We start from the raw sequence: 55,856 nt of genomic DNA on the forward strand, positions 1-55,856 counted from the left end.
GTACGTGGACATGGCGCCGTCGGCGTCGGCATTCTTCTGCCGCCAGACGCGCAGGGTGAGCTTCATGCGTAGCTCCGCTGAGTGGGGTGGACGTACTCGAAGACGAGGTCTTCCTTGTGCAGGGTGGGGGCTTCGCCGGTGCCGGTGAACTCCCAGGCGGCGGCGTAGGAGAACTCCTCGTCCTTGCGGGCCGCCTCGCCCTCGGGGCTCTGGGACTCCTCACGGAAGTGGCCGCCGCAGGATTCGGAGCGGTGCAGCGCGTCGAGGCACATCAGCTCGGCGAGCTCCAGGTAGTCGACGATGCGGTTGGCCCGCTCCAGCGACTGGTTGAACTCCTCGCCGGTGCCGGGCACCTTGATCCGCCGCCAGAACTCCTCGCGGATCTGCGGGATGCGCTCCAGCGCCTTACGCAGGCCCGACTCGGTACGGGCCATGCCGCAGAACTCCCACATGAGTTCGCCGAGTTCGCGGTGGAAGGAGTCGGGGGTGCGGTCGCCGTCCACGGACAGCAGAAGGTTGAGCCGTTCCTCGGTCTCGGTCAGCACCTCCCGCACCGCCGGGTGGCCGGCGTTGACCTCGTCCTTGTGCGGGTTGCGGGCGAGGTAGTCGTTGATGGTGGCCGGGAGGACGAAGTAGCCGTCCGCCAGGCCCTGCATCAACGCGGAGGCGCCGAGGCGGTTGGCGCCGTGGTCGGAGAAGTTGGCCTCACCGATGGCGAACAGGCCGGGGACGGTGGTCTGGAGGTCGTAGTCGACCCACAGGCCGCCCATCGTGTAGTGCACCGCGGGGTAGATCCGCATCGGTACCCGGTACGGGTCCTCGTCGGTGATCCGCTGGTACATGTCGAAGAGGTTGCCGTACTTGGCCTCGACCGCCTTGCGGCCCATCCGCTTGATGGCGTCGGCGAAGTCGAGGTAGACGCCCTGGCCGCCGGGGCCGACGCCCCGGCCCTCGTCGCAGACGTTCTTCGCGGCGCGGGAGGCGATGTCGCGGGGGACGAGGTTGCCGAAGGACGGGTAGATGCGCTCCAGGTAGTAGTCGCGCTCGTCCTCGGGGATCTTGTTCGGCGGGCGGTCGTCGCCCTTCGCCTTCGGCACCCAGATACGGCCGTCGTTGCGCAGCGACTCGCTCATCAGCGTCAGCTTGGACTGGTGGTCGCCGGTGCGCGGGATGCAGGTGGGGTGGATCTGGGTGAAGCAGGGGTTGGCGAAGTACGCGCCGCGCCGGTGCGCCCGCCAGACGGCGGTCGCGTTGGAGTTCATGGCGTTCGTCGACAGGTAGAAGACGTTGCCGTAGCCGCCGGTCGCGAGGACGACGGCGTCGGCGAAATAGGTGTCGATCTTCCCGGTGACCAGGTCCCGGGCGACGATCCCGCGCGCCCGGCCGTCGATGACGATGAGGTCGAGCATCTCGGTGCGCGGGTGCATCTCCACGTTCCCGGCGGCGATCTGCCGGGACAGCGCCTGGTAGGCGCCGAGGAGGAGCTGCTGGCCCGTCTGGCCGCGGGCGTAGAAGGTGCGGGACACCTGGACACCGCCGAAGGATCGGGTGTCGAGCAGGCCGCCGTACTCGCGGGCGAACGGCACGCCCTGGGCGACGCACTGGTCGATGATCTCGACGGAGACCTGCGCGAGACGGTGCACGTTGGACTCGCGCGAGCGGAAGTCGCCGCCCTTGACGGTGTCGTAGAACAGGCGGTGCACGGAGTCGCCGTCGTTGCGGTAGTTCTTCGCCGCGTTGATGCCGCCCTGCGCGGCGATGGAGTGGGCGCGGCGCGGGGAGTCCTGATAGCAGAACTGGACGACGCGGTAGCCCTGTTCGGCGAGCGTGGCACCGGCGGAGCCGCCGGCCAGGCCGGTTCCGACGACGATGACGGTCTGCTTGCGCCGGTTGGCGGGGTTGACCAGCTTGGCCTCGAAGCGGCGGGTGTCCCAGCGCTCGTTGATCGGCCCGGACGGGGCCTTGGTGTCGGCGACCGGCTCACCGGTCACATACTCGGCATAGGTAGTCATATCAGCTCACCACTCCGGTCATGACGCCCACGGGTACGGCGACGAAGCCGAGCGTGAGCAGCAGCGCGAGGACGTTGGCGACGGCTTTGAGCGCGCGGTCACGGGTGCGGCTGCCGACGCCGAGGGTCTGGGCGGCGCTCCAGAAGCCGTGCCGGATGTGCATTCCGAGGGCGAGCACCGCGACGATGTAGATGACGTTTCCATACCAGGTGGAGAAGGTGTCCACGACGTTCTGGTAGGGCTTGCCCGTCTCGAAGCCGCCGGAGTGCACGGTGCCGGTGGTCAGGTCGAGGATGTGCCAGACGATGAAGAGGCCGAGGATGATCCCGCCCCAGCGCATGGTGCGCGTGGCGTAACTGGTCCGCGCCTTCTTGTGGACGTACTTGCTGGGGCGCGCCTTGATGTCGCGGCGGCTGAGCTGGTACGCGGAGACGGCGTGAGCGACGACCGCGACGAGGAGCACGACCCGGACCACCCACAGCGCCCACTCGTAGTGCAGGAGGGGCTCGCCCATGGTGCGCAGCCAGTGTGCGTACTCGTTGAACTCGACGGCCCCGAAGTAGATCTTCAGGTTGCCGATCATGTGGGCGACCAGGTAGAGCAGCATGATCAGGCCGCTGACGGCCATCACTGTCTTCTTGCCGACGGTCGAGTCCCACACAGTGCGTGCGATGGACGGCCGTCGGTCCGTCTGCGTTGCCAGAGCCATGTCACCACACGCTAGGGCCAAAGGACCCCATCGGTCCAAGACATGGTCCAGCTCGTTTCCATAGACAGCACCTATAGAAGGTCTATGCTGGGCTCATGCAGTTCCAGCAGCTCCAGTACTTCGTGGCGGTCGCCGAGACCCGGCACTTCACCCGGGCCGCCGAAATGGTCCATGTCGCGCAGCCGTCCCTCTCGCAGCAGATCAAGGCGCTGGAGCGGGAGCTGGGAGCGGACCTGTTCCTGCGGGCGCGCGGCAACATCACGCTGACCGATGCGGGCGAGGCGCTGCTGCCGCTGGCGCGGCGCATCCTGGCCGACGCCGACACGGCCCGGCACGAGGTGCAGGAGCTGGTGCAGCTGCGCAGCGGCCGGGTACGGCTGGGGGCGACGCCGAGCCTGTGCACCGGTCTGCTGCCGGACGTGCTGCGCGCCTTCCACGACCGCTACCCGGGCGTCCGGCTGCTGGTCGAGGAGGGCGGCTCCCACGACCTGGTACGGGAGCTGGCCCGTGGTGCGCTCGATCTGGCCCTGGTCGTCCTGCCCCTGCCGACCCCCTCCCCCGCCCTCACCACGGTGGAGCTGCTGCGCGAGGACCTGGTGGTGGTGTCCTCCCCCGACGCCCCTCAGCCCGGCCGGGGCCGCCGCACCGTGCGCGTCGCCGATCTGGAGGGCGAGCGGCTGGTGATGTTCCGGCACGGCTACGACCTGCGGGAGCTGACCGTGGCCGCGTGCCGCGCGGAGGGCTTCGAACCGGACTTCGCGGTGGAGGGCGGGGAGATGGACGCCGTGCTGGGCTTCGTGCGGGCGGGGCTGGGCGTCGCCGTGGTGCCCCACATGGTCGCCGCACGGTCCGGACAGGGCCTGCGGGTCACACCCCTGGCACGCCCCGGCCTCCACCGCACCATCGCCCTGGCCCACCGCAGCGACGTGGCTCCGCCCCGCGCGGCCCGGGAACTGCAGCGGATGCTCCTGGAGCGGTGAGCCGGTGGGCCGGCCCACCCGTCGCCCTCCCCGCAGCTCCGGCAGCTCCGGCAACTCCGGCAGCACCCTCGAACCGCGAGCTCACGGCTTGGGAGCCGCCTTGAGGTTCCCGCGGGTGCACGGCGCGCGGCGTCCGCACGGTCGGCAGTGGTACCGGTCGGCGGCCGGTACGGGCGGTGCCGCGTCAGCCCGTCGCGTTGGCCAGGGCCAGGTCGTGCAGGCGTTCCGGTGGGCCGGGGCGGGCGTAGTACCAGCCCTGCGCCGTGTCGCAGCCGAGTATGCGGAGCTGCTCGGCCTGCGCCCCCGTCTCCACCCCCTCCACCGTGACGGCGAGGTCGAGGCTGTGGGCCAGGGAGACGATCCCCTCGACGATCTTGAGGTCGACCGGGTCGGCCGGGAACTGCTGCATGCTCTGGGTGAAGGAGCGGTCCAGCTTGAGGACGCTCACCGGGAGGCGGCGCAGGTTGGCGAGGTTGGAGTAGCCGGTGCCGAAGTCGTCCAGGGCGATGTCCACGCCCATCTCCGCCAGCCGGCGCAGCGGCTTCAGCAGGTCGTCGTCCGCGCCGATCAGCGCCGACTCGGTCACCTCCAGGCACAGCGCGTCCGGCTCGACACCGGTGCGCTCCAGAATGTCGACGGTGTCCTGGACCAGGCCGGGGTGGGTGAGCTGGCAGGGCGAGAGGTTCACGTTGACGCGCAGCGGGCCGAACGCCTCCGCGCCGCCGTGCCGCTCCTGCCACGCGCGAGCCTGGCGCACCGACTGCTCGAGCACCCAGCGGCCCAGCGGGACGATCAGTCCGGTGTGTTCGGCGAGCGGGATGAACCGGTCCGGGGACAGCACGCCGTGCTGCGGGTGCAGCCAGCGCACCAGCGCCTCGGCGCCCCGAACGCTGCCGTCGCCGAGGTGGACCAGCGGCTGGTACTCGATGAAGAACTCGCCCCGCTCCAGGGCCGCGGGCAGTGCCGTGGTGAGTCCGTGCCGGGTGATGGCGCGGGCGTCGGACTCCGGATCGGCCAGCTCGAAGCGGTTGCCACCCGCCGACTTGGCCCGGTACATGGTGATGTCGGCGCTGCGCAGCACCTCCGCCGGGCTGCGTTCCCCGGCCGGTCCCTCGACGACGCCGATGCTGCCGCGCACGGTCAGGTCGCGGCCGTCGACGCCGATGGGGGCGAGCAGCGCGTTCATGATGCGGGCGGCGAGCTCGTCGACCGTGTGCTCGGTGTCGGGGCCTGTGGTCAGCGCCACGAACTCGTCGCCGCCGAGCCGGGCGACCATCTCGCCGGGCGCGGTGGCGCAGGACTGGAGCCGGTCGGCGACCTCGACGAGCAACCGGTCGCCCGCGGCGTGCCCGAGACTGTCGTTGACGGTCTTGAAGCCGTCCAGGTCGAGGTAGCACAGGCCGAAGCGCTGTCCGGAGCCGGCGCTGAGCGCCTTCTCCAGCCGCTCGAAGAAGAACGTGCGGTTGGGCAGGCCGGTGAGCGCGTCATGGGTGGCCTCGTAGCGCAGCCGGAGGTTGAGCAGCCGCCGCTCGGTGGTGTCCTCCATCAGTGCGAGCTGGTACTGCGGTTCGCCGTCGGCGTCGCGCAGCAGGGACACCGTCAGATTGGTCCACAGGGCCGTTCCGTCGGGGCGGTAGAACGCCTTCTCGAGGTGGTAGTGCTCGCGGTCGCCGCGTACCAGCTCGTCGTAGAGGTTCCAGGTCTGCGGGGGGTCGTCGGGGTGCGTCCACTCCCTGACGTTGCGGCTGCGCAGGCTCTGTTCGGACAGGCCGAACATGCGCCGGAGGGCGCCGTTGACCTGCAGGACGTTGCCGTCGAGGTCGGCGATGCCGATTCCTATCGCCGCGCCTTCGAAGACCGCGCGGAACCTGGCTTCGGTGGCGTGCAGGGCCTGCGCCACCGCTCCCTGCGCCTCCAGGGCGGCCTGGGCGATGGCCTCCTGCTCGGCCAGCGTCCGCTCCCGCAGTGCCCGCGCGAACCCGGCGGCCATGGCGTGCTGCAGCCTGGCGCTGCGCGCCCGCAGACCCTCGCGGTCGCCGTCCCCGCCGCAGTACAGGACGAGGTAGGCGTCCACGCAGTCCAGGGTCCGGCTGAGCGCCTCCGGATCGGTGCAGTGTGCCTGGACCAGGGCGGCGCCGACCGCCTGGCCGGCGTCCGGGTCGAAGGCCCTGGCCAGCAGCGCTTCGCTCAATCGCCGGGCCAGCGGGAGCAGTTGCTCCTCGAACTCGGGTCGGGTCGACGACGTCGAGGTCACCGGGAAGACCGCCCGGCTCCAGATCGTCGCGAACCGGCGCAGTCTGCCCTCCGGCCCGTCCGGCTCCGCGCTCACGCGGTACGCCCCACGCCCGCGAGGCCGGAGAGCTCGTAGGGATCCTCGTCCTCCGGTGCGGTGTCCGGCCGCCACCGCGGCATCGGCACCAGTCCGGGTTCCACCATGTCGTACCCCTCGAAGAACCGCGCGATCTCGTCACGCGAGCGCATGATCAACGGGTTGCGGATGTCCTTGTACACGTCCACCGCGCCACCGGCCCGCTCCGGCGGCAACGGGATTTCCTCGTACGAGGCATGGGTGAGCATCAGCATACTGCCGGGCGCGAGGGCCTCGCGCAGTTCGGCCACTGCCGCGTACGGGTCGTCCGTGTCCTCCACGAAGTGCAGTACGGCAACGAGCAGCAGCGCCACCGGCCGATTCAGGTCGATCAGGCGCCCCACCTCAGAACTCGCCAGAATGTCCCGGGGCTTTCGGAGGTCGCCTGCGACGACGCCAGCGTCGTCGTTGCCTTCGAGAACGGCCTGGCTGTGCGCGACGGCCACCGGGTCGTGGTCGACGTAGACCACCCGTGCGCCGGGAACGGCCGTCTGCGCCACCTCGTGGACGTTGCCGAACGTCGGGATGCCGGAGCCGATGTCCAGGAACTGGGTGATGCCCTCGCCGACCGCGAAACGTACCGCCCGGCGCAGGAACGCCCTGTTCGCCTGCATGGTCTTGGGGAGTCCCGGCATGAACTCCATGGCCCTGCGGGCCGCTTCCCGGTCGACCTCGAAGTTGTGCGAACCGCCCAGGTAGTAGTCGTACATCCGGGAAACACTGGGCACCGTGATGTCGATGCTCCGTGGGGCCCAGGCGGGACGCTCCATGTATCTCTCCACAGCGTAGGCGATCCGGTGTTCGAGCCGAGGCTACTGATCGCCTGCCAAAGGAGCGACCTGAAACGGAAATTGACCATCCGTTCCCGGTCACTGCCCGCGGCATGTGCCGAATCGACACTCGTGGACACACTACGAAAAGCGCCCGCGGCATTCCGGAGAGTTCCGGCACGTGTGAAGCGGACCCGACGAAGAAACGGGCACGGGGAGGAGTAGCGGGGAAAACCACGGGAAATTCCGTGACTTCTGGTCAATCACGGCAAAACGGTCCGCCTCTCCGTATCCCGCGGAGAGGCGGACCGAGGGGTGGCGCGCCGGAAATGGACGGCGCCCGGGGAGGTCGCTGCTACTTCGCTACTTCTTCGGCGCGCCGACCGGCTCTCCGTTCGGCCGCACGGCGTACCAGGTGCCGCCGACCCCCTGGCCGTTGGTGTCACCCGCGGCCTTGTCACCGGCGAAGGTGTAGATCGGCCAGCAGCCGATCGTCTGCTGGTCGGCACCGTTGTCCGGGCGGGTGAAGACCATGTAGTTCTTCTTCCGGATGCCCTTGGTGTCATTGATGTCGACCGGCGCCACCACCGGCCACTTCTCCAGGCACGCGCCGGTGCAGGCGGAGACCGGCTTCGGCCAGGCCTCGTCCTTCATGAAGCGGTAGACCGTCATGCCGTCCTTGTCGACGACGATCTCACCGAGTTCGGGATCCTTGCGGGTGGACAGGCCTGGCTGGTCGGCCGCCTGCGCCTTCTTGCCCTCGGGGGTCAGCCCGAACCATTTGCCGCCCACGCCCTGGCCCTCGACGTCGCCGGCGTTGACGTCCTTGACGTAGCGATAGGCGGGCCAGCCGCCGACGGTGAGCTGCTTGGTGCCGTCCGCCCGGGTGAGCTCGCCCAGCAGTGACTTGTCGATGCCCTCTCCGGCCTTGGCGTCGTCGGCGAGCACCGGGGGCCAGGTCTTGGCGCAGTCGCCCTCGCAGTTGGACTTGGGGGGCTGCGCGGTGTCCTGGTCGAAGCGGTAGAGGGTGAGCCCGAGTTCGTCCGTCACCAGCTTGCCGAGTTCGGCGTTGGTGGCGACGCCCAGCGTGCCCGCGCCGCCCACGGGGGCCTCGGACGACTCCGCACCGGCCCCCGTGTCGATGCCCCCGAGGTCCCCGGGCGCGGCCGAGGCGCCGACGTTCTGACTGCTGGCCGGCGGCGCGGTGTCCTGACCGCACGCCGTCGTCAGCGTCAGCACCGCCGCGGCGCTCACCACCAGTGAGGCGGTCCGCCAGGAGGTCTTCATCTCAACTCCAGATCATCGCAAGGGTGTTGCAGCGCCCTACTGCGCCGCCGCTCGACGTGGAGTACGCACGAGGGCACCTGCCGTGTTCAACGGCGGCTCATATTTTTCCGGAACCCGCACTTCCGCCCCGATCCGCCTGCGTGCCTCCCTGCCGCATCGCACGTCAGTACGTCGTTCCCCAACGGGTGATCGGCCCGAACCAACCGGGAGATGACGGATCTACCTCCATCGGGGCATTCACCCGGGACTCGCGCGTGTCCCGGCGTGTCCCGGCTCATGATCTTCGTCGTGCAAGGACTTGTACCGACCCGATCCGCACGCGCCGCACGCGCGTTGGCGGTGGCGACGCTCGCCTGGACAGTCGTCGGCGCCCCGGGCGCGGCGACGGCCGACGCCTGCGCCTACGCCTCGACGGGACCGGGGGAACGGAGGCGGTGGCGGTCGCCGGCAGCGCGACCTGGCCGCTCCCTCCGCCCTGTTCACCCCCCGCGCCGCCACCGCCCACGCCCACACCCTCTCCCCCGCCCGAACCCATGCCGACCCCGCCACCACCCGCTCCCCCACCCTCGCCGCCTTCTCCGACACCGAAGCCCACCCCCACGGCGAAGCCCGAACCGCCGCCTCCGCCGCCTCCGCGTCGGGTCCGCCCCGCGCCGCCCGCCCGTCCGGCCCCCACTCCCGCTCCCACCCCCACGTCCACTCCGGCGCCGCGCCCCTCGCCCGTCCCGGCGCCCTCGGCCACCCCCGCACCCACGCCACCTCCGTCCGCGACGCCCGTGCGCTATCCGCGGTACCGGGCGGCACCCCCGGCCGAACGGCCTTCCGGCGGCGCCACGTCGCCCCTCACCTTCGTCCTGCTCATCACCACGCCCGCCGTGGTCGCCGTCGCCGCGCTGCGACCCCGCTGAACCCGAGTGCCCGCCCAGGGCCTGTCCGCCGTGGAGGCACCTCTTGCCGGAATGGCTTGTTCTCACCCTCGCGATGCTGGCCGTCTGCGTCGTGGTGGTCGTCATCACTCTCGTACGCCACCGCACGGCCGCCGACGACGAGGACCCCAGCGAGACCCCGGACGTCATCGAGTACATGACGATGTGGATCGGCGTGGTGTACGCCATCGTCCTGGGCCTGGCCATCGCCGGCGTCTGGGAGGGCCGCGGCGCGGCGCAGGAGCATGTGCGGGCGGAGGCGGTGGCGCTGCACGAGATCTCGGAGCGGGTACGGATCTATCCGGCCGACGTCCGCGATCGCATCCGGGACGATGTCAACGCCTATGTCGGACACGTCGTCACCACCGAGTGGCGTGTCATGGCCGACGACGGCCGGGTCACCGAACGCGGGACGGACCTCCTCGACCGGGTCCGCCGGGACGTCACCGACTACGAACCGCGGACGGACTTCGAGGCGCAGGCCTATCAGCCGCTCGTCGACCAGGTGTCCGCCGCCGACCAGGCGCGCGCCGCGCGGGCGGAGTCGGCCGAGGAGACCATGCCGGGCGTGGTGTGGTTCGGGCTGATCGCCGGGGCCGTCATCACCATCGGAATGATCTTCGCGCTGCAGATCCGTCGCACCGGCCGTGAGCTGGTCCTCGCCGGACTGTTCTCCGCGTTGATCGCCTTCCTGCTCTTCCTGATCTGGGATTTCGACGCGCCCTTCGGCCGGGGTCTCGCCGCCCCGGCCGATCCTTTCCTCCTCCTGTTCCCCCACGTCGGAGACTGACAGGCCCCACCGTGGCACCCACCACGGCACCCGCCACGGGAGCGTGCGCCACGCCGTGCGCGTCCCCCGGCCGCCGCAACGCGTTCCCCCGCACGGCCTACAGGAATGCCCCGTTAGCGCGACTGCGATCGCGCGCCCCGGTGCGGCTTTCTAGGGTTTCGGTCATCGAGGCGTATTTCCGGCGCGAGCGGAACAGGTCCGCCGCTGCCCCTCGGGATCCGGAGGACTCGTCATGCACGCGATACGCGTCGCTCCCGCCGCACATTCCGAAGGATCGCTCCAGGGCGAGGACGGAGGTCGACCGGGACGCCGGGCCTGGCGTTGCCCACCGGGCGGGGTTCACCTGTGACGGCGCCACGGGCACCACGAGGGCGAGAGCGGGCGCGGTGCCGCGCTCATCGCGGGTTCGGTCGGCGCCGCGCACCGCTTCGCCCGCCGCGACGGCACGGAGGACGGCTCCGCCTGACGGGTTTTCAGTACCCTCGGGGCTGTGCCCCGGGCCCGGGCGGGATCCGGGGCACAGCCCTGAAGTCACACATGCGAGAAAAGGCTGCCCGAAAGGACTGGGACTCAGATCCGCTTCTCGGCGCGGCGGCGCATCCAGAAGACACCTCCGGCGGCGACCGCGGCGGTCACCAGTCCGCCGCCGATGGCGATGTCGGTCGGGGTCGCCCCTTCGGTGCTGCTGCCGCCGAGGCCGCCGCGGACCCCACCGATGACGGTGAAGGCGACCGGCCTGGTCAGGCTCCGGCCGGAGCAGTGCACGGTGATGTCGTACGAGCCGGCGCGCGCGTCGGAGTGGACGGTGGCGGTGCCCTTCGCGCTGTCATCGCCCCCGTGGATGGGCGACAGTCCGGTCCTCGGAAAGGCGTTGGAACTCGCGTGGCCGCCGTCGGGGCAGCCGTCGACCGTGATGGTCAACTGGCCGCCCCGGGCGATGACGCTGGGCAGGGCGACGATATTGGACGGGCTGGAGCCCCGACCGCCGTCCGCGAGGGCGCCCGGGGCGGCGAGCCCGAGGACGGCGACGGCGGCGCCCGCGGACGCCAGGGCACGTGACTTGCGCATGTGTTCCTCCGCGGAAGGCACCCCGGGGCCGGTCCCCGGTCGATCGGCGAGAAAGCGCCTCCCCTCAAGACCCTCAGTTGCGTTGCCCCGGCGCGCATTTCGGCAATGGTCCGTCCCGGTGAGGCGGCGCCCGCACACATTCACGCATTCGGATATCACCGCAGGTCACGGGCTGTCAGGAGATCTCCGTTCGGCGGAACCCCGGATGGCGCACTGAATGACGGCCCGGCCACCCGTTCGCCTTTCCCCCGTCGCCGGTCGCGCGCGCGGCACCTAGCGTTTCCATCATGCGCAAGTGACGCGGCGACGGCCGTGCCGAGAGGGGAAAAGCGAATGTCTACTTTCGAACCGGCGGAAATCGAAGAGGAGGCGCGGCGGAAGAGGCGTGCTCCGTGGGGCGTGATAGCGCTGGTTCTGCTCACCGGCCTCGCGCTCATCCGGAACGGTTCGGGAGAGTTCGACGTGGGGCCGCCGCAACCCGCCGTGGCGGCCGCCACCGACAGCCAGGTGCCCGGTGGTACCGCGGGCGACTCGGTGACACCGCTGCCGTACTCGGTGCCGGGCCAGGTCAGGATTCCGGCGATCCAGGTCGACGCGCCGGTCATGGCGGTGGGTCTGGACGCGGAGGGATGGGTGGACGCGCCACCGCCCGAGGACCCCAATCTGACGGGCTGGTTCACCGGCGGCGTCACCCCCGGGGAGAAGGGCACGGCGGTCGTGGTCGGCCATGTCGACAACGCCCGGGGTCCAGCCGTCTTCTACGGGCTCGGCGCGCTGAAGAAGGGCGATCGCGTCGAGATCGCACGCAAGGACGGAAAGACCGCGGAGTTCGAGATTTACGGCGTCGAGGTCTTCGCGAAGAACGACTTTCCCGGTGACCGGGTCTACAACTCGAAAGGCACGGCGGAATTGCGGGTCATCACCTGCGGAGGCGGTTTCACCCAGCAGGACGGTTACGACGGCAACGTCGTCGTCTTCGCCCGACTGGCCGAGGTCCGCTGAGCGGGTCCCGCCCGGGTTGGGCGGAGCGTCCGCGACGGCCCACCGGGGCCGGCCCGGACGCACGGGGCCGGCCGGGACAGGCGCCCGCTCAGGTGTCAGGTGTACTGCCGGCGGGGCACGGTGACCTGGTAGCCGGAGTCCAGCAGCTCGGGCAGATAGTCGCGCAGCGCCCGCACGCTCTGGGACCGCTCGCCCCCGGCGTTGTGCGAGAGCACCACGACGCCGGGGGCGGCGCCGTTCTCCACCCGGTCGACGATGGTGCGGGTGCCCGGGGACGTCCAGTCGAGGGTGTCGACGGTCCAAGCGAGGGGTTCCATGCCGAGTTCGGCGCCGAGTTGGAAGGCGGCGCGGTTCCAGGCCCCGTAGGGCGCGCGGAACCACTGGGGGCGCTCGCCGTACCCGTCCTCGATCACGTCGCTGGTGCGTTCCATCTCGGAGCGGATCCTGCTCCTGGAGAGAGTGGTGAGCAGGGGGTGGGACCAGGTGTGGTTGCCGACGACATGCCCCTCGTCGGACATGCGGGCCAGCAGGTCCTTGTGGTAGGAGGCCATTTCCCCGCACACGAAGAACATCGCCCGTACGTCGTACGCGGTGAGCGTGTCGAGGATGTCCGGGGTGTAGCGGGGGTCGGGTCCGTCGTCGAAGGTCAGCACCATGGTGCGACCCCGTCCGGACACCCGCAGCAGCGGTGCGCTCCGCACCGGGGTCCTGCGGGGCACGCTCTTCGGCGGGCCGTAGCCGGTGAGGGGCCTGAGGCGGTACGCGGAGGGCTTGAGCGGGCGGCCGGCGGCCTGGCCTCCGGCGGCGGGCGCGGCGGGGCGTACCGCGTCGGTGCCGGCGCCCGTCATGAGGACTCCGGCCGTGCCGGCCGCTCCCACGACGGCGGCGCCGATACCGGCGAGCAGCGCTCGGCGCCGCGTGAGCAACTGATCATTTTGCATGATTCATCACTCGCCCGCCGAGGGACGGGCGGACCTCGGTGACACCGGTGCGGCGGGACGATTCCACCCGCTCGGCCCAGCACTCCGCCGGTGCCGGGGTCCATGGCCTCTGGGCCGTGACGGAACAGCACTCCACTCTGTTCGAACGGGGCACGGCCGGACCGAAGGTGATCGTGGTCGGAGTGGGCGGCTCCGACTCCTCACTGCGCGCGGCGGCCTCTACGTCCGGTTTGGCGCGGCGGCAGCACGCGCTGCTCGCCGTGGTGTACGTGCGGCCGGTGATGGCGGCGGGTGCGGCGCTCGGGGCGCCGGTGGCCGACGCCACCGACGAGATCGCCGAGGAACTGGTGGCGCGGGTCAGGGAGGCGGCCGAGCGGGTCCGTGGGGTGTTCGACTTCCGCTGGGAGTTCCACACGTTCCGTGGCGACCCCTGCAACGGCATGGTGAAGGCGGCGGACGACCTCAAGTCGAGGTGGCGCAGCAGGGCGGCGAGGTCGTCCGCCCAGCGGAAGGGTTTCGTGCGCACGCGCCCACCTCCACGAGGCCCGCGCCCTGACACCCGGCCCGCAGGAACTCACCGGGACAGCGCAAGATTTCACACTGATGGGGTGGCCGATGTGCGATCCACTCCAGGCCGTACCCGAGGGGCCGTTCCTCCTCCCCGCCGGACCGCTCGCCCTGCTCATGGCGGAGCACCGGCCCCGCGGACGGCTGAAGCACCGTCTCAGCGTGTTCCTGGAGCCCCCGCCAGCCGGGTCGGCGGCAGATACTCGCGCACGAACGTCCGTTCCCAGCACGCCCCCGTCTCCCGCAGCTCACGCCAGGAGGTGTAGCGGTAGCGGAAGAGCCGGGCGCGCACGTACCGGGGCGGCGCGCCCGGCGGGAACGGGGAGCGACGCAGCAGCCGCAGCGTGTCACGGTCGTTCTCCAGCAGCCGTTCCACCAGCGCGCCGAACCACGGCCCGGCGTAGGACGGCGACAGCGCGGCGAACCACATCAGCCAGTCGAGCCGCAGATGGTACGGCGCGAACTGGCGCGGCCAGCGCCGGGGATCACCCGGCTTGCCCCGGAACTCGTACTCCCGCCAGTCCGAGTCCGCCCGGGGCACCTCGTCGGCGGTGCCCTCGACCACCACCTCGTACCGGACCCGGCTGACGCTGCCGAACGCCCCGTAGGTGTTGACCAGATGGAGCGGGTCGAACGAGCGGTTCATCACCTGGCGGCGGGAGAGCATGTTGCGCACCGGGTGGTAAGCGAGGCAGAGCAGCAGCGCGGACACCACGAGGACGACGACCACGTACCAGAGCGGGGCGCCGGCCGTGTCCGGCGGATCGGCGGGGAACGCGACCGCGGACAGGGCCAGCACGATCGTGATCCAGTTCAGCCAGGAGAAGTTGCCCGACAGCACCAGCCACAGCTGTGTGACGATCATCAGCGCGGCGGCGGCCGTGGCGATCGGCTGGGGAGTGAACAGCAGGAACGGCACCACGAGTTGGGTGACGTGGTTCGCGGCCGCCTCGGCCCGGTGCAGCGGCTTCGGCAGATGATGGAAGAACCAGCTCAGCGGCCCCGGCATCGGCTGGGTCTCGTGATGGTGGTACAGACAGGTCAGCTTCCGCCAGCACTCGTCGCCGCGCATCTTGATCAGCCCGGCGCCGAACTCGACCCGGAACAGGATCCACCGCAGCAGGAACAGCACGACGACCGGTGGGGCCACCTCGTCGTTGCCGAGGAACACGGCGAGGAAACCGACCTCGAGCAGCAGCGACTCCCAGCCGAACGCGTACCAGGTCTGCCCCACGTTCACGATCGACAGATACAGCGCCCACGGCACCAGCCACAGCAGCATCCCGCCCCACAGGGGAAGCCAGGAGTCCAGCCCCGCGAGCAGCGCCACCGACACCGCGCAGCCCACCCACGCGCAGAGCGCGAAGAAGCGGTCCGAGTAGTGCAGGTGGAACAGGCTCGGCGCCCGCCGGAACGGCACCCGCTCCACGTACCGGGGCACCGGCAGCATGCCGCGTGCTCCGATCAGCGCACGGAACTGCAGCGCCGTCGTCAGGAACGCGACCAGGTACAGGCCGGCCAGCGCCCGCTGGAAGACCAGCCGGCTCAGCCAGTACTCGGATGCGGTGAACCACTCCACGGCCGTGCGCTCCCTCCCCCATTGTCCCGCCGTCGCGCCTGTGACCCTCCGTACACCACCGGGGCGACCGGGCAGCCCTGCGCGTGCGCGCCACGGAGGCGGCGAGCGGGACGAGCGGTCGACGCCCCAAAGACCGCAGCGGTCGAAGAATCCGGTGAACCCTGACAAAGTGACTTTCATGGCTGATCGGGGAGCGAGCGCCCTGTCACTCCCGGACGACTGGCCGGACCACCCGGATCCGATCCTGGCGCTCAACCGCATGGGCAGTTTCGACTGGGATCTGGACACCGGGGCGTTTCAGATGGACGCCCAGGCCCGTGACATCTTCGACCTGCGCGCCGACGAATTCGACGACCGGCCCGAGACACTGTCGTCACGGGTGCCGGCCGCGGAGATCGTGCGCCTGGACACCACCGTCGCGCAGGCCATGAAGGACGGCAGCGAGAACTACGGCGCCTACTTCCGGGTCCGCCGCCGCGACGGCACCCTGCGCTGGACCCACACTCACGGCTACATCCGCCGGGACGGCACCGGACGGCCCCGCCGCATCATCGGCATCGTCCGGGACGCCACCCAGGAACTCGGCGCCAGCGAGGCGAGGCGGGAGCGGCTCACCCAGGAGGACGCCCTGCGCGAGCAGACCAACGTCGTCCAGCTCACCACGGCCGCACTCGCCCACGCCCGCACCGTGCAGGACGTCATCGACGTCCTCAAGGACACCCACGGCCTCACCCATCTGGGCGCCGCCAGTCTCGTCGTGGGTCTGGTCGAGGCCGGCCGTATCCGGCTGGTCGCCGAGGGGCCCGTCGGCAGCTTCGTCCCGGGCACCCGCACCACCCGGATCGACGAGCAGTACCCGATGAGCGAAGCGGTACGGACGCTCAGTCCGTGCTTCATCGAGTCGCCGGAGGAGTTCGCCGAACGCTACCCGGTGCTGTGGCCGCACCTCACCGACCTGCACGTCACCTCGGCGGCCTACCTGCCGCTCATCGTCCAGGCCCGCCCGATCGGCGCCATGGGCCTGCTCTACAGCGACCGGCGCGGCTTCTCCCCCGAGGAGCGCAACATCCTCGTCGCCCTGTGCAGCAGCATCGCCCAGAGCCTGCAGCGGGCCATGTTCTACGAGCAGGAGATGGACCTCGCGCAGGGCCTGCAACAGGCCATGCTGCCCCGCACCATTCCCAGCGTGCCCGGCGCCGACGTCGCCGTCCGCTATCGCGCGGCCAGCATCGGAGGCTCCCTCAGCCGGGACATCGGCGGCGACTGGTACGACCTGATCCCGCTGCCCGGGGGCCGGGTCGGCGCCGTCATCGGCGACGTCCAGGGCCACGACACCCACGCAGCCGCCGTCATGGGCCAGCTGCGCATCGTGCTGCGCGCCTACGCCGCCGAGGGGCACCCGCCGGCCACCGTGATGGCCCGCGCCTCCGTCTTCCTGCACGAACTCGACACCGACCGCTCCGCGACCTGCCTCTACGCCGAGGCCGACCTGTCCACCGGCGTCCTCCAGATGGTCCGGGCCGGTCACATCGACCCGCTCGTCCGCCGCACCGACGGCTCCTGCCACCGGGTCTTCGTCACAGGCGGGCTGCCGCTCGGCCTGTCCGCCGAGTTCGGCAGGCTCGAGTACCCGGTCGGGACCATGGAGCTCGATCCCGGCGAAGTACTGCTGCTGTGCACCGACGGCCTGGTCGAGGAACCCGGCGCCGACCTCGACGACGGCATCGAGACGCTCTCCGCGCTCATCACCACCGGCCCCCAGGACGTGCGCGACCTCGCCGACCGGCTCATCGAAGTGGCCGGGGAACGCGGTGGCGAGGACGACGTGGCCCTGCTCCTGCTGCGCCGCCGCCCGCCGGACAGCCCGCGCTCCGGCGGGCGGCTCCAGCAGCACGTGGCCCCCGGCGACCCCGAGGCCCTCACCGAGGCCCGGCGCATGATCCGTGCCGGGGTCGGTGCCTGGGGCGCCGGGGACCGCGCCGACGAGATCGAACTGGTCGCCGACGAGCTGATCACCAACGCGCTGATGCACACCGAGGGCGCCGCCGTCGTCACCCTCAGGGTCCTCACCGGCACCGAACGGCGACTGCGCGTGGAGGTCGCGGACTCCTCCAGCGCCCTGCCGCGCCGCCGCGAGGCGGGGGAGTCGGGCGTCTCCGGGCGGGGCCTGCTGCTGGTCGAGATGCTCACCGACGTGTGGGGTGTGGAGGCACGCGGCGGCGGCAAATGCGTCTGGTCCGAGTTCGCGGTGAACGTGTGCCCCGCCCCCGCGGACCACGTTCACGACGCCGACGACGGCACGGGGCCGGGTTCCCGCTGACCGGTCCGGTCCGGGGCGGCACTCTGGACGTATGCCGGAACTTCCCTAGGTCGAGGCGCTGCGTACCCCCCTCACCGACGTGGTGGAACGCTCGTGCGGGGGCGGCCGCCGGCCGGTGGCCGAGAAGAAGAGCGGCCTGAGGGCCCACGGCCGGACCGGCGAGGCCTGCCCGGTGTGCGGTGACACGGTCCGCGAGGTGGCGTTCAGCGACTCCTCGCCGCAGTACTGCCCGAGCTGTCGGACCGGCGGGAAACCGCCGACGGGCCGCAGGCTCTCCCGGCTGCTGAAGTGAGCCCGCCCGGTGGGCCGCTTCCGAGCCGGTGCCGGCGGTCGGAGGGGGTCGGCCGTCGGCGGGCGTCAGCGGCCGGCGGGCGTCAGCGTCACCAGGTGCTCGCCGTCCGAGGAGCGCAGCTCGTAGCGCATGATCTGCCCGGAGTGCAGGGTGGAGCCGCCCGTCATGGTGTGGGGCCGGGCGTCGTGGTGGGGCACGCTCCAGCTGGTCACGGTCTCCTCGGTGCCGTCCTGCCCGACCACCACCAGCCGGCAGACGCGGGGACCCGCGCCGTCCTTGACCTTCAGCTCCAGCCTGCTGCCCCAGTCCTCGTCCTCCGTCGTGATCTCCGCCCACACCCCGGACCGTTCGTCGGTCGCCGCGATGCTCGCGCGCGGTGGCCGGTCGCCGCCGCTCGTCATCATGGCGAGCGGCGGCGCGGTCATCGCGAGCACCACCGAGGCGGCCAGCGCGAACAGCAGCCGCCGGCGTCCCGCCCGCTGCCGGGCCGCCACCTGGGACAGCAGCCGGTCCAGCATCCTCGGACCGGGCTTGGCCACCGGATGCGCCAGCGGCGGCGTGGAGCGCCGGTACAGCATCAACTGCCGTGTCGTCGCGCCGAATTCGGTCACCTGTGCAGCGCAGTTGGGGCACTCCATGAGGTGGTCCTCGAAGCGGAACGCCTCCGCTTCGTCCAGCACGCCGAGCGCGTACGCGCCGACGTCGCGATGCCGTTCCAGGGACCTCATGCCGAATCCTCGTACCGTTGGGTGTGGGTGGGGTTACTCCTTGCTCCCACCGGTACGCACCAGGCAGTCGATTCGCTCAAGCCGCACACCGAATCGTAACCAAAGGGTTCGGAGTCCTCCGGTCCGCGGATCGGTCGGATTCACCGGAAGGCTAGAAAAGGTGGATGGCGAGGTGCCCGAGCGGCAACCCGAGCTGCCACGCCGGCGTCCACACCTTCGGCCCCTCGTCCTCGCCGGCCCCGCGCCACCGCCCGGCACCGCGTTCAGATCCGGCGCGAGCAACTCCGTCTCCCGCAGCCAGCGCCAGGCCGACCGGGCGAGTTCCAGATCGGGACGTGCCGTGCTCCGGCCGGCGGCGGCACACTCCGCGGTCAGGTCCGCCAGGCGTCCCCGCACCCACTCCTGCCACGGCTGGTCGTACGCGGTCAGCGACAGCCAGGTCTCCAACTGGGTGACCACCCGGATGCCGGAGAGCTCGCCGTCGGCGTCGGACAGGAAGACGGTCAGTGCCAGCGCGTCCCGGCCGGCCCGGAACTCGAAGGACGTCGGTGGCATCAGGTCGCCGCTGCGCAGTAATTCGTCGGCGATGTACTCGGCATACAACCAGGCCATGGGGACGGTGAGTTCGCCGTCTCCGATGTCATCGGTGCTCTCTTGCCCTCTGTGCGGCATCCCTTCCAGCCTTCCTCCGGTACGTGCGCGTCGCCCGACCCCGGGCTCCCGGTCCGCAACACGGATGAGGACAGCCGATTACTCAACCGGGGTCGTCGGCAAGGCGCTTTACGGAGGTTTGACCCGGCCGTCGGTTTCACCGCAGGTCGGTGGCGTATTCCGGAAGCACCCGGCGCAGGGCCCGCAGCGCGTAGAACGCGCGGGACTTCACGGTCCCGGGCGGGATGCCGAGGGCCGCCGCGGCTTCCGCCACACTCGCCCCCTGGAAGTACACGAGCACCAGGACTTCACGGTGCTCCGGAGTGAGTGTCTTCACGGCCTTGCGGACATCGAGCGTCGCCGCGGCGCGCTCGGCGTGGTCGGAGATCACCCGCGCGTTCTCCAGCCCCGCGTCGCCCACCTCGGCGGGCCGGGCCTGCCGTGCCCGCCGCGCGTCGATGGCGAGCCGCCGTCCCACCGTCATCAGCCAGGGCCGTACGGAGTCGAAGTCGTCGGCGCGCAGGGCCTCCGGATGCTGCCAGGCCCGCACCAGGGTCTCCTGGACGAGGTCCTCGGCGCGCTGCCGGTCCCCGTCGCAGAGCCGCAGCAGCAGTGCGAAGAGAGGCCGGCCGTGCTCGCGTTGCAGGGCGGCGAGTTCGTGCTCGGCGGTTGTCCCGTTCGTGAGTGTGATTCCGGCCGTCATGGCGGTATGGCAACGTACGGCGACCCTCGGGGACAGGGCGCGCACAGGAGCGTGCGGCGGACGGTCGATCGCGTCGACGAACGGTTCGACGAACGGTCGCGGCGGCCGTTCGCGCACGCCGGACGGCCTAAAACAGCGTGTCGGAACAGCGACGACCCAGAAATGGATTCTTATCTGTTTGTCAGCAAATACGACAACGAAGAGTGTGACAGCGAAAAGATCCGTACCGGGGTGAAGTGATGATTGCGCGCAGTAGACAGGTGGCCCTGGCCCTCACCGTCGTCCTCGCCGCGGGCGCCGCCTGCCAGGCCCGGGGCCACCACCCACCGGAATCCGGCCATCCGGGTGCCTCGGCCGCGCGGGACCGCGGCTTCACTCTGGTCGCCTCGGGGGACGTACTGCCGCACGGCTCGATCATCGACCGCGCCCGCTTCGACGCCGGAGGCGCCGGCCACGACTTCCGCCCGATGCTCTCCGGCGTCCGTTCCGTCGTCGCCGACGCGGATCTGGCGCTGTGCCACACGGAAACCGTGCACGGCGCCGACGGCGACCACACCGGCCACCCCACCTTCAAGTCCCCGCCCGAGTTGGCCCGGGGCCTCGCCGCCACCGGCTACGACGGCTGCTCCACCGCCTCCGACCACATCCTGGACGACGGTGCCGACGGCATCCGCCGCACCCTCGACGCCCTCGACCGCGCGGGCGTACGGCACGCCGGCTCGGCCCGCTCCGCACGCGAGGCCCGTACGGCGACCGTGCTGCGCGCGGGCCGGGCCGAGGTCGCCCACCTCGCCTACACCTACGGCACCAACGGCCTCCCGCTCCCGCCCGACCGGCTTTGGGCCGTCGACCTCATCGACGAGACCAGGATCCTCGCCGACGCCCGCGCGGCCAGGAAGGCGGGCGCCGACGTGGTCGTCGTCTCCCTGCACTGGGGCACCGAGTGGCAGGAGGCCCCCGACGGGCGGCAGATCGCCCTGGCCCGCTCACTCACCGCCGCCCGCACCGGCGACCGCCCCGCCATCGACCTGATCCTCGGCACCCACGCCCATGTCCCGCAGGCCTACGAGAAGATCAACGGGACCTGGGTGATCTACGGGATGGGCGATCAGATCACCGGTGGGACGACCTACCACGGAGGCGCCCCGGACCCCCGCGGCACCCAGTCCACGCTGGGCCGCTTCACCTTCGCCCCGCCCGCGCGTCCGGACGGGCGCTGGGAGGTGACGAAGGCCGAGTTCGTCCCGCTCCTCTTCGACGTGGACGCCGGCCGCGTGGTCAACCTCAACCGGGCTCTCGCCAAGGGCGCCGAGGTGCGCTCCGTGCGCGACCGGATCCGTGAGGTGGTGCTGAGCCGGGGCGCGGCGAGGGACGGGCTGGTCATGGGGGAGTAGCCGGCCGCCCGCGCCTCAGTCAGCAGGTGCCCGGCGAGGGCGCGGCCGATTCCCCGGCCGGCGTGGTCGGGGTCGACCACGAAGCCGGCGTCGGCGATACGGGTGGCGGGACCGCCGTAGTCCGGGGTGAGGTAGGCGGAGGCGACGAGCGCTCCGGTGTCGTCCTCGACGACGTACACCTGTTTCGCCGGGTTCGTCCACAGGCCCCGGGCATCCTCCCCGGAGGTGCCCGGGGCCCAGGCGCAGGTCTCCCCCGCGGCGACGATGCGGTGCCGGAACGGCCGGATGCGCGGCCAGTCGTCGGCGATTGCTTCCCTGATCGGCACGGGTGTGAGTCCGGCACGGTCGTACGACCGGTGATCGCGACGGGCGAGGGCGGGGGTCAGTCGACGCTGGGCAGGATGTGGGGTTCGGCGAGGTCGTCCTCGTAGCCCGCCAGGCGGATCGGGGCCGACCGGGCCCACACGTCGAGGCTGCAGAGCTGCCCGGCCGGGCGGCCCGCCCGCTCGGGGCGTTCCTTGGTCGGCTGATCGCTGGTCGTCTTCTCCGGTGTCACCGCGCACTCCTTATGTGTCGGTCACCCTCGGGACGTGCCGCGCCGGTCTTGCCGCGCCCGCGTCGTACGTCCGCTCGGGCATGAGTCGAAAGTCGTTCGGACGCGGTGGCGCCGTTGACTCGTACAGAGCAGGCCGTTGTGGAGCGGCGTGTCCCATGACGGATCTATGGGTGTGGGGAGGACCCCTTACTGCTGCCCGTCCGCCTCAGATTAACCAAATGAGCGGCCCCCTGCTCGATGGGGCTCGAAACTCGTGGCAACAATCGAGTGTCGGACTGCGCTCAACGGGCCCTCATAGCCTCCTATTTCACCATTGATTCCGCTACGGCTGATCGCTCGATCGGATTACACGGCTGTCCGCGTTGTCGCGTGATCGAGAAGACTGCATGAGTATGCCGTAGTTAAAGTCCCGTTGGCCGGTACGCAAGCTCCCCATGCTGTGCTGCCGTACGGCAAACGGCTGTCTTCCAGGAGGACCGGCGCATGGAGCTGCGCAGTGTCGAGGAGCTGATGGACCTGCTGTACGCCTGCCGGGGCGCCCGGGACGTTCCAGGCCCCGGCGGCACCCCGGTCGACACGTATGACCACGCCCTGCGGACCGCCGCGCTGCTGCGCCGGGGACGCCCGGCCGACAAGGAGCTTCAGGTGGCGGGCCTGGTGCGGCCGGTCGGGCGGCTGCTGCAGCCGGGTGCAGCCGGCCGACCCGGGCGGACCGGGCGGCGGACGCGGTGCGCGCGCTGCTCGGCGAGCGGGTCGCCGACCTGGTCCGCCGTCGGCCCCGGCCCGGTCTTCCGGCGGAGGACGGCCTCCTCGCCCTGCGCGCGGCGGACGAGGAGGCCCGCACCGCCTGTTTCGACGCCGGGGTCCTGGAGGACTGGCGCACCGTGCTGGAACTGCTGGCGGCGCGCAACTCCCGGCTGGGAGCGGTGGACTGACGCCGCCTCGGCGTCACCACCTGCCGGGTGCGTAGTCCTTGAGGAAGACGCCGTACAGGTCCTCGCCCGCCTCACCGCGCACAATGGGGTCGTAGACGCGGGCCGCTCCGTCGACCAGGTCCAGCGGGGCGTGGAAGCCGGCGTCGGCGAGGCGGATCTTGTCCGGGTGGGGACGCTCGTCGGTGATCCAGCCGGTGTCGACGGCCGTCATCAGGATGCGGTCGCTGTCGAACATCTCCTGGGCGCTGGTGCGCGTGAGCATGTTCAGGGCGGCCTTGGCCATGTTGGTGTGCGGGTGGCCCGCGCCCTTGTAGCCGCGGTCGAAGACGCCCTCCATCGCGGAGACGTTCACGATGTACGTCCGCTTCGCCGACGCGGCCGCCATCGCCGGGCGCAGCCTGCTGATGAGCAGGAACGGCGCCGTCGAGTTGCAGAGCTGGACCTCGAGCAGCTCGACCGGCGTGACCTCCTCGACCGTCTGCACCCAGCTGTTGGTGTCGTGCAGGTCCGGGACCAGGCCGCCGGCGTCGATCGCGGTACCCGCCACGATGCGGTCCAGGGAGGCCGAGCCGGAGACCAGGGCCAGGCCCGTGACGTCCTGTGCGGTGAGCGCGCCGCCGCCCGCGACGGGCAGCTCGGCCACCGCGCCGGAGCCGAAGCCCCCGATCACCTCGGCGGCGGGCAGTTCACCGGCGGGCAGCGGCGCGGACTCGGCGGTGACCAGCTCGCTGTAGGCCTGCGGGGAGCGCCGTACGGTCTGCGCGGCGTTGTTGATCAGGATGTCCAGCGGGCCGGCGGCGGACACCGAGTCGGCGAGCGCGACGACCTGGGCGGGGTCCCGCAGGTCGATGCCGACGATCTTCAGCCGGTCGATCCACTCGTCGCTGTCGGGCTGGGCCTTGAAGCGGCGGATGGCGTCGTTCGGGAAGCGGGTCGTGATCGTGGTGTGGGCACCGTCACGCAGCAGCCGCAGCGCGATGTACATGCCGATCTTGGCCCGACCGCCGGTGAGCAGCGCGCGCTTGCCGGTGAGGTCGGTCCGGGCGTCGCGCCGGGCCCGGTTCTCGGCGGCGCACTTCTGGCAGAGCTGGTGGTAGAAGTAGTCGACCTCGACATACCGCTGCTTGCAGATGTAGCAGGAGCGGGGGCGCTGGAGTATCCCCGCGATCCGGCCCTCCTCGGTACGGGACGAGGGCAGGATGCCTTCCGTCTCGTCGTCGATGCGCTCGGCGGACCCGGTGGCGGTGGCCTCGGTGACCGCCTTGTCGTGGGCGGTCTTGGCGGTCCGGCGCTCCTGGCGGCGGCGCTGCTTGACCGTGCGGTAGATGTGCGAGGTGGCGCGGCGGACCTTGATCGCGTCCGGGTGGTCGACGTCCAGTGTGTCGAGTTCCGCGAGCACGTCGAGGCACACGGCCAGCCGCTCCGGGTCGATGCCGGGCCCGTGCGCCACCACGTCCTCATGTGCCACGGCGTCCCCGTGCGCCACCGCGTCCGCGGCCCGGAGGCCGTCCTCTGTCACCGTCATCGCCGTCGCCGTTCCTGGTCTGCCGTGGCGGCGCTCCGGTCGCGCCCGCTGTCGAACGGGGGATTTTACGGAGCGCCGGGCCGCAGCACCAAACCCGCGGCGGCCGACGGGTCAGGGATCACACGCGGAGATGAGCGTCGCCACCTCCTCGGACACGGCCCCGGCGAGCCGGTCGAGGTCGGGGACGGCGGCGCCGTCGGCGACCAGCCCGTAGTGGACACGGCCGCGGTAGGTGGAGACGGCGACCGCGAGGGAGTGCCCGGGGGCGAGCGGCGCGAGGGGGAAGACCGCGCCGAGCGGGTCGCCGCCGAGCCGCAGGCCGAAGCCGGGCAGCGGCACGCTGGTGACCAGGACGTCGAACCAGAGCCGGGCCGCCTGGCCGACCAGGGGGCCGCCGAGCCGGTGGCCGAGCGGCGGTACGTGGTCGGCGAGCAGGGCGACGGCGCCCGCGCCCCGGTTCGGGCCCACGTCCTTGTTGCGGTCCATGGCGGTGCGCACCAGAGCGAGGCGTGCGAGTGGTTCCGCCTCGTCGACCGGGAGGCGGATCAGGTAGCCGGACAGCCGGTTGCCCTGGGGGTGCGCGGTGCGCGGGCGGCGCCGGGAAACGGGGACGAGGGCGCGGGGGGCGACGCCCTCGCTGCCGGCGCCGCGCTCGTCGAGCCAGCGGCGCAGGGCTCCGGCGACGACCGCGATCAGCACGTCGTTGACGGTGCCGCCGACGCTCTTGCGGATCCGGTGCACGTCGTCGAGGTCGAGGACCACTCCGGCGGTGCGGCGGGTGCCGCTGGGCTCGCAGGTGAGCGCGGGCGACGAGCGCACGTCGAGGGTGGAGCGGACCACGGAGGCGCCGATGTCCAGGGCCCGGCCCGCGTCGGACAGAACACCACGGACGAGGGCGGGCACCTCGCGCACGTCCGGGAGCAGTCCGCGCGTCGGCTCGGCCGGGCGGGGCCGCGGGGTGGGCAGGTCCATCGGGTCCATCAGGGCCGCGGCGAGGGTGAGGGCCCGCAGCCCGTCGGCGAGGGCGTGGTGGAACTTGAACAGTACGGCGAAGGAGACACCGTCCTCCCCCGGCAGCACATGGGCCTCCCAGGGCGGCCGGGTGCGTTCCAGGGGCCGCTCCATGAGCCGGCCCGCGACCGAGTGGAAGGCGGCGGTCGGGGCGTGCAGCCTGACGTGGTTCTGGGGATCGAAGCCGGGGTCGGGCTCCCGCTCGGCGCCACCGAAGGCGAGCGGGTGGCGCAGGGCCGAGCCGATCGGCCGATGCAACGCGGCGGTGAGCGGGTGGCCGAGGGCCGCACCGAGGGCGGACCAGGGGCGGCGCAGGGCCGGGAGCGACGGGCGCGAGGACAGCGGTTGCCACACGTCACGGATGCGCATCCGCAGTCCGGGCACGGCGGCGGCACGGGAGGCGAGCAGATCCGCCGCGTGGGCGCCGGCGGTGGGCGAACGGGCCGAGAAGACCCCGAGGGCCGCGAGATGCATGGGGTGATCGGCGGACTCGATGTTCCAGAACGCCAGGTCGAGAGGAGCGAGCGGGCCTGCCTTCACCTGATCTCCTTCAAGGATGCCCGGCCTTCGCGCCGGGGTGGGGGTGCCTCCCGCTTGCGGGGGAGAATCGAACGCCTGCGGAGCAGGGTAAGAACGGGACTGCGCCTCCAGGGCCAATGGCCGCCCACGTATTCGGGTGAAGTTTCTGCCGTGCGTGGCGAGAACCAAGGCGGCACACCCGAGCTGTGCTCAACGAACCGGGCAGGTTCCGTCCCGGTCGGCGTGGAGGGAGCAGGCCCTCGCAGGTCGCTGACCTGTGGGGCTTCCTGAGCCAGGAATCCCCCTGCTGTGGCTGGGGGAGAGTTCAAGGGCTTGCCTCGCATGACGACGGGATGGACCAGCAGCACACCGTCCGTGACTGATTACGGTCAAGCACGATCCCACCGCACACAGTTAACAGCAGATTACGCCTCCGCCCCTTCCGCCGTTACGGCGGAAGGGGCGGATTTCATGGGGCGGACGGGGTCACGGCCGTGCGGTCGAAGCCTTCCGAAGTGGCGTCAGAAGCGGCGCCGGAAGCGACATTCGAGGCGCCGCCCGGGAGGGCAACCGGGGGAAGGCCCGGGGTGACACCTCGGGCGACGAACGCCACCCGGACGGGCGCGGGCCGCCGGGGGAAGCGCTCATCGCGCGGCACCCTCCGCCGGGCACTCCGCGGGCTGCGCCCGGGACGCGTCCCGGATCAGGGCGTCATGGGCGTCCTTCACCCGGGCGACGTCCGGCTTCAGCACGCGTCGGTCGTAGGTGAGCAGACCGTTCAGTTCGCCCTCCACGTCCGAGATCTGCGTGTACACGGCGCCGTTGCTGCCCCGGCAGACCAGGGCCCGTACCTTGTCGAGCTTGGTGAGGTAGTCGTCGGTGTAGGTCTCCGGGTCGACGTCGACGTACGACTGCTGCACCGACCAGGCGTGACCGGGCACCGCCAGGCCGAGGCCGCCGTACTCGCCGGTGACCAGGGCGCGCCGCCCGTCCGGGTTGGGCGGGAGTGCCGGGCTGGGATAGCCGTGCTCGTCCATGATGTCGCCGGCGTTGCCGTCGGCGCCGAGGTTGAGCCCCGACTGGTTGTTGACCAGGCGGGTGGGGTCCCAGGCCTTGGCCTGCTCGGCGATGCGGCCGATGTCGTACTGGCCCCAGCCCTCGTTGAAGGTGACCCACATGACGATCGACGGGCTGCTGAGGTGCTCGTCGATCATCTGCTTCATCTCGCGCTCGTAGCGGGCACGGGCGGAGTCGCCGGGGTTCACCCCGGCCCTCATGGAGGGCATGTCCTGCCACACCATCAGCCCCAGCCGGTCGGCCCAGTAGAACCAGCGGTCCGGTTCGACCTTGATGTGCTTGCGCACCGAGTTGAACCCGAGCTCCTTGTGCACCCGCAGGTCGTACGCGAGGGCCTCGTCGGTGGGCGCGGTGTGCAGGCCGTCCGGCCAGAAACCCTGGTCGAGGGTGGCCATCAGGAAGACGGGTTCGCCGTTGAGGACCGTGCGCGGCACCCCGTCGATCTCCTCGACGGCGATCGAGCGCATCCCGAAGTAACTGCCGACCCGGTCGGTGCCGACGGTGACCTCCAGCCGGTACAGGAACGGGTCGTGGGGCGACCACAGGCGCGGGTTCTCGATCCCCAGGTCCAGCGGCTCGCCGGCGCGGCCGGCCGCCGTGGCGACCCTGCGCCGTCCGTCGTACGCGGTGGCCCTGACCGGTACGCCGTCCCGGACGCCCTTCGCCTCCACGGTGAGCCGCTCGCCGGGCACGTCGGGCACCAGCTTCAGGGAGTCGACGTGGTCACGGGCGACGGGCTCCATCCAGACCGTCTGCCAGATGCCCGAACTGGGCGTGTACCAGATGCCGCTGGGGTCAAGACGCTGCTTGCCGAGCGGCGGGTTCTCGCCGTTCGCGGCGTCGGTGGGGTCGTACACGCCGACGATGAGCTCCTGGGTGCGGCCGGGCTTCAGCGCGTCGGTGATGTCGGCGCTGAACTTGTCGTACCCGCCCTCGTGGGCGGCGACCTTCGTGCCGTTGACGTACACCTCGGACCGCCAGTCGACGGCGCCGAAGTTCAGCCGCAGCCGCTTGCCGGAGCCGATGTTCCAGTCCCGGGGGACGGTGAAGGTACGGCGGTACCACATGCGGTCCTCGTGCCGCTGGATGCCGGAGAGCTGGGACTCCACCGGGTACGGGACGAGGATGCGCTCCTTCAGGGTCTTCCCGATGGGCGGCCGCTCCCCCTCCTCGGCGGCGGCGAACTGCCACTGCCCGTTGAGGTTGCGCCACTGCTCCCGGGTGAGCTGGGGACGCGGGTACTCGGGGAGTGCGTTGTCCGGGCCCACCTTGTCGGCCCACTTGGTGCTCAGTTCGTGGGTGGAGCGGTTGGGCCCGCTGCTCATGAACGCGTCCACGGGGTCGCCGCCCGTGGTGGTCAGTCCGCCCTCGCCGTTGTAGCGGACGTCGGCGGTGCCGCGGGCGGTGCCCGTCTTGTTGCCGACGACGGGCTCGGCGAGCGTGATGAGCAGGGTCTTGGGGTCGGCCGGGTCCGGCTCGGCCTTCGTCAGCGGCCACTTCGCGCCGCCGATGACCGCGTTGACGTGGTCGGTGAGACCGGCCGGGAGTGCGGCGAGCGGGCGCGGGAAGTCGAGCTTCAGGGTGCGGCCGGAGCCGAGGACGGTGGCCGCGAGGGCCCCGTCGTAGTCGAAGCCGTCCGGCAGGCGGAACGCCGACTGCGGTACGGGTTCCTTGGTGCCGCCGGGCTCGGTCCAGCGCAGGTGGAGGTGGGAGCCGCCGTAGTGCTCGAAGTACTCGACCTTGATGTCGTGGGCCTTGCCGGCGGTCAACTCGATCGGCTCGGCGGTCTGTTCGCGGTCCCAGTCGTCGACCCAGTGGTCGATGGCGAGCCGGCCGTCGATCCACAGCCGGAAGCCGTTGTCGCCGATGATCGAGAAGATGTGCGCGCCGGTCTTCTCCGGCACGATCTTCCCGGTCCAGCGGACACTGACGTCGTCCGCCCGGCCCGTGGTGAAGTTCAGCCGCGGCTCCAGGTTGTCGAAGTCGAGGTGCGGGTCGAAGGCGGTGGCCTCGAGCTCGTGGAAGTCGAAGGCGCCGGGGGCGGACTGCGTGTAGTACTCGCCCTTCAGTCCGTGGATGTCCACCGGATCGTCCTCGGCTGCGGTCGCGGTCTGGCCGGTCGCGGTGAGCCCCGCGACTCCCAGTGCGGCGGCCAGGAACAGTGCGAAACGGTCTCTGAGTCGTCTGATGCGCACGGATCCTCCGTCTGTGAGGAAGGTGACGGCTCTCTGCTCACTACTCGGCGCGTGTTCTGTTCTGTGCGCTGCGCTCGCCTGTACAACGTTGTCATGAACAGCACCTGGCATAACAGCACGGATTCCGTCGCTCGTCCAGGGACATGACAAAGCCACCGCCGGGGCCGCGGGGCGCGGTGGTGCCAGGCCCCCTAGGGGAAGCCATCAGGGGTCCTCCGCCATGAGGTACCCGCCCAGGGGATGACGGGGCCGTCCGCGTACTCCATCGGCAGTAGGACTCATTGAGTGCTCAGGGACGACGACGGGAACAACAGGACACGGCATCGTGTTCGTCATGAAAGCCGACCGATCGCCGCGCCGGATCGAGCGCCCCGGCCTCACGCAGAGGAGTCGCCGATGAGCGCCCTCGCGTTGTCCGTGCTGCTGTCGTTCGTCTCTGCCGTGGCGTACGCGGGTGGAGCGATCGTGCAGGAGCGGGTCGCGGTGTCCTCGCCCGGCGAGCAGTACGCACCGCTGAGCCGACCGGGCTGGTGGGCGGCGGTCGCACTCAACGGCCTCGGCGGACTGCTGCACGTGGTGGCACTCGCCTACGGCCCGCTGAGCCTCGTCCAGCCGCTGGGCGCGCTGACCATCGTGTGCGCGCTGCCCATGGCCGCGCTGTTCGTCGGCCGCAGGGCAGGCGCGACGGCGTGGCGCGGCGCCCTCATGGCGACCGTCGGTCTCGCCGGTCTGCTGTCCCTGGTCGCCGCGTCCGACGCCCAGTCCCTCGACAGCACCCAGCGGGTGGCGACGGCGTCGGCCACGGCCGTCGCGGTCGTCGCCCTGATGGCCGCGGCCCGGACCGTGCGCCGGCATCCCGCCGTGCGCGGCATCCTCCTCGCCGTCGCCTCCGGCGTGGCCTTCGGCATGTCCTCCGTCTTCACGAAGACCGTGGCCGTGGACTGGACCGACGGCGCATCGGTGGCGGACGTGCCGTCCCTCGCCGTGATCGGCGTGTTCGCCACGGTCGGACTGCTGCTGTCCCAGGCCTCCTACCGGGGCGCCGGCCTCGCGGCTCCGCTCGCCACGCTGACGGTGGTGAACCCGGTGGTGGCGGCCGCGGTCGGCATCACGATGTTCGGTGAGACCTTCCGCTACGGCGCGACGGGCACGGCGCTCGCGCTGAGCTGCGGCGTGGTGGCGGCCGGCGGTCTGATCCTGCTGACGACGGAACGGCTGGCGCGCGAGCAGCATCAGCCGGAGCCGGAGGGCGTCGGGGCCGACGCGCCGACGATCCCGGCCACCGGCGCTCCGGTGGCAGAGGTCCCGGTGGCAGACGTTCCGGGGGCCGAGGTCCCGGCGATGGCGTCCGCCGCGCGGTCCGTGTCGGCCGCCGGGTCACTGTCCGACGCCGCCGAGGAGCTGCTGCTGGCCGAACTCGCCCGGGACGTACGGGTACCGGTCCCGGTACCCGTACCGGCCGCCGTGGGGGCCGGTACGGAAGCCGAGGTCGCGGTCGCGGAGCCGGACCCGCCGCTGCCGCTGGTCGCCTACGCGTCCTTCTACGGCGGCCCGTACGTACCGATGCCCGTGCCGGACCGGCACCGCAAGCGGGTCACATCCTGACGCCGCCCGCTCTCAGGTAGGCGACCGGGTCGATGTCCGCCCCGAAACCGGGCCCCGTCCGCACCTCGAAGTGCAGATGCGGGCCCGAGCTGTTGCCCGTCGAGCCGGAACGGCCGATGCGCTGGCCCGCGGCGACCGACTGGCCGCTGCGCACGGAGATCGCCGACAGGTGCGCGTACTGGCTGTAGCGGCCGTCGGCGTGCCGGATCACCACCTGGTAGCCGAACGAGCCCTCCCAGCCGGCGCTGACGACACTGCCCGCCCCGACCGACTTCACGGACGTGCCGGTGGGCACGGGGAAGTCGACACCGGTGTGGTAACCCTTCGACCAGGAGGAACCCGCCTTGTGATACGGCGTGCCCGGCACGGCGCCGACCGGGGCCACGCGTGTGGCGCCGGCCTGGGTGGCGCGGTCGGCCCGTTCCTCGGTGCGCTGCGAGGACGTCTTCTTCTCGACTGCCTTCTTCTCGGCTGCCTTCTTCTCTGTGGCCTTGCTCTTTGCGGCCTTGCTCTCTGCGGCCTTCTTCTCGGACGACTTTGAGGACTTGGACTGCCCGGACTGCTTGGACGCCTTCCCGTCGGGCAGGGTCAGGCGCTGGCCGGGCAGGATCAGATCGGGGTCGGCGCCGATGGTCGCGCCGTTCGTCTCGTACAGCCCGCGCCAGCCGCCCCGGATCCGCTCCTCCGCCGCGATGCCGGACAGGGTGTCGCCGTGGACCACGGTGTACATCTCGGCGCGGCCCGCCCGGGACTGGGGCGTGTGCTGCGGCTTGACCTCCTCGGCGGTGGAGCGGCCGATCCCCTTCCCGCCGGACCGGTCGGTGGCCGGCCGGATGTCGGGGGTGTCGCCGCCCCGGGTCAGTCCGGCCCGCTCCGAGCACACCGGCCAGGCGCCGGGGCCCTGGCCGTCGAGGACCTTCTCGGCGATGGCGATCTGCTGGTCCTTGGTGGCCAGATCCGCGCGCGGCGCGTACCGGGTGCCGCCGAAGGCCTCCCAGGTGGACTGGGTGAACTGGAGCCCTCCGTAGTAGCCGTTGCCGGTGTTGGTGTCCCAGTCGTCGCTGGACTCGCAGGCGGCGACCTTGTCCCAGGTGTCCACGTCGGCCGCCTGGGCCACGCCGGTGCCCAGCAAGGGAAGCGCCATCCCGGCCCCGCCCGCGGTGACGGTGAGTGAGGCGCGGTTGATCCTGTTCGGCTGATACCGGCGGTGCCGGCCGCGCACGGCCATGGAGTCCCCCTCGACAACGCGTCAGAAGGGGCAAAAGTAAGCGCTGCGAACTGGCTGTGACAAGACGGCTATCGGCCGCGCGGATGCGCCAAGTGGCCGGTTTTTTCGCCTGTTGCGCCCCGGTTGAGGCCGTCGTGCGGCACGCTCGCACGGCGGCGCGGGCGTGCGCCGGACGCGTGCGTGCGCGCCGGACAGGTCCGGATGAGTACGGAGGGGGATCCCGTCCGTATGTGGCTGCGGGGTGTCGTGGGACCCGCGCGTGCGGACGGGGTAGCGGCACGTCAGGATGGTCGCGACGGTCAGAATGGTCGACGGCGGGGCTGGCGGGCACCGACCGGCGGCACAGCAGCCCGACAGCACCACCGTCACCCCGGCAGTACCGATACCAAGGTCACCTAGGAGCCATCCAATGAGCAGTTCAGCGCAGATCGGCGTCACGGGTCTCGCGGTCATGGGCCGCAACCTCGCCCGCAACTTCGCCCGCAACGGCTACACGGTCGCGGTGCACAACCGGACGTCGGCGCGCACGCGTGCGCTGGTGGAGGAGTTCGGGCACGAGGGCGGTTTCGTGGCGGCCGAGACGGCGAAGGAGTTCGTGGCGGCGCTGGAGCGTCCGCGGCGGCTGGTCGTCATGGTGAAGGCCGGTGAGCCGACGGACGCCGTGATCGAGGAGTTCGCCCCGCTGCTGGAGCCCGGTGACATGATCATCGACGGTGGCAACGCCCACTTCGCCGACACCCGGCGCCGCGAGCGCGCGCTGCGGGAGCGGGGCATCCACTTCGTCGGCACCGGCGTCTCCGGCGGCGAGGAGGGCGCGCTGAACGGGCCGAGCATCATGCCGGGTGGCTCGAAGGAGTCGTACGACTCGCTCGGTCCGATGCTGGAGAAGATCTCCGCCAAGGCGGCCGACGGGGCACCGTGCGTGACGCACGTCGGTCCGGACGGCGCGGGGCACTTCGTGAAGATATAAGTGCACAACGTCTCGTAGTTTGGCCGGGCCGCAGGTCAGGACCATGCTGAGGAGCCGTTGGTCAGCAAACTCCCAGCACGAGTCAGGAGACATGCGCTTTGGCGACCCAGCTCATACGCGGGATGGGCAGTTTCTTCAAGAGCTGCGCCTGCGTTCGGCAGAACCGTTGCTCCCACCCCTACGCCATTCGCTACCGTGACGCCACCGGTCGGCAGCGCGAGGAGACGGGGTACGCGACACAGCAGTCAGCACTCGATCGGCTGACCAAGGTCTACGAGGAGAAGCGGAACACTCCGCGCGCTCAGGCCGACCTCAAGCGCGACATCGGGAAGCAGCGTTTCGGCGAGTACGCCACGAGCTGGCTCACCCGGCAGCGCCATTACACGCCCAGCAGTGTCCGCACGGTCAGCCAGGTCCTGCACAGCCAGGTCCTCCCCGTCTTGGAGTCACGCCGGATCAGCACGTTCACGTCGACGGTGGTGGAAGACTTCATCATGTCGATGGAGGAGCGTTCCGTTAGGCCGGCGGCACAGCAGAACGCGTTCGACACCTTCAAGAAGATTCTCCTCGACGCCCGACGTCGCGGGGGGATCACCGAGAACCCGTTCGACGGAGTGATCTCGCCCGAGTACATCCCACGGAAGATCACCATTCCGACGCTGGATGAGATCCATGCCATCAAGTCAGCCGGCAGCGACGAGTTGCGCATCATCATCGACCTCATGTCCGGCTGCGGTCTCCGGAACGGAGAGGCGTACGCCGCCAACGTGGAGCGGATGGTCGCCGATGACGTCTACCGCATAACGGAGCAGATCGACGGGAGAACACGGCAAAGGGCACGCCTCAAGCATCGCAAGCCCGGTGAGTTCCGTGAGGCTCCCATGCCAGGGACGGTTCGTGAATCCCTCCTTCGCTTCGAGAAGGAGCACGGAACCGATGCCAACGGCTACCTGCTGCAGAGCCAGCGTTCCTCGCACTGGGGGCACTCGACACTGGAGTACCAATGGGGCGTAGCGAAGAAGAAGGCGGGCGTCACCAGGAAGCTCACTGCCTACTCCTTGCGTCACTTCTTCGCTTCGAACTGCCTGGGCAGGGGGATACCCATCACAGACGTCGCAGAGTGGATGGGACACAAGAACATCAACATGACGTTCCGGATCTATCGCCACCTCATGCCGGCATCGATCGGCCGCGCCGCAAAGCTTCTCAACGAGGGATTGTAGAACGAAGGGGGCCGGGAGAATTCCCGGCCCCCTTCAGGAGACCTTCTGCTGCTGTGCCCAGTTGTCCAGATCCGCGACTTTGAACCTGAGCTTCCCGCCGAAGTAGTACCGCGGCAGTCCATGACGCTGGGATTCCCGGTACATCCAACGTCGGCTCAGACCGAGGTACGTAGCTGCTTCATCAACCTTCAGATACTGATGGACGAGTCCATCGCACCGCGTGCCAGAGATCGACTGACGTCCACTCACGCCGGGATCACCTCATCAGTGGTCCGTACTTCCCTCTGCGCTTCCGCGGATGCGCCCACGTCCTTGAGGCGCTCCCGTCGGTACAGCTTCTTCACGTGTGCCTCGGACACCTTGAGGACTTCAGCCACCCGGGGAGCCGACATCCCGGACCCGGCCGCCAGTCGGACGAACTGCTGCCGTTCTGCCCTGGTGAGATGCACGTCCCTACCTGACAGCGCGGCCATCACACGAGCAGAATCGCATCGGAGCTCGAAGCGGCGTCGGACAGCCTTGCGCTCCGCCTCCGTCATCCCGCCTCGAACTCCGTACGTATCACCGCAATGCAGAGCGGTTTCCAGGCATGTCCTTCTGACCTGGCAGGAGGAGCAGATTCTCTTCGCCAAGCCAACGCGTTGATCATCCGCTTGCGCCGACGGGAAGAAGAGGTCGGGATCTCTCGCCACCTCGACCGCCACGGCGCATGCCGCTCTTCCCTGCCAAGCCTGGTCTCCTCTGATCCGGGACCCGGAGTGCCCTTCGTACATCGCTGATGCTTCCTGTTCAGATGCGTGCGTTGGGCCTGGGAACCGCCGGCGGTCCACCAGACGTACAAAGCATCCGAACAAGTGCCGGTTTCCCCAACCGGCGATCGTCGGCTATATTGTGCCGCCCCCGCGCTACCCGTTGCGATCGTCGGCCGTCTCCAGTCGATGAGCTACATGATTCCCTTCCAGTTCCACGGACGCGGCCCGCGGCGACCACGCAGGCAGTCAACGCGGTACTGGGCTTGATCTGCCCACTCGGGATTACTAGCGGCGTGCTGGGCCGCGTATGTCACCATGCGGAGTTCCCGAGCGCCGGCCAAGATCGGGTAACCGGCCCAGTCGGTTACGTCGTACCCATACGCGGCACAGAACTCGTCGTACTCCGTCGGCGTGACCGCACCTGTCGTCCGCGCACGTACGGCTGTTGAAACCAGATCCCATTCCGGTGGGCCCAGAGAGAAGCGCTCCAGGTCGATCATCAGCGGGCCCTCGGCAGTGCGGATCAGGTTGCCGGGCCAGGCGTCGCCGTGAACAGCGCAGTCCGGGCGTCCGGGTGGGCGCTCTTCCCACGCTGCCACAAGTTCTTGGTGGAGACCCTTCAGCCACTCACGGTCCTTACTGATCAATGTAGTTGCGGCCTCCAAGCGCTCGCTGACACGTACGAACGGGTCCAGGTGACCAAGTTCGATATCGGGAGCAGGCAGCGCATGGAGGCGTTTAAGCAGCTGGGCGACCTCCGTGTGACTGCCATGCTGGTGTGGCGGGAGTTCCTCCCAGAAGGTGACGGGTCGGCCGCCCGCTTCGACCGGTTGTCTGACGTCGGCGAGGCGGACGGCCGGCATGTGGTTCTCGGCGAGCCATCGTGCAACCCGTACTTCTCGGAGCGCGGCTGTGGTCTGGCCACGCCGCGCGATTCGAACAATCACATGCTGTCCGGGCAGCCTCCATATCTGGTTCTCCGCCAGCCGTACGGGCTCGGCCCCGCGGGGGTCGAGCCCCACGGCGACGCATGCCTGTTCGAGGGCCTCTCGGGCGGGGGCTGCTGCCGAGGTGGTCATGCGGAGACCGTAGCGGCGATGCGCTCCCGCAGGGCGACGGCCTCCGCCACCTTGGGGTGCTTGGTGGCGAACGCCCCGAGCTGTCGCAGGTCGTCGGCGGCCCGGCGGGAGGTGAGCCGGCCCACCTCGTCCAGCGCGTCGTGGCCGATGGCGGCGGCCTGGCGGGGATCGCCCTTGGCCATGACGAGTGCGGCGAGTTTCGTGCGGGAGATGGCCCGGGAGCGTTTGTAGGCGTCCGAGTGGCCCTTCACGGCGGTATCAAGGCGGCGGGCCGCCCGCCCCGGGTCCTGGTCCGCGAGGATGACGAGGTCGAACAGCCCGTGAGCGGTGTCGCCGTTGTGCTGGGCCTCGTCGTAGTAGGCCATCCACGGCGGATCCTCGGACGGGCGAGCGTGGGAGAACGCCTCGTCGGCCTCGCCGACAGCGGCCATGCAGTCGCGGACGTTGCCCATCTTGCCGAACGCTCTGGCCCGTGCCGTGTGCAGCATGGCCCGCTCGGTGGCGGTAAGTCGATCGGAACGCACCAGGCCCTTCTCGGCGTGCGTGAGCCCGTCGTCGGGCTGACCGAGCCACACGGCCTGGCGTGCGAGGAACGAGTATGCCTTCGCACGCAGGTGCCAGTCCCCTGCTTCTTCGGCGCGGTCGGCCGCGAAGAGGAACGTCGCGGTGGCGTAGGTGTGGTGGTAGGAGTCGAAGGCCGAGGCGCCGACGACGATGCCCAGCCGGGAGACGGCCGCCAGGAGGTCGGACCGCAAAGTTTCCGGGCACTTGGCGCTCAGGAGTCCGGCCGCCCACTGCATCGCACGACCGGCGACGTCGCCGACCATGCCTCCGCCACCGAACTTGTTGTCCCAACCGCTGATCGCGGTGGCTACTTCCTGAACCTGGTCGACGTTGTGGGAGCTGATCGAATCGGGAAGCGTCAGCTCGTACGGGGCAAAACCGTGCGTGAGGTCTATGGGGGCAATGGCGGCCAGGCCGCTGACTTGGAGGAACGCGCGTCGGTCCACGGGCTCGGGGCTCCCAAGGCGAGGAGGTACTTCGTCACTGCCCAGGATGCGGCCTCGATGCACCTGAACCATTGCCTCCGGCCCCTTGCGAGAGCGCTTATCGGCATCAGGGCGCTTTTTATCGGCATCGCGGAGGCTGAAGGCCATCGGCCATGCCCGTTCGAAGACGCCGCCGGTCTCCAGCACCTTGTCCAGGCGCTGGGCCACCTCCAGCTGGCACGAGGGGTACTGCCCCTTCTCGATCGACAAGATCATGTCATCGCTGACCTGTGCCAACCGTCCCAGAGCCTTGGCCGAGAGGCCATCTGCCTTACGTCGGAAACGCAGCTCACTGCCGAACCAATCCTGCGGAGAGGCTCCCGGGTTGAGCGGCTTCTCTGGCTGCGGCATGTCCGTTCCCCATCCTCGCGATGCCGAACTCTTCGGCTCTCGGCATCAGGGCCTGCACGACGAACGCGTGCTCTGCCTCAATGGTTGCTGACCGATTCGGTCCCAGTACACACCGCAACCGCCCCCCGATGTAGGGCTTCCGGCGCAACGGACGGAGCATCGATGAGCACACTTCTTCAAAGCCCCGGCGCGGGCCCATCGACCCGAGCCGCGTCCAGAAGCAGCCGGGGCCAACTCGACATGACCTTCCAGCTCGAGAAGAGGCACCTGGGTCTCGTGCGCGGTGTGGTGCGTCACCACCTCGCCTGGTGGGGGGTCAGCGGTGAGGTCGCCGAGCTCGTCCTTCTCGCCGTGAACGAGCTGCTGACGAACGTGCTGGTGCACACCAGCCCGGATGAGAACGGGTGGCGCTCAGCGAACCTGCTCGTACAGCACGTCCCAGGCGGTGTCACCGCGGTCGTCCGCGATCAAGACCCTCGGCCGATCGTGCGGAAGACAGCGGCACCTCTCGACCTCGGAGGCCGGGGCCTCGCTCTCGTGCGGGCGTTGGTCGACGAGTTCTCGGTGGCGATGTCCGGCGAGGGGAAAGACGTGTGGTTCTTCATCGCCGATCCCGAACACCATGCCCCGCAGACCGCCGAGCCCACGGAGTCGTAGTGCGCAGGGCGTACAGAACAGCTCAGTCATTCCCACTACACGCTGCGCTCCGCAGGTCGTTCGCTTGCGTCCGCCCAGTAGCTCGGGTCGAGCATCTCGCCTGGCCAAGCCGGCTGACGGACCGGACCCTGGGGCCCCATCTGTTCGAAGTACGGCGCCAGGTCGATCACGGGCGTCCCATCGACGGCATCGAGGTCGGTGACCAGGAGGTCTCGACCGGCCACGTCGAGCAGCCGTGGGTAGCTGATCGCGAGCTGGTTCGGCCGCCGGTGGTTGCGGTGCACGAAGGTCCCTGTGGCCGGCCAGCGCGTGTCTCCTCGGGGGCTGCGGGCATGAAGCTGCACCTCCTCCGGGCGCGCCAGGTGGAAGCGCCACGTCACCGTCAGGTGCGAGAACCCTTCGATCCCTTGCAGGGTTTCGAGCGGGTACTCGTCGTGGAGACGGATGATCGACCGGACTCCTCCCTGATAGTCGTCCAGGACGCGGGTGTGTCCCCCACGACCGTGGCGATCGGCCTGACCTCGTACGTGGAGACCACCGTTCGTTCCTCTCGCTCGGCAGGGCGCGTTGGGCGGCATCCCGAGGGTGGGGGCGCCGCCGTCCGGATCGATGTTCAGCCTATGGTGCGGAGCATTTCGCGTGCGCGGCGGTCCAGCTCCACAACGTGCCGGCCGCCGCGGTGCCGGACGGGCGAGAGGTCGCTCTGCATGCGGACGATGACGTCGCGGGCGCGGCCGGACTGGACGCCGGACATCGCATCGAGGGCTTCGCTCCAGGTGGCGCATGCCTCGTCGAGGCGGCCCTGCTGGACCTGGACGGCACCCAGGTAGCCGAGGGTCACGCTGTGGGTGCGGGCGTACTGCTGCCGGCGTCGGGTTGCGACGCTGCGCTTGAAGTGGATCTCCGCGTCGAGTGGCCGGCCCAGGTCGCGGAGAGCGCAGGCGGTCTCGTGGGCGAGGGAGGCTTCCTGGAAGAAGCCCACGCGGCCCGGCGCCTCGTTGTTGTCGGCTCGGGCAAGGTCCCGCTCGGCGCGGCTGATGGCCGCGAGGGTTCCGGGGCGGTCACCGTCGGCCGCGAGGGCTCGTGCGTGGACGATCGCGAGCAGGGCTTTCTCCCGGGGGCTCGCCTGGCCGTAGCGGTCGCGGGACATGGAGGCGTCAGCCAGGGCGAGCGCTCTGCGCGGGTGCCCGAGGTCCACGGCTTGGTGGGCAAGGGCGCGCAGGATGTGGCCGCCGAGCGGTCCGTCGTCGGCTTCGGCTGCGATGCGGGCGGCAAGGGTGAGGTAGCGCTGGGCGGTGCGGTGTTCGGAGGCATCGAAGGCCATCCAGCCGGCGAGGTAGGTCATCTCCGCCACGGCCGAGTACGTGTCGCGGCGGAGCTGTTCCGTGCGGAACCTGCTGCCGAGCAGGGGCACCGCTTCGTCGCGAAGGTGGCCGGCCAGGGCCGAGCGGCCGGCGGCTCCGCCGCGCTGCTGGTCGCGCGCGGAGTAGAAAGTCGTCAGGTCGCGGACATCGTCGATGTCAGCCTGGGTCGCCAGCCGCGGGGAGACCGCTGGCCGCTTCGCCGCTGCGGCGGGGGCGGCTGCCCACCACGAGGCGGTGGGCAAGGCGAGGCCAGCGGCCGAGTATGCGGCAGTCGCCAGCAGTTTGCGTCGGTGCATATCGAGGTCGTCGCTTCCCAGCTCGGCCAGCACGGTCAGAGGGTCGACGCTCCAGTCGGAACCGCTGTCGGTTTGGCCTGTGGCTTCACCTTCCAGCCCGAGGTCGGCCAGGATGAGGGGGCGGCCGAGTCTGCGGGACAGCGTCTCGCGCAGGATATGAGGTGCCTGGCCGCTCGGTTGTGTGCCCTGCACCCACATGGCGATGTGCGAGCGGGAGATGGCCTCCAGCTCACGCACCCCGCTCTCCGCGGCTACCCGGGCGACCGCTGCGGCTGCTTGTGGCTGGGACCAGCCGGTTTCGCGCAGGAGTGCGGCGAGGGCTTCGTTTCGCGCACGGGCCAGGGGCTGCCCCTCGGTTCCGAAATGATCTTTGACGCCTTTGACGGCCCCGGGGGTCGCGCAGGCATACCCCTCGGCGGCGATTCACGGTTCGCTCAACGTAGCGACCAGATCACTCACTTTGCACGACGACCGACGCCGCCGCACGGCGAATCCCGATCAACTTGGCTTGATTCGAACAGGAGTTGTGTCATGCGCCTTTCGCTGGCTCCACGGCAGGCGGACGGTCAACGCGCCACGCCCGGCAGGAAGGCTCACGTCACTGACGAGCCGGTCCGGCGGCGCGATCAAGCGGCGGCCACGGCGGAGACGGTGGCGCTCGTGCTGGACGAGGAATCGCCGCTGCCGCAGACCGCTGCCGACGTGGAAGACCTCGCGAGGCGTCTGCGGGGTCACATCGATCAGCTCGGCGTCATGGTGCCGAATGAGGAACCGGCGCTGCGCCGCGCCCAACAGCTCGGCTCGGCGGGGGTCCCCGACGGCTGTATGCCCAGCAGGGTGTATCTGGTCCAACTGGCCAAGGCGTCCCAGGAACTCGCCGCGGCAGTGGGGTCCTGCGGCAGCCACCGTGCGAAGCAGCAGCGGGGACGGCGTCGTTGGACGCCTGGAATCAGCGTCCTGCGTGGCGCGGTCTTCGCCCTCGCACTCGCCTGCCTCGTCCTGGCTGCCTCCGTGCCGCGGACATGACCGTCACCGGAGCGGTTCTGATCGTTTTGATCCTCGGTCCCACGGCCTGGCTGGTTCTCCGCGGTGACCGCGCCGTCAGTCCCCGCAAGTCGGCGAGGAGACCTCGCCGGTGCAGATCGAGTCGCCGCCGCGACGGTGCCCCGCCTCACCGACAGTTCACCGGCCGCCCCTGACGGCCCTGAAGCCCACCCCGTTCGCGGGGCCTAACGGAGATCTACACGATGAAACGCCTACCGCGCATCGAGCAGTACGACCCCACGATCGGGCGGCAACTGGGCAACTTCCCGCAGGCGTACAGCCACATCGGGGTGATCGGGTCCGCGCTCCTGCTGCAGCAGCTCGACGCGGGCGTGTCCGCGACCGAGCCGGACGTGCTCCTGGTGGCGGGTGTCTGATGAACGCAACCGCCACGACCATGGTCATCCTGTCCGCCGCCGCGGCGATCGTCGCCGGGGCAGCAGCCTGGGTTACCCACCGCCGCTGGCAGAAGACGCGGCAGCAGGCCCACCTCCTGGCCCGCGAACAGCAGGCCACCGAGCGTGCCCTGCACATGCTGGTCCACGAGACGCTGCCCCACATCCACCAGACGGGCGGCCGGATCTCCGTGCCGACCGCTGCGCCGGAGCTGGCCGGCACCGCGGTCGGTGAGCAGCTGACCACCCTTGTCAAGGGCACCGTCGGCGTCGTCCAGGCCGTGGTCCGCGACATGCGGTACGCGGCGCACCAAGAGATCGAGCAGGCGAAGACGCGCGGTGCGGAGGAGTTGCGGCATGCGCACACCGTCGCGCAGGAAGAGATCGCTCAGGTACGGGCCACTGCGGTGCGGTCGACCGAGGCCGCGGTGCGCAGTGTGTCGTCGGCTCTGGTGGGCATGGCCGCCAAGACCAGTCGCAAGGTCAGCGAGGGCGTGCGCGCGCACGAGGACGACGCCGCGTTCGAGACGCTGACCGGTATCGACCACACCGTCCAGCAGATGCTGCTGGTCGCCCAGGGCTGGACCATCCTGGCCGGCGGCAAGCTGACCCGGCACTGGCCCACCACGACGCTGACCGACGTGGTGCGGGCCGCGATGGGCTCCGTCGAGGACTACCAGCGCGTGCAGCCCCAGGAACTCAGCCTCGCGGTGAGGACCCGCGTGGTCGGGCCCGTGGTGCACACCCTCGCGCTGCTGCTGGACAACGCGCTGCGCTTTTCGCCACCGAAGTCGCGCGTGCACGTGTCCTTCGAGCAGGGCCACCACGGGGTCACCGTCTTCGTGGACGACAGCGGCCTGCAGATGACTCCGGAGCAGCTCGACGCCGCCCGGGACATCCTCACCGGGCAGCGCACGGACGACATCACGCAGCTCGGCGCCCGCCCACAGACCGGGTTCCGGGTCGCCGCCGCCCTTGCGAGCGCCTACGGATTCCGGGTCGATGTCCAGGCGCCCAACTCCCTGCTGGGCACTCGCGCGCTGCTCACCCTCCCCCAGGACCTTCTCACCACGGTGCCGCAGGCTCCTCCGGCATCCCCGCAGGGCACACCCGACGCTGCTCCGGCCGCGCTCGCCCCCGTCCCGGACGGTCGGCTCCCTGCACTCGCCCCGGTTCCTGCACCTTCGCAGCCCGCCCTTGCCCCCGTCCCCCCAACGGCCGGGGAGCCCGCCCACGAGCCCCCGGCTGTTCGTACGACGGCCGGCGGACTGACGGTGCGCAGCCGCCGTGCCGCGCCCGCCGCCCCGCCTGCTCCCCGCCCGGCCAACGCCGAGCCGGGACGGGCGAGCGTGATCGCCGCTTGGGCTCACGGCACCCAGCGCGCCCGCGTCGAGCAGGACACCTCCCACCCCACCGCCGACAACGACCAAGGACACGACGCATGACCGACAAGAAGATCGGCTGGCTCCTGGAAAGCCTGGAAGACACCGCCGGCGTGGAGTACGCCGTGCTGGTCGCTGCGGACGGCATGAGCCCAGCCCACACCGACCGGCTGCCGCGCGAACGGGCCGAGAAGATCTCGGCCATCGCCTCCACGCTGTGGGGGGCGTCGCGGGCCTACGACCGGGAGACGAGCGGCGGGGGCGTCCGCCAGTTCGTCATGGAGTCGGTCGACCACATCTCCCTGCTCATCCCGGCCGGCGAGAACACGATGCTCGCCGTGCGGACCGACAGCCCGCACGCGGACATCGGGGTGATCAGCGAGGCCGCGCTGCGCCTGGCCGCGAGCGTGGGTGACCAGCTGGGAGTCGAGACGCGCGTCGCCGGCGGCGCGCAGGCCCCGCTGGCATGAGCAGGCCGCGGCAGGACCCGGATCTGGTCAGGCCCTACGTCCGCACGGGCGGACGGACCCGCCCCGGCACGGACGTGCGCCTGGAGAGCGTGGTCTTCGCCGCGACCGGCACCCGCCCCGGACTGAACACCGACGCACGCCGCGTGCTCGCCCTGTTCGCACCCGCGCAGGGCGGCGGGCTGGCTGTCGCCGAGGTCGCCTCCGCATTGGCCCTCCCGCCCTCGACCACCCGCATTCTCGTGGCCGACCTCATCGAGCACGGACTGATGACCCTCGCCCAGCGCCAGGACGACGACCGGCCCCCGGCCTCACTTCTCGAAAGGGTTCTCCATGGCCTTCGCGCTCACGCCTGACCGGTTCGTCGCGCCGACGGTGACGGAGACCGCGAAGATCGTGGTCGCCGGAGCCTTCGGCGTGGGCAAGACCACTTTCGTCGGCAGCGTCTCCGAGGTGCCCCCGGTGCACATGGAGGAGACCATCACCCGGGCGAGCGCCCTGGTCGACGACCTGGCCCGCACGCCGGCCAAGTCCACCACCACCGTCGGCGTGGACTTCGGGCGCAAGCACCTCGGCGACGACCTCGTGCTCTACCTGTTCGGCACCCCGGGTCAGGCCCGGTTCAGCTTCCTGTGGCAGGAGTTGATCGTCGGTGCCCTCGGCGCCCTGGTCCTCGTCGACCCGCGCGACCTGGACGCCTCCCACGAAATTCTCGGCCTCCTGGAAGAGAACGGCGTCCCGTACGCGGTCGCGGTCAACCAGTTCGATGGCGCCCCCTGCCACCCGCTCCAAGAGGTCCACGAGGCCCTCGCTCTGGAGGGCCATACACCGCTGACCGTGTGCGACGCCCGCGAGCGGGCGTCCTGCATGCAGGCCCTGATCCAGCTCACCGAATATCTCGCCCGTCTCGCGCACCGTCTGGAGCCCCGACCGTGAGCACCGCGACCCACCGCATCCCTCTGTACGAAACGGACTTCGCCCAGAACCCGCACGCCGCCTACCGGCGCATGCGCGAGCAGTGCGGCCCCCTGGTTCCCGTGGACCTGGCCCCCGGCGTGCCCGCCACGCTGGTCGTCGGGTACAAGGAGGCCCGCCGCATCCTTGGCGACCCGCAGCGCTTCCCCGCCGACCCGCGCCGATGGCAGACGTCCGTCCCCGGCACCTGCCCCATCCGGCCGATGATGGAGTGGCGCCCCAACGCCCTGCGCTCGGCCGGCGCCGAGCACGCCCGCTACCGGGCCGCGAACACCACCGCCCTCGGGGCCGTCGACCAGCACGCGCTGCGCGACCACGTCGAACTGGTCGCCGAGCAGACCATCAACTCCTTCAAGGCCGCAGGCAGGGCCGACCTGCTGTCGCAGTACTCCTGGCCCCTGGCGTTCCAGACGCTCAGCCACCTGCTCGGCTGCCCCGAAGAGGTCGGCCACCGGATCGCCGACGGGATGGCGAAGATCTTCGACGGGGTCAACGCCTCCATCGGCAACCAGATCCTCCTCCAAGCCGTCGCGGACCTCGTCGCCCTGCGCCGCCGGCACCCCGGCGACGACGTGACCAGCAGACTCCTCACCCACGTCGCCCAGCTCGACGACACCGAGATGGGCCAGCAGCTCATCACCCTCTACGGGGCCGGCATCGAACCCCTGACCAACCTGATCACGAACACCCTCCTGGAGATGCTCACCAACCCCGAGTTCTCCGGGGACCTGCACGCCGGCGACGCCTCGGTCCGCGAGGCCCTGGACAGCGTCCTCTACCGTGACCCCCCGCTCGCGAACTTCGCGATGACCTACCCGCCCCGGCCGGCCGACATCGGCGGATTCCTGCTGCCGGCCGACCAGCCGGTGGTCATCAGCTACGCGGCCTGCAACAACGATCCCGCCCTGGGATCACACCGGCCGCTGGGCAACCGGGCCCATCTCGCCTGGGGCGCCGGCCCGCACAGCTGCCCGGCCAGCTCGCACGCCTACCTCATCGCCGAAGCCGCCATCCTCCACATCCTCGACGCGCTGCCCGAGATGGACCTCGACGGCGACCGCGACGACCTCATCTGGCGCCCCGGCCCCTTCCACCGCTCCCTGGCCGCCCTGCCCGTCACCTTTCCCACCAGCTGAAAGCGACCCCACCGTGCCCGAACAGCAGATACTCGTCCTCGACCCCACAGCCACCGATCCGGACGCCGAACACCGGGCCCTGCGCGAGCGCGGCCCGGCGACCCTGGTGGACATCCTCGGCGTGCGCGCCTGGTCCGTCTCCGACCCTGCCCTCCTCAAGCAGCTGTTGACCAGCAAGGACGTCTCCAAGGACGGCCGCGCCCACTGGCCGGCCTTCGCCCAGACCGTACCCACCTGGCCGCTGGCCCTGTGGGTCGCGGTGGAGAACATGTTCACCGCCTACGGCGCCGACCACAGCCGCCTGCGCCGCATGGTCGCCCCCGCCCTCTCGGCCCGCCGCACCGCCGCCCTCCAGCCGGACATCGAGGCTCTGGTCAACGGCATCCTCGACGATCTCGACATGCTCCCGGCCGGTGAGACGGTCGACCTGCGTGAGCACCTGGCCTACCCGCTGCCGATCGCCGTCATCGGCAAGCTCATGGGCGTCCCCGCGCAGGCGCACCGAGTTCCGCACCGTGGTGGACAACGTGTTCGCCACCCACCTCACCGCCGAGGAACAAACCGCGAACACCGCCGCCCTCTACGGCCTGCTGGACGCCCTGATCGAGACCAAGCGCAGTGAGCCCGGCGAGGACATGACCTCGCTGCTGATCGCCACCCGCGACGACGAGGGCGACGGTTCTGCCCTCAGCCACGCCGAGCTGCGCGACACGCTCCTGCTGATGATCAGCGCCGGGTACGAGACCACTGTCAACGTCATCGACCAGGCCATCACCACCCTGCTGACCGATCCCCAGCAGCTCGCCCACGCCCGGGAGGGCCTCTGCACCTGGCAGGACGTCGTCGAGGAGACCCTGCGCCACCAGCCCGCGGTCAAGCACCTGCCGCTGCGCTACGCCCTTACCGACATCCCCCTCCTCGACGGGCAGACGATCCGGGCCGGGGAGGCGATTCTCGCCTCCTACGCCGCCGCCAACCGCCACCCCGACTGGCACGAGGACGCCGACCGCTTCGACGCCACCCGCACCAGCAAGGAACACCTGGCCTTCGGACACGGCGTCCATTTCTGCCTCGGTGCCCCGCTGGCCCGCCTCGAAGTCGCCACCGCGCTGCGCCTGCTCTTCGAGCGCTTCCCCGACGCCCGACTCGCCACGGAACGGGCCGGGCTGGAGACGCTGCCGAGCCTGATCAGCAACGGCCACACCTCCGTCCCCGTGCGCCTGCGCCCCACGCCGAGCCGCTGACCGAAACCGACGAGGAAGACCACCATGACCGCCCCCCTCCCGACGACGCCGCTCACGCCGGCCGAACGGCGCGTTGCCCAGCACGTCGTGCTCGGCTTGTCGGCACGTGAGATTGCCGCCGCCACGCAGCTCTCCCCGAACACGACGCACTCCTACCTGCGCGTCGTGCGGGGAAGCTGCGCTGCCCCGAACGCTGCACCCTGGCGGTCGTCGCCCACCGCCTGATCGCATCAGGGGAAGCTGCCGCCCCCGCACCGGACATGTCCATACCCGCGCTCAGTGACGCGCAGCTGGTCCTTCTGCGAGCCGTCACCGAGTACAGCCGACCGCTCGACATCGCACGGGCGGCGAAGATCGCCCCCGCGGACCTTCGCGCCTCGCTCGACCAGCTACTCGCGGATGCAGGTGCCGCAGACACCACCCAGCTGGTCACCCGCGCCCACGCGTGGCAACTGCTGAGCCCCGGCCAGGCCGAAACGGTGCCGAATGGAGCACGTCGGTGAACCCCGCGAACACGCCCATGGCCTGGCCCCCGCACTCGATCCCTTCGGCGTACCAGATGCGCTTGCTGGGCACCGCGGCCGAACGGACCGAGGCCGCCGCGCTCGCCGAGGAACGCCAGCGCTGGCTCACCCTTCGCGGACTTCCCGTACCCATCCGCGTGGACGTCCCGGCCCTCTTCCGCGACACGCAGAGGGGGTTGGCCGGCCTTTTCGAGGACGACGTCCTGATCGCCTGCATGATCCTGCAGCGCGAGCCGGACCTCGGCTGGGGCGCTGACGGCTCCGGGCCCTGCCTCTTCCTCCGCCATGTCCACACCCTTCCCGGGCGCTCCGACGACGCAATCCGCCTGGTAACCCTCTGGGCGTCCGACTACGCCGCCCGTCTGAGCCTGCCGCACGTGCGGGCCGAGGCTCTCGCCCGCCACGCCCTCAGCGCCGACCCGATCGCCGGCTTACTGCACCGTCTGCGGGACATGGGCTGGGTCCTGCGCGGCTCGGGAGCCGGACAGGACGGCGAGCGGGTTGCCCGGCTCGAACTCGCCGCGGATCTTCGCCCCGGGCTCACTGCCCTCATCGGCTGCTCGGTCAGGGAGCCCCAGCCCACCACCGGTAGCCGGAGCAGCTCATGACGGCCGCCCAGCCGTTGCGGCCGGACCTCGCCCGCGAACTGATCGCCCTCGCCGACCAGTCAGCGCCACGCTGGTCGCGGCAGGCCCGCAACGAGCTGGATGCCGTCCATCTGGGCCAAGGCCGTCACGCCGACCACGCCAACGCCAAGCGGTTGAGCCGCATCCTGGCCGAGGAGAACTGGCCCGGCCATCGCCTCGTCGGAGCCGACGCCGCCCACGCCGCCTGGCAGATCGCCCTCCACGCCGATGACCAACCCGATTTCCAGCGCACTGCCGCACGCCTGCTGCACCGCGCCGCCCAGCAGGGCGACGCGCCGCTGAAGCACTGGGCCCACCTCCACGACCGGTCCTTGATCAACAGCGGGCAGCCGCAGGAGTTCGGCACCCAGTACCGCCTCACCCGCGACGGATTGCGTGCCTGCCCCATCCGGGACCCGGCTTCGCTCACCGCGCGCCGGGAAGGCGCCGGACTCCCCTCCGCCGTTACGGCGCTGAGTGCCCTGCGCGAGCGACTCTCCACACCTGGACCACGCTCCCCGGACAGCGACACCGTCCTGCTCGCAGCCCTGGCAGGTGCGGCATGAGCCGCCCGCCGAACGCCTCGCTCCCCACCGACCCCCAGACGGTCCGTCCGACCGTCTGGAACCAGACGCCGGGGCTCGTCCGAGCCCCGGAACCCGCACCACCTATCGCCACCAGGAGGCATACATGACCGCCGTCCAGACCGAGAGGCCGACCGCCCCCGCGCAGCCGGACCTCGCCAGTACCGAGTCGACCGACCCGTTCGGCCTCGACATCACCTTCATCGAGGGCACGCCGGCGACCGAGACGGTCCTGATGTGCAGCACCGGCGACACCTGCGGCAGCTCCTGCCCCAGCGCCTGCACCACCTCGTAAGCCGGGCCGACCCGGCAGTGCGGGCCGGACGGGAGACCCTGCCCGGCCCGCACCCCGCCCCGTCACAAAGGAAGAAGGGAGAGCGGTGATGACACGCGTACGGCCCAGCCTGTATCAGGGCGCGGGGCAGGCGATGCTGCGCGCCGCGGTGCACCTCACCGAGCCCGCCATGCCGCCTTGGCCGGATCGCACGGCGCCGGTCGAACAGTGGCGTGCGTGGCTGAGCAGCGTATGGTCCGACAACGCCTTCCGGCAGACGGTGGCCGACGCCAGCCCCGGCTTCGCCGGACAGGTGCAGGCCATCATCGACGGTCGGACGCCGAAGCCGCGCCGGATTCGCCGGGCTGCTCTGGCCACGGCCCGCTACGCGATCCGGTACGCACGCCGCTCCACCCCCTACGGCCTGTTCGCCGGCGTCGTGCCCCTCGACTTCGGGGATACGGCCTCGGTCCGTTTCGGGGAGCACCACCAAGCCGTCACCCGCCCGGCCCCGGGGGCTCTCGACGAGACGATCAGCGCCTGGGAGAGCGACAGCACGCGGATGGCCAGCGCGGAGGTGTGCGTCAACACCCTCGTGCGCCAACGTGACGGACACATCTTCGTGCCGTCCGAGGGGGACGCCGAGTTCCGTCTCGCGCTGAGCCCGGCGCTGAGGCTCGTACTCGACCTCGCCCGGTCACCGATCCGCTACTCCCACTTGGCCGACAAGCTCGCCGCCGAGTTTCCCGCCGTGAGCGGTGCAGCGCGCGACAGGTTGTTGGGCGAACTGCTGCGGGTGCGGTTGCTGCGCTCGTCGCTGCGTGCTCCCGCCACCGTTGTCGACCCCACGGACGCCTTACCGCCCGCCGCTCGCACACAGGTGCGTGGCCTGCGGGCGGCATGCGACCTGCGGCTGGACGCCGAAGTGCGGCTGCCGCAGGAGGTCCTGACCGAGGCGGGGACGGCGGCGAGCGTTCTGGCCCGCCTCGCCACCCATCCGAACGGGACACCGACGTGGCGCCGGTGGATCGAGCAGTTCACCGAGCGGTTCGGTGAAGACGTCGCCGTGCCGGTGGAGATGGCCACTGACCCGGGGCGGGGCGTCGGCTTCCCCGATGGCTTCGTCACCGCAAGCGAACCGCCCCGCCCGATGACCCGGCGCGACCGCCTGCTGCTGGAGCTGGCCGGTACCGCCGCCGCCGAGGGCATCCGCACGATGGCCCTGACCGGCGCGGTGATCGAGGAACTGGAAGCAGCGGTGGGAGAGAGGCCCCGCCGCCCGGCCCCCCACCTCGAACTGGCCGGCCAGGTCCACGCGGCCTCCGCCCAGGCCCTGAACCGCGGCGACTTCCGGCTGCGGGTGCTGACCGTCTCCCGGTCGGCCGGGTCGATGACCGGACGGTTCTGGCACCTCTTCCCCGGCACCGCAGCGACGTACGCGCACCTGCCCACCGTCGACGCCGGGGCGGAGCTGGTACAGCTGTCCTTCCACGCCGGCCGGGTGCCGGCCGACCTGCTCACCCGCGCGCCGCGGGCGCTGCACCGCATCGTCAGCGTCGGGGAGTTCCGCCACCCCGGGGAACACGTCCTCTTTCCCCGTGACCTCGCGGTCGCCGTCACGGCTGGCCGCCCTCAGCTGGTGGAGATCATCACGGGCACGCACCTGGAACTGCTCGCGCCGACCGCGATCAACTTCCTGTGGAACAACTACACACCGCCGATGGCCAGGTTCCTCGGCGAGATCAGCCGGGCCACCGCACCGCAGGTCACCTGGTTCGACTGGGGCGCCGCCTGGATCCTGCCCTTCACCCCGGGGCTCACCTACCGGCGCACCATCCTCACCGCCGCCCGCTGGAAGATCCGCAGCCGCGCACTGCCCGCCCGCACCGCGACGCTTCAGGAGTGGGCAAGTCAACTCCACGCCCTACGAGCCCGGTTGCGGGTGCCGGAGCGAGTGCTGCTCGCCGAGGACGACCAGCAGCTCCCCCTCGACCTCACCCGGGACGTAGACCTGGATCTGCTGCGCGCCCACCTGGACGCCAGCCCCTTCGGCATCGCGACCCTGCACGAGGCACCCCCACCAGGCGCGGACGGGTGGATCGACGGCCGTGCCCACAGTCTCGTCCTTCCCCTGGCGGTCCGCCTATGACCACCACGACCGCTCCCCGCACGCAGGACCTGTCCGAGGGCGGCCTGGGAATGGCGCTGCTCGACATCGAGCGCGGTGACCTCCCCACTGCCCGCCGCCATCTCGCCCAGGCCGTCGCACAGGGCGTGAGCACCGGAAGCAATGCCAGCCTGTTCCACGGCGCCCCCGCGCTGGAGTTCGTCCTGGCCCGGGCCCAAGGAGCCGGCTGCGACGTCGCCGCAGCCGTCGACCGCGTGGTGGATGCCCGCCTGGCAGCGGCCCGCCGACGGCAGGCGTCCGGCGCGCGGCCCCGCCTCGCGGAATGGGACCTCATCCGAGGGCTCACGGGACTCGCCGCGCTGCTGCTGACCCGCGGCACGCACGCGGCCCGGCTGACGGACGTGCTCGCCCGCCTCGTCGCGCTCTCCCACCCGGCCCGGCACCAGGGCCGGGACATGCCGGGGTGGTGGTCGCCCGTCGGGCCCGGCGGGGAGGAGATGCCCGGCGGGCACGGCAACAACGGCATGGCCCACGGCATCGCGGGACCTCTGGCAGTGCTCTCCCTCGCCCTGCGGGCCGGCGTCCGCGTCCCCGGACAGGTGGAGGCGGTCGGCACCTTCGCCAGCTGGCTCGACCAGCACGGCACCCGATACTGGACCACCCTGACGGACCTGGACACCGCCCGGCCGCCCGAGCGACAACCGGCCCGGCAGTCCTGGTGCTACGGACTGCCCGGCATCGCCCGCGCACAGCAACTCGCCGCGCTCGCCCTCGGCGACCGTCCTCGGCGCCAGACGGCCGAGGACACCATTGAGCGGATCCTGACCAACCCGCTCCAGCTCGCCCGGATCACCGACTCGACCTTGTGCCACGGCTGGGCCGGCCTGTTGGCCCTGACCCGGGCCGTCGCCGCCGACAGCCCCACCCCCGAACGCTTCGCCCCGGTGATCCAGGACCTGCACCGGCGCCTGGCCGCGGACTGGGAGCGACTGCCAAAGCCCGGCTTCATGGAGGGCCGGGCCGGTGCCCAGCTCGCCCTCGACGGCACCGACACCACCGGCTGGACCCGCGCCCTCCTGCTCACCTGACCCGCCAGCCCCGACACCGCAAGGAGCTAGCCTGCATGACCTTCGACGACGAGCATCTGCCGATGACCCGAAGCACGACCTGGTGGCACGCCTCCGTGGCTTTCCCCGACCACGGATCGGGCGCCGAGGCCGCCCGCACTCTGGCGAGCGCGCTGGGCGACGGGCGCTTCCACTTCCTGCGCAAGGACGCCGGCGTGCGACTACGCACCGAACGCCCCGCCGCCGCCCTGCTGAACCGGCTCGTCGCCGAGAAGGTCATCACCGGTTGGGTCGGCGGGATCTACGAAGCGGAGACCGAAGCCTTCGGCGGGCCCGAGGGCATGGCCGTCGCGCACGACGTGTTCTGCGCCGACAGCCGCGCCGCGCTGGCCGAGACCGGCAACCCCGGCACACGCGAGCGCAGTGTGATGCTGCTGTCCGCCATGATCCGCGAAGCCGGACTGGACCCGTTCGAAACCGGGGACGTCTGGGCCCGCCTCGCCGCCCTGCGTCCCCCGGTCACCCCGCCCGACGGCCCCGCGCTGGAGCGGTCCGCCTCGTCGATGCGGCGCCTGATGAACGCGGACGCGGCCCGCCGTCCGGACGCCGAGGCTGGCTGGGCCGAGCGCGTCGCCGCGTTCGAGGACGCCGGCCGACGTCTGCGCCGCCTCGCGGCCGATGGGCGTCTGATACGTGGCCTGCGGGCCGTGCTCGCCCATCACGCGATCTTCGCGTTCAACCGCGCCGGCGTGCCTGCCGAAGCGCAGGCCGCCACCGCGTGGCTCGGCCGTCACGTCGCCTTCTCCACCGGAGAAGGCGCTGACGTGTCTACCCGCAAGTCCGCCTTAGCGGACCCTAGCCTCCCTCGAATGGAGACCACCGTGACACCCGTATCCGACCCGCCGGCCTGCGCGAATCCCTCACCCAACGCCTCGTCGACAGCGGCCACCTGCGCAGTCAGACGACCATCGACGCCTTCCGCACCACCGACCGCCACGCCTTCCTGCCCGGCGTCGACCTGGAAGCCGCGTACAAGGAGGACGCGGTCCCGATCAAGCACGACGAACACGGAGAGATGATCTCCTGCATCTCCGCGCCGTCCATCGTCGCCACCCAGCTCGAACAGCTCGGCGCCCAGCCCGGCCACAAGGTCCTGGAAGCCGGAGCCGCCACCGGCTACAACGCCGCCCTACTCGGCAAGATCGTCTCACCCGGCGGGCAGGTGTGGACCCTCGACGTGGACCAGGACCTCGTCGCCGGCGCGAGCAAGAACCTCGCCCAGGCCGGCGTCGACAACGCCACCGCGACGCTGGCCGACGGCGCGGCCGACCTGCCCGAGCACGCCCCGTACGACCGGATCATCTTCACCGTCGGCGCGGGCGACGTACCGGTGAAGATCCTCGACCAGCTCGCGCCCGGCGGACGCTTGGTCCTGCCGATGCGCATCCGCGGCAGCATCTCCCGCTCCTTCGCCTTCGAGCGCGACGGACAGACCTGGAAGTCCGTTTCCTGCGAGATGGCCACCTTCATCCCGCTGCGCAAGGGCGTCTGCGACGACATCTACACCCTCGTGCCGATGGCCGGCGAGGGCAACGTCCGCCTGGAGACCTTCAGCGAGCAGGACGTGGACCGCGACGCCCTGAGCTTCGTCCTCGACCAGAAGCAGACCAAGATCTACACCGGGGTGAAGTTCCGGCAGGGCTCCGCGTGGGAGTGGCTGTACCTGTACCTGGCCTGCGTGCTGCCCAACGGCCTGTCCCGGCTGCCGGGCCGGCGCCCGGATTCTCCCCGCACTTCGGCTGGGGCTCCATGGCCGCGCTCGACGGCGGAGCGCTGGCGTACCTGACCATCCGCGAGGGCGAGGACGAGGAGGGCCGGTACTGGGAGGTCGGCGTCATCGGGCACGGCTACGGCGGCGCCGACCTCGCCGAGCACGTCGTGAGCGAGATCCGCGCCTGGGACGCGAGCGGCGGCAACGACGCCCCCGAGCCGGGCTTCCGGATGGCCGTCGCCGACTCCCGCGACCGGCTCACGGCTGACGATCCGCGCTTCGTCGTCGACAAGCCCTACAGCCGACTCGTCGTCGACTGGGCGCGCAAAGGCTGAGCCGATGATCCCCGCGATAGCCAGCCGCATCCCCCTGGTCCGCCGCACCAAGGCACCGGCGCTCCCGTTACAGGAGCGCATCAACCACCTCACCGGGCTGACCGTCGCGCCCGCAGGTGCGAGCCACCACGACCTGGTGGCCCGCGCCTGCGGGGTCTCAACTACGCCGCGCTGATCGCCTCCGACGTCGGCCTGCCCGACCTGGCCACCGACCTGTGCTGGCGCCAGCACCAGGTCTTTGCCGACACCGGACGCCTGAACGGACCGATCGCCGTCATGTCGCTCATGCCGCTGGTCAACCTCTCCCGGCTGCTGACCCGCGACGGCCAAGGCGAGGCCGCCTACGACCTGTTGGTCCGCCTCAACCGCGCTGCCCGGCAGCGGGAGAAGACCGAGATAGACGGCCGCACCGTCGACCTGTCCGCTCTGACCGGCACGGAAGACGATCACCGCAAGGTGTGTCAGGAGCTGTGGGTCACCCTGCTCGTGGACGGCGCCCGCGCCCTCGCGCGCGTCGGCCGGTGGACCGAGGCGGCCGAGGCCATGGCCCAGCACCGTGGCATCGGCAACCGGCTCCTCGACGGCCGCCAGATCAAGATCATGTCCCTGATGGAACAGGGGCACGACCAGCAGGCTCGCGACATGATCGACGCCACCCAGCCCACGGAGCCTTGGGAGACCGCCGTCGCCCTCCTCCTGCGCACCCACTGCCTCCCCGCAAACACGCCGGTACCCGAGCCCGACCTCGACCGCACTCTGAGCGAAGCCGCCCTGCTCCTTGCCCACCCCGAACCGTCGACCGCCGCCTTCCAGACCCGGACGGGCCTTACGGCCCTGGAACTGGACCCCACCGGACGGCACGCCGACTCGCTGCTCGACGCCATCGTCGACGTCGCCCGATTCGACGCCTACGCCGCACGCGAAGTCCTGCATCATCCCGTCGCCATATCCGCCCGCAACGCCGACCGGACAGACGCTCTCAGCGCGGTGATCGCGGCGGCGGGACTGGGAGCCGGCACCCTGCCCGCCCACCACCGCGCGTCTCTGACGGGCCCGGTCGCCCATGCCGAGACAGAGCTGGGGAGGCTGCTGCGGACCGACCCTGCGCGCAGCCAAGGCGGGTGTCGGCCGGGATGACCTGCCGCAACGCCAGCTCGTCACGCGGCGTTGTCGGCGTTTCGGCCATCTCCTGCCCGGAGCCGCTCCAAGCCGGACCAGGGGCCCCGGACCCGAAGGGCCCCCTCGTGCAGGCAATTGCGGGCTTCCAAGTACGACCGAATGCCATGTGTTCGATATCGCTGCTGGGTCGTTGGTCCTCACGACTCCGCCGCAGCGACCGTCCCAGGGGGAACAATGACCTCGGCCATCACACAGGAGCAGCCGCCTCAGCCACCGCCCGGCACCTCGCAGGACAACGAACCGGAGGAGGCCGGTGTTCGAGAGGAGGAATACCTCTACCGCGACGAGTCGCGGCTCCAGGCCGGATCGCTCCTGACCTCCCGCACGATGGCGCGCCGCCTGCCCGCGCTCGTACTGCGCTCGGTGCAGATGGCCTGGCGGGTGGACCGCAGCGCGACCATCGGACTGCTCGTGTGCCAGATCGGGACGGGCGTCCTCGCGGCCCTTGGCCTCCTGGCCGTCACGGGCACGATCACCGCGCTGATCTCCTCGGGCGACATCACCGAGCGGCTGTGGGACGCCGCCCCGCAGCTGGCCGTCATCGCCACCGCCACCGGACTGCGCGCGCTGCTGGGCATCGCGGTCGTCTGGCTGACCGGGCGTCTGCGCCCGGTGCTCGGCCGGGCGGCGGAGCTGACGATGATCGAGGCCGCGCTCGGCGCGGAGCTGGCCGCCAACAACAAGCCCGGCTACAACGACGCCTACGACATCGCCGACCGCGGCGCCCAAGTCACTCCCGACCTGGTGGAGGAAGCGCAGGACGTCCTCGCGGCGACCGCGACGCTCACGGCCGGCGCCGCCGTCCTGACCGTCCTGCACCCCCTGCTTCTCCCTCTTCTCTTCCTCGCGTGCCTGCCGCAGGCCGCCGCCTACGTCCGCTCCGCCCGCGTGCTCTACCTCGCCGCCCTGGAGACCTCCGGGCGGCGGCGGATGCTGGGCAAACTGCGCTGGCACATGGCCTACATGGAGTCCAGCGAGGAGATGCGCGCCTGCCTGGCCGGCCCCTTCCTGATCGGCCGGTACCGAAAGCTGGCCGCCTCGGTCAACGCGGCCGAACGCAAGGCCGCGAACACGGGCGCCTGGATGGGGATGGCCGGTGCCGTCGCCGGCGGGGTCGCCTCGACCGCGGTGTGGGCGGCACTGCTGTGGCTCCTGGCCTCCGGCCGCATGAGCCTGGCAGCTGGCGGCGGCGCCGTCTTCGCCCTTCAGACGGCCACCGGCTCCGTGCGCGGCATCATCAACGGCG

General features: G+C 71.0%; 47 protein-coding genes and 13 pseudogenes (2 of these 60 running past the window's edge). 34 read left to right on the forward strand and 26 right to left on the reverse strand.

Features of this window, described 5'->3' with window-relative positions; genetic code table 11:
- From WJ438_RS03630 to WJ438_RS03640, 3 genes and pseudogenes are all read right to left on the reverse strand, one after another.
- Positions 1 to 66: pseudogene (locus WJ438_RS03630) on the reverse strand (succinate dehydrogenase/fumarate reductase iron-sulfur subunit) (its annotated part extends 669 nt beyond the left edge of the window); the annotation flags it as partial.
- Entirely contained in the window at positions 63 to 2,012 is a 1,950-nt protein-coding gene (locus WJ438_RS03635) for a fumarate reductase/succinate dehydrogenase flavoprotein subunit (protein WP_406723924.1), read from the reverse strand. The gene WJ438_RS03635 and the pseudogene WJ438_RS03630, both read right to left, overlap by 4 nt.
- Position 2,013: 1 nt before the next feature.
- Entirely contained in the window at positions 2,014 to 2,685 is a 672-nt protein-coding gene (locus tag WJ438_RS03640; RefSeq protein ID WP_406729578.1) for a succinate dehydrogenase, read from the reverse strand.
- Positions 2,686 to 2,816: 131 nt separating this feature from the next.
- Between WJ438_RS03640 and WJ438_RS03645 the strand changes: the two genes are divergently transcribed.
- On the forward strand, positions 2,817 to 3,701 hold the full coding sequence (locus WJ438_RS03645) for a LysR family transcriptional regulator (protein WP_406723925.1): 885 nt from the start codon (positions 2,817 to 2,819) through the stop codon (positions 3,699 to 3,701).
- Positions 3,702 to 3,885: 184 nt separating this feature from the next.
- On the opposite strand, the gene WJ438_RS03650 is transcribed toward WJ438_RS03645, so the two are convergent.
- The 3 genes from WJ438_RS03650 to WJ438_RS03660 form a co-directional block, all read right to left on the reverse strand.
- Positions 3,886 to 6,030 (reverse strand): putative bifunctional diguanylate cyclase/phosphodiesterase, encoded by a 2,145-nt coding sequence (locus tag WJ438_RS03650; protein WP_406723926.1) that lies wholly within the window; start codon positions 6,028 to 6,030, stop codon positions 3,886 to 3,888.
- On the reverse strand, positions 6,027 to 6,839 hold the full coding sequence (locus WJ438_RS03655) for an SAM-dependent methyltransferase (RefSeq protein ID WP_406723927.1): 813 nt from the start codon (positions 6,837 to 6,839) through the stop codon (positions 6,027 to 6,029). The genes WJ438_RS03650 and WJ438_RS03655 overlap by 4 nt, the downstream gene beginning before the upstream one ends.
- Before the next feature lie 363 nt (positions 6,840 to 7,202).
- Positions 7,203 to 8,126, reverse strand: coding sequence for an SCO0930 family lipoprotein (locus WJ438_RS03660; RefSeq protein ID WP_406723928.1), 924 nt, complete (start codon positions 8,124 to 8,126; stop codon positions 7,203 to 7,205).
- Between the two features lie 776 nt (positions 8,127 to 8,902).
- Between WJ438_RS03660 and WJ438_RS03665 the strand changes: the two genes are divergently transcribed.
- Positions 8,903 to 9,034, forward strand: coding sequence for a hypothetical protein (locus tag WJ438_RS03665; protein WP_406723929.1), 132 nt, complete (start codon positions 8,903 to 8,905; stop codon positions 9,032 to 9,034).
- 43 nt (positions 9,035 to 9,077) lie between these two features.
- The gene (locus WJ438_RS03670; protein ID WP_406723930.1) at positions 9,078 to 9,842 is read left to right on the forward strand and encodes a hypothetical protein; all 765 of its coding nucleotides are present in this window, start codon (positions 9,078 to 9,080) and stop codon (positions 9,840 to 9,842) included.
- A gap of 570 nt (positions 9,843 to 10,412) precedes the next feature.
- Here WJ438_RS03670 and WJ438_RS03675 read toward each other — a convergent pair.
- Entirely contained in the window at positions 10,413 to 10,910 is a 498-nt protein-coding gene (locus WJ438_RS03675; RefSeq protein ID WP_406723931.1) for a hypothetical protein, read from the reverse strand.
- 333 nt (positions 10,911 to 11,243) lie between these two features.
- On the opposite strand from WJ438_RS03675, the gene WJ438_RS03680 reads away from it, so the two are divergent.
- Positions 11,244 to 11,912: a class F sortase gene (locus tag WJ438_RS03680; RefSeq protein ID WP_406723932.1), complete on the forward strand. Its 669-nt coding sequence runs from the start codon at positions 11,244 to 11,246 to the stop codon at positions 11,910 to 11,912.
- Between the two features lie 95 nt (positions 11,913 to 12,007).
- On the opposite strand, the gene WJ438_RS03685 is transcribed toward WJ438_RS03680, so the two are convergent.
- Positions 12,008 to 12,853 (reverse strand): polysaccharide deacetylase family protein, encoded by an 846-nt coding sequence (locus WJ438_RS03685; RefSeq protein WP_406723933.1) that lies wholly within the window; start codon positions 12,851 to 12,853, stop codon positions 12,008 to 12,010.
- 116 nt (positions 12,854 to 12,969) lie between these two features.
- Here WJ438_RS03685 and WJ438_RS03690 point away from each other — a divergent pair.
- Positions 12,970 to 13,323: pseudogene (locus WJ438_RS03690) on the forward strand (universal stress protein); the annotation flags it as partial.
- A gap of 254 nt (positions 13,324 to 13,577) precedes the next feature.
- On the opposite strand, the gene WJ438_RS03695 reads toward WJ438_RS03690, so the two are convergent.
- Positions 13,578 to 14,999, reverse strand: coding sequence for a lipase maturation factor family protein (locus tag WJ438_RS03695; RefSeq protein WP_406723934.1), 1,422 nt, complete (start codon positions 14,997 to 14,999; stop codon positions 13,578 to 13,580).
- A gap of 178 nt (positions 15,000 to 15,177) precedes the next feature.
- On the opposite strand from WJ438_RS03695, the gene WJ438_RS03700 reads away from it, so the two are divergent.
- On the forward strand, positions 15,178 to 17,319 hold the full coding sequence (locus WJ438_RS03700; RefSeq protein WP_406723935.1) for a SpoIIE family protein phosphatase: 2,142 nt from the start codon (positions 15,178 to 15,180) through the stop codon (positions 17,317 to 17,319).
- A 52-nt stretch (positions 17,320 to 17,371) separates the two neighbouring features.
- Positions 17,372 to 17,611: pseudogene (locus tag WJ438_RS03705) on the forward strand (zinc finger domain-containing protein); the annotation flags it as partial.
- A 65-nt stretch (positions 17,612 to 17,676) separates the two neighbouring features.
- On the opposite strand, the gene WJ438_RS03710 reads toward WJ438_RS03705, so the two are convergent.
- The 3 genes and pseudogenes from WJ438_RS03710 to WJ438_RS03720 all read right to left on the reverse strand — a co-directional run bounded on the left by WJ438_RS03710 (position 17,677) and on the right by WJ438_RS03720 (position 19,693).
- Positions 17,677 to 18,339, reverse strand: coding sequence for a zf-HC2 domain-containing protein (locus WJ438_RS03710; RefSeq protein ID WP_406723936.1), 663 nt, complete (start codon positions 18,337 to 18,339; stop codon positions 17,677 to 17,679).
- A gap of 151 nt (positions 18,340 to 18,490) precedes the next feature.
- Positions 18,491 to 19,011: pseudogene (locus WJ438_RS03715) on the reverse strand (hypothetical protein).
- Positions 19,012 to 19,147: 136 nt separating this feature from the next.
- Positions 19,148 to 19,693: a sigma-70 family RNA polymerase sigma factor gene (locus WJ438_RS03720; RefSeq protein WP_406723937.1), complete on the reverse strand. Its 546-nt coding sequence runs from the start codon at positions 19,691 to 19,693 to the stop codon at positions 19,148 to 19,150.
- 239 nt (positions 19,694 to 19,932) lie between these two features.
- On the opposite strand from WJ438_RS03720, the gene WJ438_RS03725 reads away from it, so the two are divergent.
- Entirely contained in the window at positions 19,933 to 21,087 is a 1,155-nt protein-coding gene (locus tag WJ438_RS03725) for a CapA family protein (protein ID WP_406723938.1), read from the forward strand.
- Here the strand turns inward: WJ438_RS03725 and WJ438_RS03730 are convergent.
- Positions 21,075 to 21,413 (reverse strand): annotated as a pseudogene (locus tag WJ438_RS03730) (N-acetyltransferase family protein); the annotation flags it as partial. The gene WJ438_RS03725 and the pseudogene WJ438_RS03730 overlap by 13 nt on opposite strands.
- Positions 21,414 to 21,469: 56 nt before the next feature.
- Positions 21,470 to 21,643, reverse strand: a complete 174-nt coding sequence (locus WJ438_RS03735; RefSeq protein ID WP_202281012.1) for a hypothetical protein — start codon at positions 21,641 to 21,643, stop codon at positions 21,470 to 21,472.
- A gap of 483 nt (positions 21,644 to 22,126) precedes the next feature.
- Between WJ438_RS03735 and WJ438_RS03740 the strand changes: the two are divergent.
- Positions 22,127 to 22,578: pseudogene (locus tag WJ438_RS03740) on the forward strand (hypothetical protein).
- 13 nt (positions 22,579 to 22,591) lie between these two features.
- Here WJ438_RS03740 and WJ438_RS03745 read toward each other — a convergent pair.
- From WJ438_RS03745 to WJ438_RS03755, 3 genes are all read right to left on the reverse strand, one after another.
- Entirely contained in the window at positions 22,592 to 24,103 is a 1,512-nt protein-coding gene (locus tag WJ438_RS03745) for an SDR family NAD(P)-dependent oxidoreductase (protein ID WP_406723939.1), read from the reverse strand.
- A 111-nt stretch (positions 24,104 to 24,214) separates the two neighbouring features.
- On the reverse strand, positions 24,215 to 25,654 hold the full coding sequence (locus WJ438_RS03750; protein ID WP_406723940.1) for a wax ester/triacylglycerol synthase family O-acyltransferase: 1,440 nt from the start codon (positions 25,652 to 25,654) through the stop codon (positions 24,215 to 24,217).
- 623 nt (positions 25,655 to 26,277) lie between these two features.
- The gene (locus tag WJ438_RS03755) at positions 26,278 to 28,905 is read right to left on the reverse strand and encodes a PA14 domain-containing protein (RefSeq protein ID WP_406723941.1); all 2,628 of its coding nucleotides are present in this window, start codon (positions 28,903 to 28,905) and stop codon (positions 26,278 to 26,280) included.
- 396 nt (positions 28,906 to 29,301) lie between these two features.
- Here WJ438_RS03755 and WJ438_RS03760 point away from each other — a divergent pair, with 396 nt between their 5' ends.
- On the forward strand, positions 29,302 to 30,510 hold the full coding sequence (locus tag WJ438_RS03760) for a DMT family transporter (protein ID WP_406723942.1): 1,209 nt from the start codon (positions 29,302 to 29,304) through the stop codon (positions 30,508 to 30,510).
- Here the strand turns inward: WJ438_RS03760 and WJ438_RS03765 are convergent.
- Positions 30,500 to 30,895: pseudogene (locus WJ438_RS03765) on the reverse strand (M23 family metallopeptidase); the annotation flags it as partial. The gene WJ438_RS03760 and the pseudogene WJ438_RS03765 sit on opposite strands and share 11 nt — an antisense overlap.
- Positions 30,896 to 31,447: 552 nt before the next feature.
- Positions 31,448 to 31,738: pseudogene (locus WJ438_RS03770) on the reverse strand (transglycosylase family protein); the annotation flags it as partial.
- A 409-nt stretch (positions 31,739 to 32,147) separates the two neighbouring features.
- Between WJ438_RS03770 and WJ438_RS03775 the strand changes: the two are divergent.
- Positions 32,148 to 32,705 (forward strand): annotated as a pseudogene (locus tag WJ438_RS03775) (NAD(P)-binding domain-containing protein); the annotation flags it as partial.
- Between the two features lie 125 nt (positions 32,706 to 32,830).
- Positions 32,831 to 33,931, forward strand: coding sequence for a tyrosine-type recombinase/integrase (locus tag WJ438_RS03780; RefSeq protein ID WP_406723943.1), 1,101 nt, complete (start codon positions 32,831 to 32,833; stop codon positions 33,929 to 33,931).
- A 33-nt stretch (positions 33,932 to 33,964) separates the two neighbouring features.
- Here WJ438_RS03780 and WJ438_RS03785 read toward each other — a convergent pair whose 3' ends face one another.
- The 5 genes and pseudogenes from WJ438_RS03785 to WJ438_RS03805 form a co-directional block, all read right to left on the reverse strand.
- On the reverse strand, positions 33,965 to 34,180 hold the full coding sequence (locus WJ438_RS03785; RefSeq protein WP_363038842.1) for a helix-turn-helix domain-containing protein: 216 nt from the start codon (positions 34,178 to 34,180) through the stop codon (positions 33,965 to 33,967).
- Positions 34,177 to 34,380, reverse strand: a complete 204-nt coding sequence (locus WJ438_RS03790) for a helix-turn-helix domain-containing protein (protein WP_406729969.1) — start codon at positions 34,378 to 34,380, stop codon at positions 34,177 to 34,179. Before WJ438_RS03790 ends, WJ438_RS03785 begins: the two co-directional genes overlap by 4 nt.
- A 78-nt stretch (positions 34,381 to 34,458) precedes the next feature.
- Positions 34,459 to 34,704, reverse strand: a pseudogene (locus WJ438_RS03795) (WhiB family transcriptional regulator); the annotation flags it as partial.
- Positions 34,705 to 34,874: 170 nt separating this feature from the next.
- A complete protein-coding gene (locus WJ438_RS03800; protein WP_406723944.1) occupies positions 34,875 to 35,762 on the reverse strand; it encodes an aminoglycoside phosphotransferase family protein in 888 nt (295 codons plus the stop codon).
- On the reverse strand, positions 35,759 to 37,162 hold the full coding sequence (locus WJ438_RS03805; protein ID WP_406723945.1) for a helix-turn-helix domain-containing protein: 1,404 nt from the start codon (positions 37,160 to 37,162) through the stop codon (positions 35,759 to 35,761). The genes WJ438_RS03800 and WJ438_RS03805 overlap by 4 nt, the downstream gene beginning before the upstream one ends.
- A 240-nt stretch (positions 37,163 to 37,402) precedes the next feature.
- Between WJ438_RS03805 and WJ438_RS03810 the strand changes: the two genes are divergently transcribed.
- Positions 37,403 to 37,819: an ATP-binding protein gene (locus WJ438_RS03810; protein WP_406723946.1), complete on the forward strand. Its 417-nt coding sequence runs from the start codon at positions 37,403 to 37,405 to the stop codon at positions 37,817 to 37,819.
- A gap of 35 nt (positions 37,820 to 37,854) precedes the next feature.
- Here WJ438_RS03810 and WJ438_RS03815 read toward each other — a convergent pair.
- Both WJ438_RS03815 and WJ438_RS03820 read right to left on the reverse strand, forming a co-directional pair.
- A pseudogene (locus WJ438_RS03815) lies at positions 37,855 to 38,357 on the reverse strand (SAM-dependent methyltransferase).
- 75 nt (positions 38,358 to 38,432) lie between these two features.
- Positions 38,433 to 39,821, reverse strand: coding sequence for a Tat pathway signal protein (locus tag WJ438_RS03820; RefSeq protein WP_406729579.1), 1,389 nt, complete (start codon positions 39,819 to 39,821; stop codon positions 38,433 to 38,435).
- A 189-nt stretch (positions 39,822 to 40,010) separates the two neighbouring features.
- Here WJ438_RS03820 and WJ438_RS03825 point away from each other — a divergent pair, with 189 nt between their 5' ends.
- The 21 genes and pseudogenes from WJ438_RS03825 to WJ438_RS03925 all read left to right on the forward strand — a co-directional run.
- Complete coding sequence (locus WJ438_RS03825) at positions 40,011 to 40,505, forward strand: DUF6415 family natural product biosynthesis protein (RefSeq protein ID WP_406723947.1); 495 nt, start codon at positions 40,011 to 40,013, stop codon at positions 40,503 to 40,505.
- A gap of 221 nt (positions 40,506 to 40,726) precedes the next feature.
- Positions 40,727 to 40,900: a hypothetical protein gene (locus tag WJ438_RS03830; protein WP_406729970.1), complete on the forward strand. Its 174-nt coding sequence runs from the start codon at positions 40,727 to 40,729 to the stop codon at positions 40,898 to 40,900.
- Complete coding sequence (locus tag WJ438_RS03835) at positions 40,900 to 42,363, forward strand: ATP-binding protein (RefSeq protein WP_406723948.1); 1,464 nt, start codon at positions 40,900 to 40,902, stop codon at positions 42,361 to 42,363. Before WJ438_RS03830 ends, WJ438_RS03835 begins: the two co-directional genes overlap by 1 nt.
- A complete protein-coding gene (locus tag WJ438_RS03840) occupies positions 42,360 to 42,770 on the forward strand; it encodes a roadblock/LC7 domain-containing protein (RefSeq protein ID WP_355891419.1) in 411 nt (136 codons plus the stop codon). The genes WJ438_RS03835 and WJ438_RS03840 overlap by 4 nt, the downstream gene beginning before the upstream one ends.
- Positions 42,767 to 43,123: a DUF742 domain-containing protein gene (locus WJ438_RS03845; protein WP_406723949.1), complete on the forward strand. Its 357-nt coding sequence runs from the start codon at positions 42,767 to 42,769 to the stop codon at positions 43,121 to 43,123. Before WJ438_RS03840 ends, WJ438_RS03845 begins: the two co-directional genes overlap by 4 nt.
- Positions 43,101 to 43,703, forward strand: a complete 603-nt coding sequence (locus WJ438_RS03850) for a GTP-binding protein (RefSeq protein ID WP_406723950.1) — start codon at positions 43,101 to 43,103, stop codon at positions 43,701 to 43,703. The genes WJ438_RS03845 and WJ438_RS03850 overlap by 23 nt, the downstream gene beginning before the upstream one ends.
- Positions 43,700 to 44,878 carry a cytochrome P450 gene (locus tag WJ438_RS03855; RefSeq protein ID WP_406723951.1) on the forward strand — a complete coding sequence of 393 codons (1,179 nt, stop codon included), beginning with the start codon at positions 43,700 to 43,702 and terminating at the stop codon, positions 44,876 to 44,878. Before WJ438_RS03850 ends, WJ438_RS03855 begins: the two co-directional genes overlap by 4 nt.
- Before the next feature lie 13 nt (positions 44,879 to 44,891).
- Positions 44,892 to 46,122: pseudogene (locus tag WJ438_RS03860) on the forward strand (cytochrome P450).
- Positions 46,123 to 46,146: 24 nt separating this feature from the next.
- Positions 46,147 to 46,347 (forward strand): LuxR C-terminal-related transcriptional regulator, encoded by a 201-nt coding sequence (locus WJ438_RS03865; RefSeq protein ID WP_406723952.1) that lies wholly within the window; start codon positions 46,147 to 46,149, stop codon positions 46,345 to 46,347.
- A 35-nt stretch (positions 46,348 to 46,382) separates the two neighbouring features.
- Positions 46,383 to 46,625: a hypothetical protein gene (locus WJ438_RS03870; protein WP_406723953.1), complete on the forward strand. Its 243-nt coding sequence runs from the start codon at positions 46,383 to 46,385 to the stop codon at positions 46,623 to 46,625.
- Positions 46,622 to 47,254, forward strand: coding sequence for a hypothetical protein (locus WJ438_RS03875; protein ID WP_406723954.1), 633 nt, complete (start codon positions 46,622 to 46,624; stop codon positions 47,252 to 47,254). The genes WJ438_RS03870 and WJ438_RS03875 overlap by 4 nt, the downstream gene beginning before the upstream one ends.
- Positions 47,251 to 47,838, forward strand: coding sequence for a DUF6624 domain-containing protein (locus WJ438_RS03880; RefSeq protein WP_406723955.1), 588 nt, complete (start codon positions 47,251 to 47,253; stop codon positions 47,836 to 47,838). Before WJ438_RS03875 ends, WJ438_RS03880 begins: the two co-directional genes overlap by 4 nt.
- Positions 47,839 to 47,962: 124 nt before the next feature.
- Complete coding sequence (locus tag WJ438_RS03885; RefSeq protein WP_406723956.1) at positions 47,963 to 48,151, forward strand: FxLD family lanthipeptide; 189 nt, start codon at positions 47,963 to 47,965, stop codon at positions 48,149 to 48,151.
- 88 nt (positions 48,152 to 48,239) lie between these two features.
- Positions 48,240 to 50,279: a lantibiotic dehydratase family protein gene (locus WJ438_RS03890; protein WP_406723957.1), complete on the forward strand. Its 2,040-nt coding sequence runs from the start codon at positions 48,240 to 48,242 to the stop codon at positions 50,277 to 50,279.
- On the forward strand, positions 50,276 to 51,346 hold the full coding sequence (locus tag WJ438_RS03895) for a lanthionine synthetase LanC family protein (RefSeq protein ID WP_406723958.1): 1,071 nt from the start codon (positions 50,276 to 50,278) through the stop codon (positions 51,344 to 51,346). Before WJ438_RS03890 ends, WJ438_RS03895 begins: the two co-directional genes overlap by 4 nt.
- Positions 51,347 to 51,408: 62 nt before the next feature.
- Positions 51,409 to 52,062: pseudogene (locus tag WJ438_RS03900) on the forward strand (thiopeptide-type bacteriocin biosynthesis protein); the annotation flags it as partial.
- Between the two features lie 212 nt (positions 52,063 to 52,274).
- Positions 52,275 to 53,171: a methyltransferase, FxLD system gene (gene fxlM / locus WJ438_RS03905; protein ID WP_406729580.1), complete on the forward strand. Its 897-nt coding sequence runs from the start codon at positions 52,275 to 52,277 to the stop codon at positions 53,169 to 53,171.
- Positions 53,135 to 53,431: a hypothetical protein gene (locus tag WJ438_RS03910; protein ID WP_406723959.1), complete on the forward strand. Its 297-nt coding sequence runs from the start codon at positions 53,135 to 53,137 to the stop codon at positions 53,429 to 53,431. The genes fxlM and WJ438_RS03910 overlap by 37 nt, the downstream gene beginning before the upstream one ends.
- A gap of 4 nt (positions 53,432 to 53,435) precedes the next feature.
- Positions 53,436 to 53,606, forward strand: coding sequence for a hypothetical protein (locus WJ438_RS03915; RefSeq protein WP_406723960.1), 171 nt, complete (start codon positions 53,436 to 53,438; stop codon positions 53,604 to 53,606).
- Between the two features lie 101 nt (positions 53,607 to 53,707).
- Positions 53,708 to 54,568 (forward strand): hypothetical protein, encoded by an 861-nt coding sequence (locus WJ438_RS03920; protein WP_406723961.1) that lies wholly within the window; start codon positions 53,708 to 53,710, stop codon positions 54,566 to 54,568.
- 216 nt (positions 54,569 to 54,784) lie between these two features.
- Positions 54,785 to 55,856, forward strand: the 5' portion of a protein-coding gene (locus WJ438_RS03925; RefSeq protein ID WP_406723962.1) for an ATP-binding cassette domain-containing protein. The gene runs 869 nt beyond the window's last position; only the first 1,072 of its 1,941 coding nucleotides appear in the window; it begins with the start codon at positions 54,785 to 54,787; the stop codon falls past the right edge of the window.

Source organism: Streptomyces sp. GD-15H, from assembly GCF_045291515.1.
Taxonomy (GTDB): Bacteria; Actinomycetota; Actinomycetes; order Streptomycetales; family Streptomycetaceae; genus Streptomyces.

What these genes read in the sequence shown, in the direction of transcription:
- WJ438_RS03830 (WP_406729970.1), top strand. Translation starts at nt 40,727, where the DNA reads ATGAAACGCCTACCGCGCATCGAGCAGTACGACCCCACGATCGGGCGG.
- WJ438_RS03870 (WP_406723953.1), top strand. Translation starts at nt 46,383, where the DNA reads ATGTCCATACCCGCGCTCAGTGACGCGCAGCTGGTCCTTCTGCGAGCC.
- WJ438_RS03805 (WP_406723945.1), bottom strand. Translation starts at nt 37,162, where the DNA reads ATGCCGCAGCCAGAGAAGCCGCTCAACCCGGGAGCCTCTCCGCAGGAT.
- WJ438_RS03720 (WP_406723937.1), bottom strand. Translation starts at nt 19,693, where the DNA reads ATGACGGCCGGAATCACACTCACGAACGGGACAACCGCCGAGCACGAA.
- WJ438_RS03880 (WP_406723955.1), top strand. Translation starts at nt 47,251, where the DNA reads ATGACGGCCGCCCAGCCGTTGCGGCCGGACCTCGCCCGCGAACTGATC.
- WJ438_RS03680 (WP_406723932.1), top strand. Translation starts at nt 11,244, where the DNA reads ATGTCTACTTTCGAACCGGCGGAAATCGAAGAGGAGGCGCGGCGGAAG.
- WJ438_RS03865 (WP_406723952.1), top strand. Translation starts at nt 46,147, where the DNA reads ATGACCGCCCCCCTCCCGACGACGCCGCTCACGCCGGCCGAACGGCGC.
- WJ438_RS03825 (WP_406723947.1), top strand. Translation starts at nt 40,011, where the DNA reads ATGCGCCTTTCGCTGGCTCCACGGCAGGCGGACGGTCAACGCGCCACG.
- WJ438_RS03760 (WP_406723942.1), top strand. Translation starts at nt 29,302, where the DNA reads ATGAGCGCCCTCGCGTTGTCCGTGCTGCTGTCGTTCGTCTCTGCCGTG.
- WJ438_RS03915 (WP_406723960.1), top strand. Translation starts at nt 53,436, where the DNA reads ATGATCCCCGCGATAGCCAGCCGCATCCCCCTGGTCCGCCGCACCAAG.
- WJ438_RS03895 (WP_406723958.1), top strand. Translation starts at nt 50,276, where the DNA reads ATGACCACCACGACCGCTCCCCGCACGCAGGACCTGTCCGAGGGCGGC.
- WJ438_RS03675 (WP_406723931.1), bottom strand. Translation starts at nt 10,910, where the DNA reads ATGCGCAAGTCACGTGCCCTGGCGTCCGCGGGCGCCGCCGTCGCCGTC.
- WJ438_RS03655 (WP_406723927.1), bottom strand. Translation starts at nt 6,839, where the DNA reads ATGGAGCGTCCCGCCTGGGCCCCACGGAGCATCGACATCACGGTGCCC.
- WJ438_RS03920 (WP_406723961.1), top strand. Translation starts at nt 53,708, where the DNA reads ATGTCGCTCATGCCGCTGGTCAACCTCTCCCGGCTGCTGACCCGCGAC.
- WJ438_RS03910 (WP_406723959.1), top strand. Translation starts at nt 53,135, where the DNA reads ATGGCCGCGCTCGACGGCGGAGCGCTGGCGTACCTGACCATCCGCGAG.
- WJ438_RS03885 (WP_406723956.1), top strand. Translation starts at nt 47,963, where the DNA reads ATGACCGCCGTCCAGACCGAGAGGCCGACCGCCCCCGCGCAGCCGGAC.
- WJ438_RS03645 (WP_406723925.1), top strand. Translation starts at nt 2,817, where the DNA reads ATGCAGTTCCAGCAGCTCCAGTACTTCGTGGCGGTCGCCGAGACCCGG.
- WJ438_RS03685 (WP_406723933.1), bottom strand. Translation starts at nt 12,853, where the DNA reads ATGCAAAATGATCAGTTGCTCACGCGGCGCCGAGCGCTGCTCGCCGGT.
- WJ438_RS03840 (WP_355891419.1), top strand. Translation starts at nt 42,360, where the DNA reads ATGACCGACAAGAAGATCGGCTGGCTCCTGGAAAGCCTGGAAGACACC.
- WJ438_RS03890 (WP_406723957.1), top strand. Translation starts at nt 48,240, where the DNA reads ATGACACGCGTACGGCCCAGCCTGTATCAGGGCGCGGGGCAGGCGATG.
- WJ438_RS03845 (WP_406723949.1), top strand. Translation starts at nt 42,767, where the DNA reads ATGAGCAGGCCGCGGCAGGACCCGGATCTGGTCAGGCCCTACGTCCGC.
- WJ438_RS03835 (WP_406723948.1), top strand. Translation starts at nt 40,900, where the DNA reads ATGAACGCAACCGCCACGACCATGGTCATCCTGTCCGCCGCCGCGGCG.
- WJ438_RS03850 (WP_406723950.1), top strand. Translation starts at nt 43,101, where the DNA reads ATGGCCTTCGCGCTCACGCCTGACCGGTTCGTCGCGCCGACGGTGACG.
- WJ438_RS03725 (WP_406723938.1), top strand. Translation starts at nt 19,933, where the DNA reads ATGATTGCGCGCAGTAGACAGGTGGCCCTGGCCCTCACCGTCGTCCTC.
- WJ438_RS03700 (WP_406723935.1), top strand. Translation starts at nt 15,178, where the DNA reads ATGGCTGATCGGGGAGCGAGCGCCCTGTCACTCCCGGACGACTGGCCG.
- WJ438_RS03745 (WP_406723939.1), bottom strand. Translation starts at nt 24,103, where the DNA reads ATGACGGTGACAGAGGACGGCCTCCGGGCCGCGGACGCGGTGGCGCAC.
- WJ438_RS03710 (WP_406723936.1), bottom strand. Translation starts at nt 18,339, where the DNA reads ATGAGGTCCCTGGAACGGCATCGCGACGTCGGCGCGTACGCGCTCGGC.
- WJ438_RS03780 (WP_406723943.1), top strand. Translation starts at nt 32,831, where the DNA reads ATGGGCAGTTTCTTCAAGAGCTGCGCCTGCGTTCGGCAGAACCGTTGC.
- WJ438_RS03810 (WP_406723946.1), top strand. Translation starts at nt 37,403, where the DNA reads ATGACCTTCCAGCTCGAGAAGAGGCACCTGGGTCTCGTGCGCGGTGTG.
- WJ438_RS03800 (WP_406723944.1), bottom strand. Translation starts at nt 35,762, where the DNA reads ATGACCACCTCGGCAGCAGCCCCCGCCCGAGAGGCCCTCGAACAGGCA.
- WJ438_RS03635 (WP_406723924.1), bottom strand. Translation starts at nt 2,012, where the DNA reads ATGACTACCTATGCCGAGTATGTGACCGGTGAGCCGGTCGCCGACACC.
- WJ438_RS03660 (WP_406723928.1), bottom strand. Translation starts at nt 8,126, where the DNA reads ATGAAGACCTCCTGGCGGACCGCCTCACTGGTGGTGAGCGCCGCGGCG.